45 protein-coding genes and 2 pseudogenes (2 of these 47 running past the window's edge) are annotated in these 57,671 nt (G+C 73.3%); 21 read left to right on the top strand and 26 right to left on the bottom strand.

What is annotated here, in order from left to right; genetic code table 11:
- The 3 genes and pseudogenes from ACH4ZX_RS08265 to ACH4ZX_RS08255 all read right to left on the bottom strand — a co-directional run.
- Positions 1–1,344 (bottom strand): annotated as a pseudogene (locus tag ACH4ZX_RS08265) (IS200/IS605 family accessory protein TnpB-related protein); it reaches 280 nt to the left of the window's first position.
- Positions 1,345–1,526: 182 nt separating this feature from the next.
- Complete coding sequence (locus tag ACH4ZX_RS08260; RefSeq protein WP_398269387.1) at positions 1,527–2,135, bottom strand: dihydrofolate reductase family protein; 609 nt, start codon at positions 2,133–2,135, stop codon at positions 1,527–1,529.
- A 220-nt stretch (positions 2,136–2,355) separates the two neighbouring features.
- Entirely contained in the window at positions 2,356–3,402 is a 1,047-nt protein-coding gene (locus tag ACH4ZX_RS08255) for a LacI family DNA-binding transcriptional regulator (protein WP_398269384.1), read from the bottom strand.
- A 368-nt stretch (positions 3,403–3,770) separates the two neighbouring features.
- Here ACH4ZX_RS08255 and ACH4ZX_RS08250 point away from each other — a divergent pair, with 368 nt between their 5' ends.
- From ACH4ZX_RS08250 to ACH4ZX_RS08240, 3 genes are read left to right on the top strand one after another with little or no spacing between them, the layout of a single operon-like run.
- A complete protein-coding gene (locus ACH4ZX_RS08250; protein WP_398269382.1) occupies positions 3,771–4,922 on the top strand; it encodes a Gfo/Idh/MocA family protein in 1,152 nt (383 codons plus the stop codon).
- On the top strand, positions 4,919–6,070 hold the full coding sequence (locus tag ACH4ZX_RS08245; protein ID WP_398269380.1) for a dihydrodipicolinate synthase family protein: 1,152 nt from the start codon (positions 4,919–4,921) through the stop codon (positions 6,068–6,070). Before ACH4ZX_RS08250 ends, ACH4ZX_RS08245 begins: the two co-directional genes overlap by 4 nt.
- A gap of 32 nt (positions 6,071–6,102) precedes the next feature.
- A complete protein-coding gene (locus ACH4ZX_RS08240) occupies positions 6,103–6,918 on the top strand; it encodes a sugar phosphate isomerase/epimerase family protein (RefSeq protein WP_398269667.1) in 816 nt (271 codons plus the stop codon).
- Positions 6,919–7,028: 110 nt separating this feature from the next.
- Here the strand turns inward: ACH4ZX_RS08240 and ACH4ZX_RS08235 are convergent, their stop codons facing one another.
- From ACH4ZX_RS08235 to ACH4ZX_RS08185, 11 genes are all read right to left on the bottom strand, one after another.
- Positions 7,029–8,429: a DUF6177 family protein gene (locus tag ACH4ZX_RS08235; RefSeq protein ID WP_398269377.1), complete on the bottom strand. Its 1,401-nt coding sequence runs from the start codon at positions 8,427–8,429 to the stop codon at positions 7,029–7,031.
- The gene (gene eccCa, locus ACH4ZX_RS08230) at positions 8,426–12,397 is read right to left on the bottom strand and encodes a type VII secretion protein EccCa (protein WP_398269375.1); all 3,972 of its coding nucleotides are present in this window, start codon (positions 12,395–12,397) and stop codon (positions 8,426–8,428) included. Before eccCa ends, ACH4ZX_RS08235 begins: the two co-directional genes overlap by 4 nt.
- Before the next feature lie 49 nt (positions 12,398–12,446).
- Positions 12,447–13,787 (bottom strand): hypothetical protein, encoded by a 1,341-nt coding sequence (locus ACH4ZX_RS08225; protein ID WP_398269372.1) that lies wholly within the window; start codon positions 13,785–13,787, stop codon positions 12,447–12,449.
- 14 nt (positions 13,788–13,801) lie between these two features.
- The gene (gene eccD / locus ACH4ZX_RS08220) at positions 13,802–15,187 is read right to left on the bottom strand and encodes a type VII secretion integral membrane protein EccD (protein ID WP_398269664.1); all 1,386 of its coding nucleotides are present in this window, start codon (positions 15,185–15,187) and stop codon (positions 13,802–13,804) included.
- 16 nt (positions 15,188–15,203) lie between these two features.
- Entirely contained in the window at positions 15,204–15,473 is a 270-nt protein-coding gene (locus ACH4ZX_RS08215; protein ID WP_360750431.1) for a hypothetical protein, read from the bottom strand.
- Positions 15,470–16,339, bottom strand: coding sequence for an immunity 49 family protein (locus ACH4ZX_RS08210; protein ID WP_398269370.1), 870 nt, complete (start codon positions 16,337–16,339; stop codon positions 15,470–15,472). Before ACH4ZX_RS08210 ends, ACH4ZX_RS08215 begins: the two co-directional genes overlap by 4 nt.
- A gap of 11 nt (positions 16,340–16,350) precedes the next feature.
- Positions 16,351–18,870, bottom strand: coding sequence for a hypothetical protein (locus ACH4ZX_RS08205; RefSeq protein ID WP_398269367.1), 2,520 nt, complete (start codon positions 18,868–18,870; stop codon positions 16,351–16,353).
- On the bottom strand, positions 18,867–19,256 hold the full coding sequence (locus ACH4ZX_RS08200) for a DUF6507 family protein (RefSeq protein WP_324783974.1): 390 nt from the start codon (positions 19,254–19,256) through the stop codon (positions 18,867–18,869). Before ACH4ZX_RS08200 ends, ACH4ZX_RS08205 begins: the two co-directional genes overlap by 4 nt.
- A gap of 64 nt (positions 19,257–19,320) precedes the next feature.
- A complete protein-coding gene (locus tag ACH4ZX_RS08195; RefSeq protein ID WP_324783973.1) occupies positions 19,321–19,632 on the bottom strand; it encodes a pore-forming ESAT-6 family protein in 312 nt (103 codons plus the stop codon).
- Positions 19,633–19,665: 33 nt separating this feature from the next.
- The gene (locus ACH4ZX_RS08190; protein ID WP_324783972.1) at positions 19,666–19,998 is read right to left on the bottom strand and encodes a hypothetical protein; all 333 of its coding nucleotides are present in this window, start codon (positions 19,996–19,998) and stop codon (positions 19,666–19,668) included.
- 370 nt (positions 19,999–20,368) lie between these two features.
- Positions 20,369–21,271: a ribokinase gene (locus ACH4ZX_RS08185; protein ID WP_398269363.1), complete on the bottom strand. Its 903-nt coding sequence runs from the start codon at positions 21,269–21,271 to the stop codon at positions 20,369–20,371.
- 245 nt (positions 21,272–21,516) lie between these two features.
- Here ACH4ZX_RS08185 and ACH4ZX_RS08180 point away from each other — a divergent pair, with 245 nt between their 5' ends.
- Together ACH4ZX_RS08180 and ACH4ZX_RS08175 are read left to right on the top strand one after the other, a co-directional pair.
- A complete protein-coding gene (locus ACH4ZX_RS08180; RefSeq protein WP_398269360.1) occupies positions 21,517–23,781 on the top strand; it encodes an ATP-dependent RecD-like DNA helicase in 2,265 nt (754 codons plus the stop codon).
- Positions 23,782–24,021: 240 nt separating this feature from the next.
- Positions 24,022–25,311 carry a citrate synthase gene (locus ACH4ZX_RS08175; protein ID WP_351884897.1) on the top strand — a complete coding sequence of 430 codons (1,290 nt, stop codon included), beginning with the start codon at positions 24,022–24,024 and terminating at the stop codon, positions 25,309–25,311.
- 737 nt (positions 25,312–26,048) lie between these two features.
- On the opposite strand, the gene ACH4ZX_RS08170 is transcribed toward ACH4ZX_RS08175, so the two are convergent.
- Both ACH4ZX_RS08170 and ACH4ZX_RS08165 read right to left on the bottom strand, forming a co-directional pair.
- Positions 26,049–28,301 (bottom strand): heavy metal translocating P-type ATPase, encoded by a 2,253-nt coding sequence (locus ACH4ZX_RS08170; protein WP_398269357.1) that lies wholly within the window; start codon positions 28,299–28,301, stop codon positions 26,049–26,051.
- 84 nt (positions 28,302–28,385) lie between these two features.
- A complete protein-coding gene (locus ACH4ZX_RS08165; RefSeq protein WP_324783968.1) occupies positions 28,386–28,625 on the bottom strand; it encodes a heavy-metal-associated domain-containing protein in 240 nt (79 codons plus the stop codon).
- Positions 28,626–28,889: 264 nt separating this feature from the next.
- On the opposite strand from ACH4ZX_RS08165, the gene ACH4ZX_RS08160 reads away from it, so the two are divergent.
- Positions 28,890–29,933 (top strand): zinc-dependent alcohol dehydrogenase family protein, encoded by a 1,044-nt coding sequence (locus ACH4ZX_RS08160; RefSeq protein WP_398269354.1) that lies wholly within the window; start codon positions 28,890–28,892, stop codon positions 29,931–29,933.
- 27 nt (positions 29,934–29,960) lie between these two features.
- Here the strand turns inward: ACH4ZX_RS08160 and ACH4ZX_RS08155 are convergent, their stop codons facing one another.
- The gene (locus ACH4ZX_RS08155) at positions 29,961–30,161 is read right to left on the bottom strand and encodes a MerR family transcriptional regulator (RefSeq protein ID WP_324783966.1); all 201 of its coding nucleotides are present in this window, start codon (positions 30,159–30,161) and stop codon (positions 29,961–29,963) included.
- Between the two features lie 360 nt (positions 30,162–30,521).
- On the opposite strand from ACH4ZX_RS08155, the gene iolC reads away from it, so the two are divergent.
- The 11 genes and pseudogenes from iolC (at position 30,522) to ACH4ZX_RS08100 (ending at position 45,353) form a co-directional block, all read left to right on the top strand.
- Positions 30,522–31,472, top strand: coding sequence for a 5-dehydro-2-deoxygluconokinase (gene iolC, locus ACH4ZX_RS08150; RefSeq protein ID WP_360750448.1), 951 nt, complete (start codon positions 30,522–30,524; stop codon positions 31,470–31,472).
- A 149-nt stretch (positions 31,473–31,621) separates the two neighbouring features.
- Positions 31,622–32,506 carry a deoxyribose-phosphate aldolase gene (locus ACH4ZX_RS08145; protein ID WP_398269661.1) on the top strand — a complete coding sequence of 295 codons (885 nt, stop codon included), beginning with the start codon at positions 31,622–31,624 and terminating at the stop codon, positions 32,504–32,506.
- 9 nt (positions 32,507–32,515) lie between these two features.
- On the top strand, positions 32,516–32,857 hold the full coding sequence (locus tag ACH4ZX_RS08140) for a 5-deoxy-glucuronate isomerase (RefSeq protein WP_398269351.1): 342 nt from the start codon (positions 32,516–32,518) through the stop codon (positions 32,855–32,857).
- Positions 32,854–34,746 (top strand): 3D-(3,5/4)-trihydroxycyclohexane-1,2-dione acylhydrolase (decyclizing), encoded by a 1,893-nt coding sequence (gene iolD / locus ACH4ZX_RS08135; protein WP_398269348.1) that lies wholly within the window; start codon positions 32,854–32,856, stop codon positions 34,744–34,746. The genes ACH4ZX_RS08140 and iolD overlap by 4 nt, the downstream gene beginning before the upstream one ends.
- Before the next feature lie 14 nt (positions 34,747–34,760).
- Positions 34,761–36,263 carry a CoA-acylating methylmalonate-semialdehyde dehydrogenase gene (gene mmsA / locus ACH4ZX_RS08130; RefSeq protein ID WP_398269345.1) on the top strand — a complete coding sequence of 501 codons (1,503 nt, stop codon included), beginning with the start codon at positions 34,761–34,763 and terminating at the stop codon, positions 36,261–36,263.
- Between the two features lie 303 nt (positions 36,264–36,566).
- Positions 36,567–37,967, top strand: a complete 1,401-nt coding sequence (locus ACH4ZX_RS08125) for an APC family permease (RefSeq protein WP_398269342.1) — start codon at positions 36,567–36,569, stop codon at positions 37,965–37,967.
- A gap of 168 nt (positions 37,968–38,135) precedes the next feature.
- Positions 38,136–41,099: an alpha/beta fold hydrolase gene (locus ACH4ZX_RS08120; RefSeq protein ID WP_398269340.1), complete on the top strand. Its 2,964-nt coding sequence runs from the start codon at positions 38,136–38,138 to the stop codon at positions 41,097–41,099.
- The gene (locus ACH4ZX_RS08115) at positions 41,096–41,968 is read left to right on the top strand and encodes an ABC transporter permease (protein WP_351884871.1); all 873 of its coding nucleotides are present in this window, start codon (positions 41,096–41,098) and stop codon (positions 41,966–41,968) included. Before ACH4ZX_RS08120 ends, ACH4ZX_RS08115 begins: the two co-directional genes overlap by 4 nt.
- A gap of 230 nt (positions 41,969–42,198) precedes the next feature.
- Positions 42,199–42,492, top strand: a pseudogene (locus tag ACH4ZX_RS08110) (von Willebrand factor type A domain-containing protein); the annotation flags it as partial.
- 28 nt (positions 42,493–42,520) lie between these two features.
- A complete protein-coding gene (locus ACH4ZX_RS08105) occupies positions 42,521–42,709 on the top strand; it encodes a hypothetical protein (protein WP_398269338.1) in 189 nt (62 codons plus the stop codon).
- Positions 42,710–43,424: 715 nt separating this feature from the next.
- On the top strand, positions 43,425–45,353 hold the full coding sequence (locus ACH4ZX_RS08100; RefSeq protein WP_398269336.1) for an AMP-dependent synthetase/ligase: 1,929 nt from the start codon (positions 43,425–43,427) through the stop codon (positions 45,351–45,353).
- A gap of 64 nt (positions 45,354–45,417) precedes the next feature.
- On the opposite strand, the gene ACH4ZX_RS08095 is transcribed toward ACH4ZX_RS08100, so the two are convergent.
- Positions 45,418–45,819, bottom strand: coding sequence for a rodlin (locus ACH4ZX_RS08095; RefSeq protein ID WP_398269333.1), 402 nt, complete (start codon positions 45,817–45,819; stop codon positions 45,418–45,420).
- 244 nt (positions 45,820–46,063) lie between these two features.
- Between ACH4ZX_RS08095 and ACH4ZX_RS08090 the strand changes: the two genes are divergently transcribed.
- The 3 genes from ACH4ZX_RS08090 (at position 46,064) to ACH4ZX_RS08080 (ending at position 47,813) form a co-directional block, all read left to right on the top strand.
- The gene (locus ACH4ZX_RS08090; RefSeq protein ID WP_398269330.1) at positions 46,064–46,462 is read left to right on the top strand and encodes a rodlin; all 399 of its coding nucleotides are present in this window, start codon (positions 46,064–46,066) and stop codon (positions 46,460–46,462) included.
- A gap of 258 nt (positions 46,463–46,720) precedes the next feature.
- Positions 46,721–46,945: a chaplin gene (locus tag ACH4ZX_RS08085; RefSeq protein WP_398269327.1), complete on the top strand. Its 225-nt coding sequence runs from the start codon at positions 46,721–46,723 to the stop codon at positions 46,943–46,945.
- A gap of 103 nt (positions 46,946–47,048) precedes the next feature.
- The gene (locus ACH4ZX_RS08080) at positions 47,049–47,813 is read left to right on the top strand and encodes a chaplin (RefSeq protein WP_398269324.1); all 765 of its coding nucleotides are present in this window, start codon (positions 47,049–47,051) and stop codon (positions 47,811–47,813) included.
- Positions 47,814–47,978: 165 nt separating this feature from the next.
- Here the strand turns inward: ACH4ZX_RS08080 and ACH4ZX_RS08075 are convergent, their stop codons facing one another.
- Positions 47,979–49,268 (bottom strand): NAD(P)/FAD-dependent oxidoreductase, encoded by a 1,290-nt coding sequence (locus tag ACH4ZX_RS08075; RefSeq protein ID WP_398269658.1) that lies wholly within the window; start codon positions 49,266–49,268, stop codon positions 47,979–47,981.
- Positions 49,268–50,617 carry an ATP-grasp domain-containing protein gene (locus tag ACH4ZX_RS08070; protein ID WP_398269321.1) on the bottom strand — a complete coding sequence of 450 codons (1,350 nt, stop codon included), beginning with the start codon at positions 50,615–50,617 and terminating at the stop codon, positions 49,268–49,270. Before ACH4ZX_RS08070 ends, ACH4ZX_RS08075 begins: the two co-directional genes overlap by 1 nt.
- A gap of 180 nt (positions 50,618–50,797) precedes the next feature.
- Between ACH4ZX_RS08070 and ACH4ZX_RS08065 the strand changes: the two genes are divergently transcribed.
- The gene (locus ACH4ZX_RS08065; RefSeq protein WP_398269319.1) at positions 50,798–52,102 is read left to right on the top strand and encodes a glycoside hydrolase family 26 protein; all 1,305 of its coding nucleotides are present in this window, start codon (positions 50,798–50,800) and stop codon (positions 52,100–52,102) included.
- A gap of 19 nt (positions 52,103–52,121) precedes the next feature.
- Here the strand turns inward: ACH4ZX_RS08065 and ACH4ZX_RS08060 are convergent, their stop codons facing one another.
- The 6 genes in view from ACH4ZX_RS08060 to ACH4ZX_RS08035 are tightly spaced (at most 1 nt apart) and all read right to left on the bottom strand, a layout consistent with a single transcriptional unit that may run on beyond the window.
- Positions 52,122–53,210 (bottom strand): GNAT family N-acetyltransferase, encoded by a 1,089-nt coding sequence (locus tag ACH4ZX_RS08060; RefSeq protein WP_398269316.1) that lies wholly within the window; start codon positions 53,208–53,210, stop codon positions 52,122–52,124.
- Positions 53,207–53,860 carry a lipopolysaccharide biosynthesis protein gene (locus ACH4ZX_RS08055; RefSeq protein ID WP_398269313.1) on the bottom strand — a complete coding sequence of 218 codons (654 nt, stop codon included), beginning with the start codon at positions 53,858–53,860 and terminating at the stop codon, positions 53,207–53,209. Before ACH4ZX_RS08055 ends, ACH4ZX_RS08060 begins: the two co-directional genes overlap by 4 nt.
- On the bottom strand, positions 53,860–55,008 hold the full coding sequence (locus ACH4ZX_RS08050) for a glycosyltransferase (protein WP_398269310.1): 1,149 nt from the start codon (positions 55,006–55,008) through the stop codon (positions 53,860–53,862). The genes ACH4ZX_RS08055 and ACH4ZX_RS08050 overlap by 1 nt, the downstream gene beginning before the upstream one ends.
- A gap of 1 nt (position 55,009) precedes the next feature.
- Positions 55,010–55,768 carry a polysaccharide deacetylase family protein gene (locus ACH4ZX_RS08045; protein ID WP_398269307.1) on the bottom strand — a complete coding sequence of 253 codons (759 nt, stop codon included), beginning with the start codon at positions 55,766–55,768 and terminating at the stop codon, positions 55,010–55,012.
- A complete protein-coding gene (locus tag ACH4ZX_RS08040; RefSeq protein WP_398269304.1) occupies positions 55,752–57,578 on the bottom strand; it encodes a lipid II flippase MurJ in 1,827 nt (608 codons plus the stop codon). Before ACH4ZX_RS08040 ends, ACH4ZX_RS08045 begins: the two co-directional genes overlap by 17 nt.
- Positions 57,575–57,671, bottom strand: the 3' portion of a protein-coding gene (locus ACH4ZX_RS08035) for an O-antigen ligase family protein (RefSeq protein WP_398269301.1). 1,256 nt of this gene lie beyond the right edge of the window; only the last 97 of its 1,353 coding nucleotides appear in the window; the start codon falls outside the window, past its right edge — the gene reads right to left on this strand; its stop codon occupies positions 57,575–57,577. The genes ACH4ZX_RS08040 and ACH4ZX_RS08035 overlap by 4 nt, the downstream gene beginning before the upstream one ends.

Raw genomic sequence — 57,671 nt, 5'->3', positions numbered from 1 at the left:
GCGTCGTGTCGGGTGGGTTTGCGGTTCTTCGAGGTGAGGGGTTTATGCCAGTGCTGGGCGCCCCAGCGGCTGGTGTAGGCGGGGTCGACGGCGACGATGGTGATGCCGAGTTCGGCGGCCATCGACACCAGGCGGGCCCGCAGCCTGCTGACGGGCATGCCGGAGATGAGCTTGCGGAACTTCCTGCGGCGGCCGTGCTTCTCGCGGGCCTTCTCGGCGGTGAAGTCGAGGTCTTCGATCGCGATGGACAGGTTGTGCCGTGCGGCCCGGTGCAGGAGCCGGGTGAGGGCGTGGCGGACCTGGGCGTCGCGGTGGCTGGTGGTGCCGGTCAGGTCGTAGAAGAAGCGGAGGGGTGCGCCGACGGGGTTGCCGTGCTGGTCCAGGCGCCAGGCGGCCAGGTGGTCGGCGTTGGTGTCGACGCCGATCAGTCCGTTCGTGCGGGTCGCGGCCAGGGGCACGGCCTTGACCGGGGCAATCGTCCACGAGGCGGTGAGGTACCAGCGCCCGCGTGCGGTGTCTTCGTGGATGCGGTAGGCGACGGCCCGGTTCGCCTGGATACGGTCGGCCCACTGCTCGCCCCGGTGCGCGAACGCCACCTTCGCGGCGAGCACGTACCGGCCGTGCGGCGCGTTCGCCAGATGTGCCAAAGGGGCGGGGAGCTTGAGGGAGACCTCGCCGCCGGGAGTGACGCGGACGGTCTCGTTGCCGAAGCGCTTGCCGGACTCGCCGTCGGCCTGGAGGAACCGGCGCCCGGCCTGCCACCGGATGCGCCACTGCTCCTCGGTGCCCTGCGGTCTGCAGGTGGTGGCGGGTGTTCAGCAGCCGCTTGCCGCCCCGCACCACGTGCACGACTCCGGCCTGCCAGTCCGCCTGCACCGCTTTGAGCCGGTCGGTGAGCACGTGCAGACGGCGGGCCTTGGCATGCCACTCCCGCCTGCTGCGGTAGCCGCCCGGAACCCGCCCGGCTCCCTTCTCCCCGACCGGCAGCGACAGCCGGTGCGTGATCATGGCCACACCGGCTTCCAGGCTCTGGAGGTGCGCGAGCTGCCCGCGCCGGGCCAGCGCCCACTGATCGTGGGTGGCCTTGGTGATTGACCCGGCCCAGCGGGAGGAAGACGCCTCCGTCAGGGCACGCTTGCGCGCGGCCCACTGCTCGCTGTCATGGTCCAGCCCGGCCGCGCACCGCGCCTTCAGGTCCCTCGAGGCGAGTGTGCCCAGATGGTCACCGACCAGACGAAGAACCCGCTCGTCCTCGGCACTCAGGCGCTTGAGCCGGTCACGGACCGCCACACCCGACGGACCGGGGACGACGAACGGCGCCGCCAACTCCCGCAACCCACCCACCCCCGATCACCCCCATCCCCCCGCCGGCCGACCCCTCACCACGCTCAACGACCACCCACCGGCAAAGGTCACACATTCGACGGGGGAACCCCCATTCCCGCCCACGAGGGTGCACGTGCCGCAGCCCGGACACTCACTCAAGCGCGCCAGAACACACCTGCGCGCAGTCAACCACCAGCAGTTCACAACCCCTCGGCGCCTTCCGCGGCGGGCCGGTAGACGCACACCTGCACGCCGGTGCCGCCGGTCACCGACGACACCAGCTCGAACGGCCGCTTGGCCCCGTCGGCGGGGAAGACGGACTTGCCGCCGCCCAGCAGCACCGGCATCACGATCAGCTGGAGCTCGTCGACCAGGCCCTCGGCGATCAGCGTGCGCACGAGGGTGGGGCTGCCCATCATCGCCAGGTCGCCGCCGGGCGCCGCGCGCAGCTCACGGATCCGCGCGACGGCCTGCGATCCGGGGATGCGCTCGGTGTTGTTCCAGGTCAGCTCGTCGTCGCCGAGGGTGTCGGAAACGACGTACTTCTTCAGGGCGTTGAGCCGGTCGGCGAACGGATCGCCCGCCCGCTCGGGCCAGGCGGCGGCCATCGTCAGGTACGTCCGCCGCCCGTACAACAGCGCCTCGGCGTTCTCCAGCCCCTTGGTGAAGGCCCCGCCGACCACCTCCGGGTCGAAGTACGGGTGCGACCAGCCACCGTGCGCGAACCCGCCGTCGGTGTCCTCCTGCGAGCCGCCGGGCGCCTGCACGACACCGTCGAGACTGATGAACTCACTGATCACGACACGCATGGGAAGTCACTCCTGGGTCTTCGGGTTCTCGAGCGGGGGGTCGTCCGGTCGATGACAGCAGGGGAGACCGCGCCCCGGGACGAAAATCATCGGTGACCGCTCTCCCGCCCGTCCGGCGCTTGAGGACAAGGCCCGTTCAGGGCCGGCGGGGGGCTGGGGGGCTGCCCCCAGCCCCCCGCACGGGCGCCGGGCGCCGGGTGCCCCGGCAACCCCGGCCCCGTCAGGCCCGCGGCACCCCGGAGGACCCCCGCACCATCAGCTCCCCCCGGATCGCCGCGATGTCCCCGGGCGGGGGCTCCTCGCGGCCCATCGCGATGCGGCCGGCCCGTGCCCCCGCCTCCGCGAGCGGCAGCCGCACCGTCGTCAGGGCCGGCACCGCGTCGATGCTGAACGGCAGATCGTCGAACCCGGCGACCGACACGTCCGCCGGGATCCGCAGCCCCGACTCGCGCAGCGCCGCGCACGCGCCCAGCGCGACGGAGTCGTTCGCCGCCACCACCGCCGTCAGGGACGGGTCGCGGCGCAGCAGTTCGAGGGTGGCCTCGTACCCGGAGCGCCGGTCGTAGCGGCCGTACACGGTCCACCGCGGGTCCTCCTCGATCCCGGCGGCCGTCAGCGCGGCCCGGTGGCCCTCCAGCCGGTGCCGGGTCGTCGTGCGCTCCTCCGGGCCGGCGATGTAGCCGAGCCGCCGGTGCCCGAGCCCGATCAGGTGCTCGGTCAGCTCCTGCCCGCCGCCGCGGTTGTCGAAGGTCAGCGCGATGGCGCCGGTGTCCGGGGCCGGCGGCCGCCCGCACAGCACCACCCGCGTCCCCGCGTCCGTCAGCTTGCGCAGCTTGGCCGCCACCGCCGCGGCGTGCGGCTCGTTCTCCATCGCCCCGCCGGTCAGCACCACCGCCGCCGCGCGCTGCCGCTGCAGCAGCGTCAGATACGTCAGCTCGCGCTCCGGGGAGCCGCCGGTGTTGCAGACCACGGCGAGGCGCTCCCCGCCGGCCCGGCCGCCCGGTCCGCCGATCTCCGACTGGATGGCGCTCGCCATGATCCCGAAGAACGGGTCGGCGATGTCGTTGACCAGGATGCCCACCAGGTCGGACGTGGCGGCGGCCAGCGCGCTCGCCGGACCGTTCAGCACGTAGTCCAGCTCGTCGACCGCCTTCAGGACCCGCTCGCGGGTGGAGGCGGCGACAGGGTAGTTGCCGTTCAGCACACGCGACACCGTCGCGGGGGAGACCTGCGCGCGGGCCGCCACGTCCGCCAGGGTCACCGTCATCTCGTCGTCCTCCGGTCGCGCATCTCGTCGTACCTCGTCGCATCTCGCCGTACGTCGCCGTACGTAGCCGTACTTCGCCGTACCTCGCCGTACGCCCTCGTAGACAGGCCGCCCGGCGGCCACGGTTCCGAGCAGGTGACGGCGTGTCCGGGCGGACTCCGGAGCCGCAGCCCCGCTCGTTCGTTCGCCCGAACACTCGAAGTAGCGGTCACGGTCTTGTCCGGACCACTGGTCAGAGGCTAGCTTCTCATCAGATAGAAAGCGCTTGCTGTTACGCTCGCCATCGGGGCGTTACGCGGCGCGCACACCCGCGACGCGGCGCGCACACCCACGTACGAGCTGCGTACGACGCTGCGAAGGGAACGAACGTGACACGCAAGACGGTGCGTATCGCCATGAACGGCGTGACCGGGCGCATGGGCTACCGCCAGCACCTGGTCCGCTCCATCCTGGCCATCCGCGAACAGGGCGGCCTCGACCTCGGCGACGGCACCGTGCTGTGGCCGGAGCCGGTGCTGCTCGGCCGCCGCGAGCACGCGCTGCGCGCGCTCGCCGAACAGCACGGCCTGGAGCACTTCTCCACGGACGTCGACGAGGTCCTCGCCGACCCGTCCGTCGACATCTACTTCGACGCCCAGGTCACCTCCGCCCGCGAGGAGGCGATCAGGAAGGCGATCGCGGCCGGCAAGCACATCTACACCGAGAAGCCCACCGCGACCGGCCTCGACGGCGCCCTGGAGCTGGCCCGCCTCGCGCACGCCAAGGGCATCAAGCACGGCGTCGTACAGGACAAGCTGTTCCTGCCGGGCCTGCTCAAGCTCAAGCGCCTCATCGACGGCGGCTTCTTCGGCCGCATCCTGTCCGTGCGCGGCGAGTTCGGCTACTGGGTGTTCGAGGGCGACTGGCAGGCCGCCCAGCGCCCGTCGTGGAACTACCGCGCCGAGGACGGCGGCGGCATCGTCGTCGACATGTTCCCGCACTGGGAGTACGTGCTGCACGAGCTGTTCGGCCGCGTGAAGTCCGTGCAGGCCGTGGCCACCACCCACATCCCGCAGCGCTGGGACGAGAACGGCAAGCCCTACGACGCCACCGCCGACGACGCCGCCTACGGCGTCTTCGAACTCGACGGCGGCGCGATCGCCCAGATCAACTCCTCCTGGGCGGTCCGCGTCAACCGCGACGAACTCGTCGAGTTCCAGGTCGACGGCACCGAGGGCTCGGCCGTCGCGGGCCTGCGCAACTGCCGCGTCCAGCACCGGAGTCTGACCCCGAAGCCGGTGTGGAACCCGGACATCCCCGCCACCTACTCCTTCCGCGACCAGTGGCAGGAGATCCCCGACAACGACGAGTTCGACAACGGCTTCAAGGCCCAGTGGGAGCTGTTCCTCCGGCACGTCTACGCCGACGCCCCCTACCACTGGGACCTGCTCGCCGGCGCCCGCGGCGTCCAGCTCGCCGAGCTGGGCCTGAAGTCGTCGGCCGAGGGCCGCCGCATCGAGGTGCCGGAGATCGCGCTGTGACCATCCGACTCCCCGACGCCACCGGCGTCCTGCGGGACTACGAACCCCGCCCCGAACCCCTCGCCGTCACCCCCGGCGCGCCCTTCACCTCCCGTACGGTCTTCTCCGCCGCGCACGTCGTCGCCGACCCGTACGCCGACGTGTCGCCCGACTCGCCCGCCGCCGTCGACTGGGACGCCACCCTCGTCTTCCGCCGCCACCTGTGGTCGCACGGGCTCGGCGTCGCCGAGGCCATGGACACCGCCCAGCGCGGCATGGGCCTGGACTGGGCGGGCGCGGCCGAACTGATCCGCCGCTCGGCGGCCGAGGCGAAGGCCGTCGGCGGCCGCATCGCGTGCGGCGTCGGCACCGACCAGCTCACCGCCGGCTCCCTCGCCGAGGTCCGGGCGGCCTACGAGGAGCAGCTCGCCGTCGTGGAGGAGTCCGGCGCGCAGGCCATCCTGATGGCCTCCCGCGCCCTCGCGGCGGCCGCCTCCGGCCCCGAGGACTACCTGGAGGTCTACGGCCACCTGCTGCGCCAGGCCGCCGAACCGGTGATCCTGCACTGGCTGGGCCCGATGTTCGACCCGGCGCTGGAGGGCTACTGGGGCTCGTCCGACCTCGACGCGGCCACCGACACCTTCCTGGAGGTCATCGCCGCGCACCCGGACAAGGTCGACGGCATCAAGGTCTCCCTGCTGGACGCGCAGCGCGAGATCGACCTGCGCCGCCGCCTGCCGCAGGGCGTGCGCTGCTACACCGGCGACGACTTCAACTACCCGGAGCTGATCGCGGGCGACGAGCAGGGCTTCAGCCACGCCCTGCTCGGCATCTTCGACCCGCTGGGCCCGCTGGCTGCGCAGGCGGTGCGCGTGCTCGACACCGGGGACACCGGCGGCTTCCGCGGACTGCTCGACCCCACGGTCGAACTCTCCCGCCACCTCTTCCAGACCCCGACCCGCTTCTACAAGACGGGCGTGGTCTTCCTCGCCTGGCTGGCCGGCCACCAGTCCCACTTCACCATGGTCGGCGGCCTGCAGTCGGCCCGCTCCCTCCCGCACTTCGCCCGCGCCTACGAACTCGCCGACGGACTGGGCCTGTTCCCGGACCCGAAGCTGGCCGAGGAGCGGATGCGGAACCTGCTGTCGCTGTACGGGGTGGACCAGTGAGCACCGGACTCGAGCGTTTCTCGATCAACCAGATGACGGTCAGGCAGCTGTCGCTGCCCGAACTCGTCGACGCCTGCCGCGAACTGGGCGTCCCGGGCGTCGGCCTGTGGCGCGAGCCGGTGCAGTCCTACGGCGTCGAGGCGACCGCGAAACTGGTCCGCGACGCCGGCCTGACGGTCACCACGCTGTGCCGCGGCGGCTTCTTCACGGCCGTCGACCCCGACGGGCGAGCCGCCGCCCTGGCCGACAACCGCCGCGCGATCGACGAGGCGGCCACCCTCGGCACGGACACCCTGGTCCTGGTCTCGGGCGGCCTCCCGGCCGGCTCGAAGGACCTGCACGGCGCGCGGGAGCGGATCGCGGACGCGCTGGCGGAGCTGGGCCCGTACGCCGAGTCCCGCGGCGTACGGCTGGCCATCGAACCGCTCCACCCGATGTACGCCTCGGACCGCTGCGTGGTCTCCACGCTCGCCCAGGCGCTCGACCTGGCGGAACGCTTCCCGGCCCACCAGGTCGGCGTCACGGTCGACACGTACCACATCTGGTGGGACGACCGGGCCCCCGAGCAGATCGCCCGCGCGGGCGCCGGCGGCCGCATCCACACCTTCCAGCTCGCCGACTGGACCACCCCGCTGCCGGAGGGCGTCCTCAACGGCCGCGGCCAGATCGGCGACGGCGCGATCGACATGCGCGAGTGGAAGGGCTACGTGGAGGCGGCCGGCTACACCGGCCCCATCGAGGTCGAACTCTTCAACGAGGCCCTGTGGGCCCGGGACGGCCGGGAGGTACTGGCGGAGACGGCCACCCGCTTCGTCCAGCACGCGATCCGGCCGGCGTCGCCGGGCTGACCCTCTGCCGGGGCGTGCGGCCCGGGCGCCGACGGAGCACCGGGCTGCCGTGACGGCTCCGGGGGCTGCCGTGGCGGTCCTGGGCCGGCGTGGCGTTCCGGGCGTCCGTCCTACGAGGCGCCCGGAACGCCGCCCCGCAGGTGCCGGCCCAGCAGCCGCAGCTCCGTCCAGGCCCCGTCGTCCGTGCCGTCCCCGAGCGGGTAGTGCAGGGCCGGGGCGGAGGCGGGGCCGAGCTGCACCGGCCGCCCGGCGACCGGCGGGCGGCGGGCATGGGTGAGACCGATGCCGCGCACGTCACCCGCCCCGAGGGTGAAGGCCACCGGGGTGGGCGGCGCCTGGAACCGAGGGGGTGTGGTCAGGTCGCGGGGGGCCCGGCGCAGCGACGTGAGCATCGTCGCCAGACCGTGGTCCGCGGCCAGGGCTCCGGCCAGCGACTCGATCCGGTCCGTGGGCGGGGCCTCGTCCGCTCCGTAGCCGAGGGTCAGGGTGACGTCCTCCTCGACCCCGCCCTCCGTGCGCGAGATCCGCAGCGAGGCCGTCGCCGGGCGGCCGGGGTGTCCGACGGCGAGCAGATGGGTGGGTGCGGGCGCCCGGTCGCGCGCCAGATCGGTCAACTGACGCGGGGACCAGGGCAGATTGACGGGTTCGGCGGTGCCCCAGCCGCCCGGTGCGGCCCCGGTCAGCGTGCGCCAGGCCGTCTCCAGCGCCCGGCCCAGGACCAGGTCGGCGGCGGCCGGCCGCAGGGTGCGCAGCGCCACCACGAGCTGCCGTTCCGCGGCCGGTTCCGTCCTGGCGAACGCCTCCGCGACCACGGCCGCGCCGTCGGCGGTGACCACGGGCGCGAACGTGCCGTCCCGCCAGCGCAGCACCGCCCCGGACAGGCCGTCGTAGTAGCCCTGCGCCGGATCCTGGACGACCCAGCGGTTGGGCACCTGCAGCAGCGTCGCACGGGCGGCGGCGGTGAGGCGGACATGCGGCGGGGTCACGATCTGCAGGGCGCGTCCCGAGGCCGCCGCCGTCCGGAAGACCTCCGACAGCCACGGTGTCAGGGCGAGCACGGGCCGGTCGGCCAGCACGACCGCCGTGCTGTCCGTCAGCACGTCCACGACGGGCTGACCGTCGTCCGGCACGGCGACGGCCGTGACGTCGACGACGCTTGTGTCCGCCGCTCCCGCGGGCCACACGCCGCCGTCCAGCAGCAGGGCGAGCCGGCCGCAGACGGAGCCCGCCAGCCGCTCGGCCTCGGGCGCCGCGCTCGAAGCGCGGGCCTCGGTCCACCAGAACGGCACCGGAGTCGTCCGCCCCAGCAGGCGCTCGGCCTCACCCGGCACCTGGACCAGCACCGGCGCCTCCACGGACACCAGCGGCCGGCCGTCCGGCCCGCGCAGGTGCAGGACCGCGCCGTCGGCTCCGGCGCTCAGGTCCGCGCCGGGGCCGCCCGCGTAGAGCCCGGCCAGCAGGGTCCAGGTGTCGGGCATCTTCCGGGTGAGGGCGATGACGTCCTTGGTCACGTGGTCCCCTCCGCGGCGAGGGCCGTCTGGACCAGCAGGTGGGAGCGGCCGCGGCGGACGAGGGTGCCGCGCCCCGGCGGCTGCTGGGAGGCGTACAGGCCGGGAAAGAGCTGTCCCTCGGTACGGTCGCCGGTCATGACGAGAGCGGCCGTGCCGGTCTCGCGCAGGGTGGTCAGCAGCGGCTCGTACAGCGCGCGGGAGGCGCCGGCCGTGCGCCGGGCGAGGACGAAGTGCAGGCCGATGTCCTGGGCCGAGGAGACGTAGGGCAGGAACGGCGCCAGCGGCTGCTGTCCCGCGGTGGTGAGGATGTCGTAGTCGTCGACCAGGATGACGATGCGCGGTCCGCTGAAGGAGGGCCCGGTGTCGGGCGCGTCCGGGTCGGCCGTCTCCGGCAGGCGCTTCTCCAGCTCGGTGGCGATGCCCGTCGCCAGGGCGTTCGCCAGCTTGGCGTTGTGCGCGTAGCCGCCCCGGTACGGCTCGGGAACCACGCCGCGCAGGCCGCGGCGCGGGTCGAAGACGCCGAAGACGAGCTCCTCGTCGGAGTACCGCTCGACGAGCTGGGTGGCGACGAGCTTCAGCAGGTTCGTCTTGCCGCACTCGTTGTCGCCGAGGACCAGCAGGTGCTGGTCGGCGCCGAACAGGTCGAGCGGGACGGGCGCGAGGGTCTCCTGGTCGACACCGAGGGGGATCCGCGCCGGTTCGGCGGCCGGCGAGGGCAGCAGGTCCGCGGGCAGGCGGTTCGGCAGCACCCGTACGGGCCGCGCGACGTCGCCGTGCCAGGTGGCCCGGACGGTACGCGCGGCGTCCTCCAGCGCGGCCGCCATGTTGCCGGTGGTGGCACGGCCGTCGACGCGGGGCAGCGCCACCTGGGCGAAGAGCTTGCCGTCGGTCAGCACCCGGCCGGGGGTGTCGGGGGACAGGGTCTCGGACAGCTTCCGGTCGACGGAGGAGTCCGCGGGGTCGTTCAGCCGCAGTTCGAGGCGGGTGCCGAACATCGACTGGGTGGCGATGCGGACGTCGTTCCAGCGCAGCATGCCGGCCACGACGTGGATGCCGTAGCCGCCGCCCCGTTTGAGCAGGTCGGCCACCGCGTCGTCGAGGTCGGCGAACTCGTCCCGCAGCGCGCCGAAGCCGTCGATCACCAGGACGACGTCGGTGGCGCCCAGCTCGGGCAGCCGGCCCAGGCCGCGCAGCCGGCGCAGTTCGTCGACCGAGTCGATCCCGTGCTCGCGGAACACCGCCTCGCGGTGCGTCAGCATGGCGCGCACCTCGGCGACCGTGCGGGCGGCCCGCTCGTGGTCGGCTCGCCCGGCGACCCCGCCGACGTGCGGCAGCCCGGCCAGCACGGACAGGCCGCCGCCGGCCAGGTCGAGTCCGTAGACGGCGACGTCGTCCGGGGTGTGGGTGAGGGCCAGCGAGAGGACGAGCGTGCGCAGCAGCGTCGTCTTGCCGGACTGCGGGCCGCCGATCACCGCCGCGTGCCCGCCCGCCACCGTCAGGTCCAGCGGCCACCCGCCCTGCCACTGCCGGGCGGGATCGTCCAGCACGCCGAGCGGCGGGCGCATCCCGCCCGCGGCGCCCGCCAGGTGCAGTCCGCGCTCGGAGACCCGCACCGGGCCGGCGGCCGCGTCGAGGGTGACGGCGTCCGGCAGCGGCGGCAGCCAGATCCGGCGGACGGGGGGTGCCGCCGTGGCGAGTTGCCCGACCACGACGGACAGCACCGTCGGTCCGGTCTCGCGCTTGGTGGCGACCGGCTCGTCGGCCGCGGCGTCGGACGTCCGCTCCGGGCTGTAGGCGGGATAGGGCAGGGCGAGCGGCCGGCCGCCGTCCTCCGTGTGCCGCGCGGGGCCGTGATGGGCGCCGGAGACGTAACCGGCCTTGAACCGCTGGTAGGTGGAGGTGTCCACCTTCAGGTAGCCGAACCCGGGCAGCGGCGGCAGGTGGAAGGCGTCGGTGGTGTCGAGGACCGTGCGGGACTCGTCGGCGGAGAAGGTGCGCAGACCCAGCCGGTACGACAGGTAGGTGTCGAGGCCCTTGAGCCTGCCGCCCTCGATGCGCTGGCTGGACAGCAGCAGATGCACGCCGATGGAGCGTCCGATGCGGCCGATGGACAGGAACAGGTCGATGAAGTCTGGTTTCGCGGTGATCAGTTCGCCGAACTCGTCGATGACCACGAAGAGGTGGGGGAGGGGCTCCAGTTCGGGGCGCTCGGTGGCGCGCAGCGCGGCGTAGTGGCCGATGTCGGCGACGCTGCCCGCGTCCTTGAGCACCTGCTGGCGGCGCTTGACCTCGCCGGCCAGGCTGGTGTGGACGCGTTCGACGAGGCCGGCCTGGTTCTCCAGGTTGGTGATCACGCCGGCCACGTGCGGAAGTCCGGTGAAGGGGGCGAAGGTGGCGCCGCCCTTGTAGTCGACGAGGACCAGGGCGAGGTCCTCGGGGGAGTGGGTGGCCGTCAGCGCGAGCACCAGGGTGCGCAGCAGTTCGCTCTTGCCGGAGCCGGTGGCGCCGACGCACAGCCCGTGCGGTCCCATGCCGAGCTGTGAGGACTCCTTCAGGTCCAGCAGCACCGGCTCGTGACGGTCCGTCAGGCCGATCGGCACGCGCAGGAAGTCCCGTTCGCCGCGCGGCGCCCACAGCCGCTCCAGGTCGAGGGCGGCCGGGTCGTCGACGCCGAGCAGGGCCGGGAAGCCGACCGGTCCGGTGACCGGCGTGCCCTCGGCGGCCGACTCCGCGGACAGCCGCAGCGGGGCCAGCATGCGGGCGATCCCCTCGGCCCCGGCCGCGGTCACGGCGTCGGCGGTGCCCCGCGCACCGCTTCCGCCCAGGTCGTCCACGACCACCTGGTCGCCGTCGACGCTGATGCGCACGCTCACCTGATCGGGTTCGTGCACCTGCCGCTCCAGCAGGTGCAGCACCGTGACGCCCAGGTCCGGCAGGCCGACTGCCGAGTCCGGGCTGGGCAGCTCGGCGGCCGGCTCACCGTAGGAGTCGTGGACGACGAGCAGCCGGGACATCGCCCGCAGCGCGTCCCGGTCGGCGAGGCCGCGCCGCACCTCGGCCGCGTAGCCCGCCCGCTGCCCCAGTTCGTGCCGGAACCGGTGGGCGAGCTGCGGCAGGCTCGGCGCGATCCGCCGGGCGGCGACGGGACCGTCGTACTCCTGGGCGTCGAGGACGTGGGGCAGCCACTTGGCCCACTCCCACTCCGCCAGCCGGTCGCCGGGCACCGCGAGACCGACGGCCAGGTCGTCGGGCGCGTGCGTCACCGCTGCCTGCACGAGCAGGGCGCGCGCCACCCGCAGGACGCCTTCCCGGTCGCCGACGACGCTCACGTTCCCCGCCCGGTCCAGGGGAACGGTGAGCGGGAAGTCGGGGGCGGCGGCGAAGCGGCTCTGCAGCGCGCGGGCCTCGTTGAGCATGAACGGATCCGGCGGCGTCAGCACCCCGCCCGCTCCGCTCTGGCCGATCGTCACCTCCTGGGCGGTCACCTCGCCCGTGCCCAGCCGCGGATGCAGGAAGTCGGCGTCCTGGCGGCGGCGCTCCCACAGCCGGGCCGGGTCCCGCACCACGTCGTACAGCGCCTCGGGCGGGGGGTTCACCTCGCGGGCCGCGCGTCGTCTCTCCCGTTCGGCCGCGCCCAGCTCCTCCCGCAGCTCCTCCAGATACTCCAGGTACCGCTCCCGCTGCACCCGCCGGGTGCGCTGCGCCTTGCCGCGCTGCGACAGGAACAGCGCCACCGCACCGAGCAGCGCGAAGACCAGGACGACCGCGCCGAGCACCGCGAACTGGCTGTTGCGGACGACCGTCATCATGATCACCGACCCCATGACGCCGGCCATGGGGAGCAGCGCCGTCGCCGCGTTGCCGAGCTTGCCCTCGGGCAGGTTGGGCGGCGGTTCCACGGCGCGCCGCGGTGCGGGCGGCAGCGGACGGGTGCTGCGGGCGGGACGGTGGACGAGGCGCAGGGTCACGGGCCGGGCTTTCGACGTCGGCGGGCAGGAGGGGCGGGCGGGTGCGGTGTCACCGGACCCGCACCGCCCGGCGCATCGCCTCGGCCGCCAGTCCGAGCGCCGCGTCCCGGGTGGTACGGCCGAGCAGATCCGTACGGATGGGTCCGCCGCCGGCGAGGTGCCGGTCGTACGGCAGGACGACGACGGTGGCGCCGGTCTCCTTCAGGTGCGCGGTGGCCGTCTTCACGTCCAGCCGCGTGTCGGGCGTGTTCGCGGTGAGGGCGACCACCGTGGTCGCCAGGGCGGAGTGCGGCAGCCCGGCCAGCCAGTCCAGTACCTGACGGGTGCCGCCGACGCCCTCCGCGGTCGTGGGCGCGACGATCACCCTGGCGTGGGCGGTGTCCATCGCGGTGCGGGCCACCTCGCCGGGCAGCGTCTCGCAGTCGACCACCGTCACCGCGAAGTACCGCCGCAGCGCGAGGGTCACCCTGCGGTACGTCGGCACGTCCAAGGGGGCGCCCACCCGGCCCTGGCTCGCGGGCAGCAGCCAGCCGCCGTCGGACACGGGCACCAGGTAGCCGGTGACGTCGGTCAACTGCATGGCGGGGGTCAGGATCCGCGCCAGGTCGACGCACGACCACCGCACCGACTCCGCGCCCATCCGCACCGCGAGCGTGCCGAGCGCGGCGTCGGCCTCCAGGGTGAGGACCGGATCGTGACGGTAGTGGTTGAAGGCCCGCCCGAGCAGCGCCGCGACCGTGGACTTTCCGACACCCCCGCGGATGGAGGTGACGGCGATGATCCGCCCGGTGGTGACCGGCTGCTGCAACTCCTCGGCGAGACGGGTCTGTTCGGCCACGTCCTGGGAGACGGAGGAGGCCAGCCCGCGCAGCGAACGGCCGGTGCGGCGGCCGAGCGAGTCGCCGTGCCGGGGGCGGCCGAGGGCTATGGCGAGGCGGGGGTCGACCGTGGGCACGGACTCCGGCGCGGGGACGGCGGGGGCCGACTCCGGCGCGGGAGCGGGGTGCCGGGGGACGGCCGGGGGGCCGGGCGCGGGGCCGGGCGCGGGCGTGCGGGGATCGGCAGGCGGAGCGGCCCCGGGGTCCGGCTGCCGGCGTTCGACGGGCGGGGTGGGGTGCGGTTCCGGCCGGCGATGCCCGGTGGGCGGGGTGGGTTCGGGTTCCGGCTGCCGGGGTTCGGGCCGGGCCGAGTGGACGAGGCGCAGGGTCGGCTCGCCGGCGCCGCGTGCCGGAGCCGTCCGCTGCCCCAACTCCCGCAGCACATCCCGCTGCCAGTCGCCTCCGCTTTCGCCTCCGCCCTCGCCTCCGCCTCCGCCCCGGCCCTCGCGTCCCGGCCGCTGCTCCCCCTGCGCCATGCCGTCCCGCTGCGTCATGCCGTCCCGCTGCGTCATGCCGTCCCGCTCCCTCAAGCGAAGGTGCCGAGCAGACGCCCGTACACGCCGAAGACCCCGATGAGCAGCGGGAGCAGTGCCATGACGCCGACGGACTCGAGCAGGTCGCCCGCCCGCCGCAGCCGCACCCGCACGTGTTCGGACGGCTGGACGGCGAGGACGGCCAACGGCAGCACGGCCAGCGCCGCGAGCACGATCAGCGGCGTTCCCGCCGTGCCGGACCGCTCCGACCACACCGACACCAGCCGCACGGCCACCACGGAGCCGCCCGCCAGCACCGCCACCACCTCCGCGACCAGGGGAAACGCCCGGGCCCGGAGGGTCAGCACCACGGCCGTGACAGCGGCGAGCAGCACCGTCCACACCGAGGGCGCGCGCAGCGCCCACACACCCGCCACCGTCGCCGACACGGTGAGGACGACCGTGGCGAGCGCCAGCCCACGATGGGCTGCCGCCAAGGCCGCGGAGACCTGGTGACGGCTCACCGACACCCCGCCCGCGCGCCGGTCGTCCAGCCCCGAGAGCCCGGACGCCATGAGCGCGAGACGCGGCAGCAGCCCCAGCACCACCACGGAGGCGACGGCGAGCACGGCCCCCGTCCTGGCCTGCTGTCCGGCCGTCTCCGCGCCGTTCTGCACGGCGGCGACGGCCTCCCAGCCGAGCACGGTGACGGCCACGGCGCCGGCCCCGACCACCGCGCCGCGCCCCAACGGCGTGCACAGGCCGAGCAGCACCAGAGTCGCCGCCACCACCGCGGACACGCCCGCGACCCGCAGCGTGCCCGGCCAGCCCTGAGCGTCGGCGAGACCGAACGCACCGAGTACGCCCAGCACTCCGGCGGCGCAGACGAGGGTGGCGGCGATCCCGCGCCGCCCGGCCCGCCCGAGCAGGGCCCCGGCGGGCGCGGCGACCGCGGCCGGGACGAGCAGCCCAATGGCGACGGTGTCCGGCGGGCAGGCGTTCCGCGCGAACAGGCCGGCGGTGCCCGCCCACCCCACGGTGGCGAGCCCCGCGGTGACCCGCCGCGCCCGCGGTCCCCACCGCCACGCCCGGCCGCCCAGGTCCTCGGCGACCTCGTCGCTCACCTCGTGCACGACGGGCGCCGAGGGCGCGTCCTCGGCCCGCACGAGCCGCAGCACGGCGCCGTCGCGGACGCCCGCGGACTCCAGGGTGCTGTCGTGGTCGAGCGCGGACCCGTCCGTGGTCACGAGATGCCGTGGCTCGGGACGCTCACCCACCCGGTCGTCCAGCAGCCGCAGAATCTCGGGCAGCAGCAGCCCGACCGGCTCCCGCGCCGGCAACACCAGATCGATACGACGCCGCTCACCGACCAGGGTGACGCGGCTGAGGACGACCGCGGTCCCACCGGCCGCCGTATGCCTCAACGCCCCCGCAGACATCACGTGTTCGAACCTATCACCGGCCGGAAGGGCTGCCCGAGGGCACGGACGACTGCACGGACCCGCCGTACGGGCTCTTCCCGACCACCCGGTGCGACACGAACGACCACCCCACGCACCCGGCGCACAACACGGCCGCGATCACCACTCCGGCGAACACCTTTCCCACACGCTCGTCGACGGAGCGCCGTTGCCGCTGGGCACCGAAGAGCAGAGCATCCCGAAGACGCCGCCGCCGCACCGACACCGACTCCAGCAGCTGACTGTCGTAGTCCTGGGCCGTCACGTGGGGAACTCCCCGAGCCAGCTCCGCCTGAGCAGGTGCTCGGGTAGGTACTCCGACTCGACCTCGACGGGGCGGCCGGCGTCGTAGGCGAGGCAGGTGATGGCGAGGGCGGCGAGGGGAATGTCTCCGTCTCCCGATTCCTCGCGCTCGGGGTCCGCGGTCCAGTACTCCTTGTGCAGCGTAAGGGTCTGAACGAGAGCCTCGTTGAACTTGACGGGGTCCTGGCCGATGAAGCGGTAGAAGAGGTTGATCGGCGGATACAGGACCTTGAGCATCATCTCGCGGTCGATGAACCGCAGCCGGTCGGGATCCGTGCCGTCGAAAGCGGCAATCAGCTTCTCGCCGAGACCCGGCCGCTCCAGCCAGTATGTCTGCAGGGCGTCGACCCAGTGATAGATGTACTCCTCGAACACGGCACCCGAGGCCCGCAGAGTCTCGACGGGAACCTGGCAGAGCTGAGTCATCCGGGCCTGGTCACGGCAGATCACCGCCAGCCAGAAAGCCTCAAGCCAGGTGCCGGCGTCCGTGAAGTGCCGGACGCCGACGGCCGGGATACTGCGGATCTTGTGGGCGATCATGCACGGCACGGTGGAGCCGGGTGGAGCGGTGGCCGAAGCGAACAGCGCGGAGCCCACCTGCATGGCCATGGTCCAGGCCTCCCAGGTTTCCAGCATCTCGGCCGGGGGATCGTTCAGGCACTGGAGCGTGGCCGTGCTCAGTGCGCTGCTGAAAGTACGCCCGAACGCGTCGGGAGCGCTTTCGAGACGCTCGATCTTCTCGACAGTGCGCTGGTTCAGAACCTTCCGGAACGCGTCCGGATCCGGATGGCCACCCTCGACCGGGGGTCGTGAAATCCTCGTCGGCACGGGCGGAACCCTCATTTCGTCACATCGAACCTGTACATGTCGTAACCAGCGTACTGAGCCCCGTCGGACTTGGCCTTGACGAGTACATAGTCCACCTTCTTGGCCGTGAGTGCTCTGTCCAGGTCGTCCGCCAGCCTGCGTTCGGCTTCGGCCTCGTCGAGCAAGCCCTTTTTCTCGTTTCTCCTGGCCCGCTTTTCCATTTCTTGCAGGATCGTCTCGAAGTATTCCCGCGAGCCCTGTTTCACCAGGCGTCCGCTGTGGCCCTTGCGGACTCCGAGGTTGGCGCTTTCGGACCCCTTCGCCTCGACGACCACGTAACGGCCGTCCGGTGTCTTGTAGATCTGGTCGAATCGGTTGTTTCCGAACGCTCCGTCGTCCACACGTATTGCGTCAGGGAAATGCTCAGGAATTGCGCGGTGTTCGGCGACATGCTCGCCGAACATCTCACTCGCTCGGTTCATGCCTGAGTGCAGTGGTTTGTGCGCTTCTTCTGCCTGCCTCATCGCTTCGGCAAGTTCGTCTGTCGGCTGCGCGGCGTATGCCTTTTCGGCTGCCTCGAGCCTGGTCTCGGCCGCGTTGTCGAGGTGTATGGCGCGGTCGCGTTTGGCAGCTTGTTCATCCAGATAACGCTGGACCTCATCGCTCACATTCAACCGCGTGCCGACCTTGGGCACGTTGCTGACGTAACGTTCCTGAATTGGCGGCGGCATGTCGCTCGCGGCGATCCACTTGTTCGGTCCACCGAAGGGGTTGGGAACCAAGTGCGGGATCGGCTGGCCGTATCCGCCGGTGTAGCTGGTCGAGCGCCGGTATCCGTTGGACCGGTAGTTCTCTGCGAACCACTTCGGATCCGTGTTGGCCCGCTCCACCTGCTGGCGCATGATCTCGCGCTCGTGCGCCAGGGGATCGTGGTCACCTGAACCGGGTCCGCGCCTTCCGCCGGTCGTGCCGTCGCGGCCGCCACTGCTGTGGCCGTCTGCGACGCCGTGGGGGCCGCCGGTTGCGTGTGCCTCGGGTGAGGGCAGCGTGTCCGTGCCGTGGGACCCGGCGTGCGCCGCGGCGCTTCTGCCGCCGTGAGTCGTAGCGTCGCTGGTGGCATGTGCCGCCTCGCCCCCGGCATGTGCCGCGGCCCTGCCGCCCGCGCCCACCGGCACCGCCTCCCCGTGCGGCAGGGTGTGTTCCAGCATCGCCCGGTCCGCGGCCGAGAGTTCCACCGTGGCCGTCGCCCGCGTGCCGTCCGGTTTGATGACCGAGCCGTCGTCCAGGTTCAGGCGTGTTCCGTCCGGCCACTCGATGTGGTTGCCGACCACGACCGGGACGTCGTCGGCGATCCTCAGCACGCTGCCGTCCGGCTGGACCCTCCCGGCCCCCGAGAGGACGTCGGTGTATGCCCCGGTCCGCAAGTTCTTCAGACTGCCGAAGAGGTCGGCCACCTTGACCGTGCCGAACTTCGCCGCCCTGCCGATGTACGTCATCGGGTCGACCAGCCGGCTCGCTCTGCCGAGCGCGCCGATCGTCCGCGCGACGGCGCCGCCCTTGGCCGCGGTGCCCGCGCCGCCGGTGAAGACGGTCGTGAGCACGTTGAAGGTGACCGCGCCGCCGGCCCGCGCCGGGTTCCTGCCCCACTCGTCGTAGGCGATCAGCGCCTTGCCGGCCTCGGTCACCGTCCGCCGGGAGTCGCGCAGGTAGGCGGGCAGTTTGTCGTCGGGCAGCAGCCAGTACGCCGTCCCGAGCGGCGAGAGCGTGATCCCGAGGCCGGTCACGAGCTTGCCGAGCCCCTTCCAGGCCTCGCCCATCGCGTCCAGGCCGTCGAAGCCGACCAGTGTGCCGAGCCCGCGGATCGTGCCCCACACGCCGTCGACGAAGAAGCCCTTGCCGAACTCCACGACCTGGTGGCCCAGCCAGTCCAGACCGTGCCGCTCCTTCTCGACCGTCCTGCCCCAGGGCAGTTCGTCGGAGGAGTCGAGGAGATCCTCGGTGAAGCCGTAGGTGGACGTGCCCCGCTTGAGGAGACGTTTCTGTGCGCCGTCCTCCACGATCAGCGTCGAGCCGTGCACCAGTGCCGTGATCTTGTTGTGGCAGGTGATCTCGGCCTGCCAGAAGGCCGCGGTCGCGGCGTTGACGTCGTGCACGAGGTCGTTGTTGAGCTGGACGTTGTCGTCGTCCTCGCGCCAGTGGTCGTCGCCCGCGATGTCCGCCCGGAAGGTCTCGGCCCGCGCCTTCAGGCTCCTGAGCCTGGCCACCAGCGGCTGGATCTCCGCCTCGTAGGCGCTCAGCGCCGCGCCCACCTTCTCCAGGTCGTCGGCGAACCTGTCGGCCTTGGCCGCGACCGGAGCGGTCGTCGCGAAGAGCTGCTCCGCCTCCGGGGCCGAATAACACGCGGACAGGCCCTGGAACTTGGCGTGCACGTCCGCCCCGGCGAACCGGAAGGCGGACGCCTCCGCGGTCAGCAGCAGGGCGTCGGTGCTCAGCTGCTCCAAGTCGCCGGTGAACTGCGGGATGTTCTGCGGATCGATGAGGTCGGCGCTCACTGACCCCCCTGCGGTCCCTCGGCCCCGGGCAGGTCGATCTTGGGCTCCTTCAGCGCGTTCGCCTGCGCCTTCGCGGCCATCTCCAGATCACCCTTGATGTATTCGCTGGTGGCGGTGGCCGCCCCGCTCAGGGAGTTCGACGTGCGGACAGCCACATACGTCAGGTCCTTCTGGTACGCCTCGAAGAACTCACCCAGCGCCGCCGCGACCGGCCCCTGCACCCCGCTCTTCTCGACACCGCCCTGCTGGATCGTGCCGGCGGACTTCGCCGCGCTCGGCAGGGTCTCGCCGAGTGCCTTGCCGGTGTTCGAGAGCCCCTCGGCGGCCTTCCCCGTCTCGTTCAGGACGTGCTGCACGCCCGAGGGCGAGATGTCCCACCCCGTCATGTGGATCCCCCGTGAAGTCAAAGCAGTTCACGTCGACGTCGCCATCGCCGTGACATATCCCGGCTCAACCGATGTTGTCGACCGCCGCCCGCGCCTTGGCCATCGTCGACTGCGCGGTCCCGTCGTTCTCCTCGAGCGTGGTGCGGACGAGGTGGATGATGTTGCGCACCTCGGTCGCGGCGTGGTTCCAGCGGACCTCCTTGCCGTGGTACTCGTCCGAGACGCCGTCGGCCTGGAAGTCGGCCATCGCGGCCTTCACCGCACGGTCACGGTCCGACAGCACGCGCTCCAACTGGCCGATGATGCCCTGCAGGCTGCCCTGCACCTCGCTGGAGGCGCCGGTGTCGTACGAGCGGCGGTCCTGGCTCTGACCCATCGTCACAATCCCCCTGTTCCCTGTCGGCCGTGTCTACCGGCCGCCGAAGCGGGCGGCGTCGAAGTTGGCCGCGCCCATGTTCTTGGTCGCGTTGTCCCGGGTCTCGACGTCACCGGTACCGAAGGCGGTGTCCATGCCGCTCTGACCGCCGAGGATCGCGCCGAGCGAGCTGTTCAGGGCGTTGGTGATCTCGTCCGCCCTGGCCTTGAACGAGTCGAAGGCGACCTTGCCGGATCCGTTGAACTTGCCCTCCAACGGCTCCGCCGCCTGGATCAGCCACCGGATCAACGTGCCCAGGTCGTCACTGGAACCGACCGTGCTCCTGCCGAGCTCCGACAGGGTCGTCGACCCCATGTCGAACTTCACGTGCCCACCCCCGTGCATCACGTAATCATCAAAGAATCACAGCGCGTTCGCGCATGTTGCATCACAACAGGTTGCACAAGCAATGCAGTTGATCGTGGTGTGGCAGGATCCGGACATCTCCGCGACGTGATCACCGCACCGTTCCGCCGACCGGGGACAGGCGCCCGCCGGGCCCGGAAAAAATTCCGCGCACCCGTGCAACCCTCCCCCCGCCTGGCGGGTCGTACGTGGAATCAGGGCTTCTGGGTGGGGATCCGGGGGGATCGCGGGGGTTCTGAACGGGAGGGGAAAACCGAGGGGGTTCGGCCGACGGGCCGGGCCCCCTCGAAGCATGTCCGGGCACCACGGCACCGCAGCTCAGCGGCGCGTCTCACAGCTCCTCGACCTCCGTCGCCGTCGGGAACGACTCCTGCGCGCCCCGCCGGGTGACCGCCACCGCTCCCACCCGGGCCGCGTACTGCGCCGCCTCCGGCAGCGGCGCGCCGGTTCCCAGGCGGTAGGCCAGCGCCGCCGTGAACGCGTCGCCCGCGCCCGTCGTGTCCACCGCGTCGACCCGCACGGGCGGGACGCGGCCGACGCCCGCCGAGGACGCCACCAGGGCGCCCCGCGCGCCCAGCGTCACCACCACCGAACGCGGGCCCTTGGCGAGCAGCAGCCGCGCCCAGTCCTCCGGCCGGTCGCTCACGCACGCGTCGCCCAGGATCACCCTGGCCTCGTGCTCGTTGACGATCAGCGGGTCGCAGGCCGCCAGCACCTCGCCCGGCAGCGGCCGGGGCGGGGACGGGTTCAGCACGAAACGGCTGTCCGGCGTCAGGTTGCGGACCACCTCCACGACCGTCTCCAGCGGGATCTCCAACTGGGTGGAGACCACCCGCGCGGCCTGGAAGAGGCTCGCGGCCGTCCGGACGTCCTGCGGGGTCAGCCGGCCGTTCGCGCCCGGCGAGACCACGATGCTGTTGTCCCCCGACGGGTCCACCGTGATCAGCGCGACCCCGGTCGGCGCCCCGCCCACCAGCACGCCCACCGTGTCGACCCCGGCCGCCCGCTGCGAGTCCAGCAGCAGCCGGCCGTGGGCGTCGTCGCCGACCCGGGCCAGCAGGACCGTACGGGCTCCGAGGCGGGCCGCCGCGACCGCCTGGTTCGCGCCCTTGCCGCCCGGGTGCACGGCCAGGTCGGAGCCGAGCACGGTCTCCCCGGCGCCCGGCCGGCGCTCGACCTCGATCACCAGGTCGGCGTTGGCCGATCCCACGACCAGCAGGTCGTAGTCGTTCATGAGGGTCCCCGTCCCGTCGTCCTCGTCCCGTGTGGTTCTCGTCCGTGTGGTTCTCGTCCCGTGTGGTTCTCGTCCGTGTGGTTCTCGTCCGTGTGGTTCTCGTCCGTGTGGTCCTCGTCGCGTGGTGCTCGTCCCGCCGTCCTCGTCGTTCGGGACCACCTTCACCGGCGCCCCCGGATCGCACGGCGGGACGCAGGGGCCCGAGACCGGATCGTGATGTCAGAGCCCGGGGGTAGCGTCGGATCATGTCCAATCAGGCGGGGAGTCCCTCCCGACCGGGGGAGCGGCGCACGGCCGTGCTCGAGGGCGTGCTCGAGCGCATCACGTACGCCAACGAGGAGAACGGCTACACGGTCGCCCGGGTCGACACCGGCCGCGGCGCGGGCGACCTGCTCACGGTCGTCGGCGCGCTGCTGGGCGCCCAGGTCGGCGAGTCGTTGCGGATGGAGGGCCGCTGGGGCTCCCACCCCCAGTACGGCAAGCAGTTCACGGTCGAGAACTACACGACGGTGCTGCCGGCCACCGTCCAGGGCATCCGCCGCTACCTGGGCTCCGGCCTGGTCAAGGGCATCGGGCCGGTCTTCGCCGACCGCATCACCCAGCACTTCGGCACCGACACCCTGAGGATCATCGAGGAGGAGCCGAAGCGCCTGATCGAGGTGCCGGGACTGGGCCCCAAGCGCACCAAGAAGATCGCCGACGCCTGGGAGGAACAGAAGGCCATCAAGGAGGTCATGCTCTTCCTCCAGACGGTCGAGGTCTCGACGTCCATCGCGGTGCGCATCTACAAGAAGTACGGCGACGCCTCCATCTCCGTCGTGAAGAACCAGCCCTACCGGCTGGCGGCCGACGTCTGGGGCATCGGCTTCCTGACCGCCGACAGGATCGCCCAGTCCGTCGGCATCCCGCACGACAGCCCGGAGCGCGTCAAGGCCGGCCTGCAGTACGCGCTGTCGCAGGCCACCGACCAGGGCAACTGCTACCTGCCCGAGGAACGGCTGATCGCGGACGCGGTGAAGCTGCTGCAGGTCGACACCGGCCTGGTCATCGAGTGCCTCGCCGAGCTGGCGGCGCCCCCGGAGGAGGGCGAGGACCCCGGTGTCGTACGGGAGAAGGTGCCCGGACCGGACGGCGGGGAGCCCGTCACCGCGATCTGGCTCGTCCCCTTCCACCGTGCCGAACTCTCGCTCTCCGCCCAGCTGTTGCGGTTGCTGCGCACCGACGAGGACCGGATGCCGGGCTTCCGCGAGGTGGCCTGGGACAAGGCGCTGGGCTGGCTGAGGGGCCGCACCGGGGCGGACCTCGCCCCCGAGCAGGAGGCCGCCGTCAAGCTGGCGCTGACCGAGAAGGTCGCCGTGCTCACCGGCGGTCCCGGCTGCGGCAAGTCCTTCACGGTCCGCTCGATCGTGGAGCTGGCCCGCGCCAAGAAGGCCCGGGTCGTGCTGGCCGCCCCCACCGGCCGGGCCGCCAAGCGCCTGGCCGAGCTCACCGGCGCGGAGGCCTCCACCGTCCACCGCCTGCTGGAGCTGAAGCCCGGCGGCGACGCGGCCTACGACCGGGACCGTCCTCTGCAGGCCGACCTGGTCGTGGTCGACGAGGCCTCGATGCTGGACCTGCTGCTGGCGAACAAGCTGGTCAAGGCGGTCCCGCCCGGCGCCCACCTGCTGTTCGTCGGGGACGTCGACCAGCTGCCCAGCGTGGGCGCCGGCGAGGTGCTGCGCGATCTGCTCGCCGAGGGCAGTCCCGTCCCGGCGGTCCGCCTCACGCGCGTGTTCCGCCAGGCCCAGCAGTCCGGCGTGGTCACCAACGCGCACCGGATCAACGCCGGGCAGCACCCGGTCACCGACGGCATGAAGGACTTCTTCCTCTTCGTCGAGGACGACACCGAGGCGGCCGGACGGCTCACGGTGGACGTGGCGGCCCGGCGCATTCCGGCCAGGTTCGGCCTCGACCCGCGCCGGGACGTCCAGGTGCTCGCGCCGATGCACCGCGGGCCGGCCGGCGCCGGCACGCTCAACGGGCTGCTCCAGCAGGCCATCACCCCGGGCCGTCCGGATCTGCCCGAGAAGCGCTTCGGCGGCCGGGTCTTCCGCGTCGGAGACAAGGTGACCCAGATTCGCAACAATTATGAGAAGGGCAAGAACGGTGTCTTCAACGGCACCGTGGGCGTGGTCACCTCGCTGGACCCGGTCGACCAGCGCCTGACGGTGCTGACGGACGAGGACGAGGAGGTTCCGTACGAATTCGACGAGCTGGACGAACTGGCGCACGCGTACGCGGTGACCATCCACCGCTCCCAGGGCAGCGAGTATCCGGCCGTGGTGATCCCGGTGACCACCGGCGCCTGGATGATGCTCCAGCGGAACCTGTTGTATACGGCGGTCACCCGGGCCAAGAAGCTGGTCGTCCTCGTCGGTTCGCGCAAGGCGATCGGTCAGGCGGTGCGCTCGGTGTCCGCGGGACGCCGCTGCACGGCGCTCGACTTCCGCCTCTCACCCGGGCCCCTGTAGGCCCCGCGGGGCCGCTTCGGCGAGAGGCATCGTAAAAAATGATCGATCAAATGAGTCGCCTAGGTCACACAGCACTTCCGGATGAGCAACAGAGGGGGCAGGATGAGCAAGTTGACGGCACTGAGTGCCGTCAATAGGCCCGATGGTCGACCCCGAGTGCACTCTCCTGAGCCAATTGGGGGATGGTAGAGACAGTCAGGGCAACCTCGAAGATGAGGCACTACGTCGGTGAGGGAAGACGTGAGCGACAACTCTGTAGTACTGCGGTACGGCGACGGCGAGTACACCTACCCGGTGATCGACAGCACCGTCGGCGACAAGGGCTTCGACATCGGGAAGCTCCGCGCCCAGACCGGTCTGGTGACCCTGGACAGCGGCTACGGCAACACGGCCGCCTATAAATCCGCGATCACCTACCTCGACGGCGAGGCGGGCATTCTCCGGTACCGCGGCTACCCGATCGAGCAGCTGGCCGAGCGCTCCACCTTCCTGGAGGTCGCCTACCTGCTGATCAACGGCGAGCTCCCGACCGTCGACGAGCTGTCGTCCTTCAAGAACGAGATCACGCAGCACACCCTGCTGCACGAGGACGTCAAGAACTTCTACCGGGGCTTCCCGCGCGACGCCCACCCGATGGCCATGCTGTCGTCGGTGGTCTCGGCGCTGTCCACGTTCTACCAGGACAGCCACAACCCGTTCGACGAGAAGCAGCGCAACCTCTCGACGATCCGCCTGCTCGCCAAGCTTCCGACGATCGCGGCGTACGCGTACAAGAAGTCGATCGGCCACCCGTTCGTCTACCCGCGCAACGACCTCGGCTACGTCGAGAACTTCCTGCGGATGACCTTCTCCGTGCCCGCGCAGGAGTACGACCTCGACCCGACCGTGGTCTCCGCGCTCGACAAGCTGCTGATCCTGCACGCGGACCACGAGCAGAACTGTTCGACCTCCACGGTCCGCCTGGTCGGTTCGTCGCAGGCCAACATGTTCGCGTCGATCTCGGCCGGCATCAACGCGCTGTGGGGCCCGCTGCACGGCGGCGCCAACCAGTCCGTCCTGGAGATGCTGGAAGGCATCCGGGACGCCGGCGGCGACGTCGACTCCTTCATCCGCAAGGTGAAGAACAAGGAGGACGGCGTCCGGCTGATGGGCTTCGGCCACCGGGTCTACAAGAACTTCGACCCGCGCGCCAAGATCATCAAGGCCGCCGCGCACGACGTGCTGTCCGCCCTCGGCAAGTCCGACGAGCTGCTGGACATCGCGCTGAAGCTGGAGGAGCACGCGCTCTCCGACGACTACTTCGTCTCGCGCAGCCTCTACCCGAACGTGGACTTCTACACCGGCCTGATCTACCGCGCGATGGGCTTCCCGACCGAGATGTTCACGGTCCTGTTCGCGCTGGGCCGACTGCCGGGCTGGATCGCCCAGTGGCACGAGATGATCAAGGAGCCGGGCTCCCGCATCGGACGCCCGCGCCAGATCTACACGGGCGTCGTCGAGCGCGACTTCGTGCCGGTCGAGGAGCGCTGACCCGCGGTCGGGGGCTCGGGCGCGCGGCGTGAAGCGCTGAGCGCGGTCGGGTCCTCGACGCCGGCTCGGGCGTCCCGGAGGCGAACCGGGCCACAAGAAGCACAAAGCAGAAACAAGGCAGAAGGCGCCCTGGCGCCGGTCCCCCCACGGGCCGACGACCAGGGCGCCTTCCCATGTCCCGGTGCGGATTCCCCCCACGGGATCCGGCCGGGCGTCTGTGAGGACAGCGCCTGAATCGCTGTTGAGCACAACGAGCGGTCGAGCAGGTCTTGCAGATCGTGCGGTTGCGCAGATCGTGCGGTTGAGCAGAACGAGCAAAAGTCGCCGTACCGCTCGGGTGTGCGATCTGCCGGGACAGCGCACGCACGGGAGGGCCGCTCAAAGCTTCCCGCTGTACGTGCCCCGGCAACGCATCTCCGGAGAAAGTCCCCCAAGACATTCTCCAGACGCCAGTCGGCGCCCCCCAAGACGCCTTCTGACATCGTCAACTTAGACCTTCGAGCCCCCTCGATGGTTACGTTCACATCACTGTGATCTGCGTCTCTTGCATATGTCCGTTAGATACGCAAGAGCCCTGATCCGGCGACCGGGACTCAAGCGTAAGGATGATGCGCGAGGCTTGTGAAGAGCTTATGTGAGGCCGGGGCAGGACTCTAGAGGGACTTTCACTTCCGCCCCTACCAACTCGCCGGTAATAAAATCGCCGGCCGTCGGCGGAACGTTCCCTCGGCGGAACGTCACCTGAACCTCCGCAGCCGCAGGCTGTTCGTCACCACGAACACCGACGAGAAGGCCATCGCGGCTCCCGCGATCATCGGGTTGAGCAGGCCCGCGGCGGCCAGCGGCAGTGCGGCCACGTTGTATCCGAAGGCCCACACCAGGTTGCCCTTGATGGTCGACAGCGTGCGGCGCGAGAGCCGGATCGCGTCCGCGGCCACCCGCAGGTCCCCGCGCACCAGTGTCAGGTCGCCCGCCTCGATCGCCGCGTCCGTCCCGGTCCCCATCGCCAGGCCCAGGTCGGCGGTGGCCAGCGCGGCCGCGTCGTTGACCCCGTCGCCCACCATGGCCACGCTGCGCCCCTCGGCCTGGAGCCGCCTGACGGCGTCGACCTTGTCCTCCGGGAGCACCTCGGCGATCACGTCGCCGGGGTCGATCCCGACGGCCCGGGCCACCGCCTGCGCCACCGCCCGGTTGTCCCCGGTCAGCAGCATCGGCGTGAGCCCCAGCGCCCGCAGTTCGCGCACGGCCTCGGCGCTGGTCTCCTTGACCGCGTCCGCGACGGCCACGACACCGCGTGCCACACCGTCCCAGCCGACCACGACGGCCGTACGGCCGTCCCGCTCGGCCTCGTCCTTGGCCCGGGTCAGGTCCGCGGGCAGTTCCTCGAAGAGCCGCCCCACGGCCACCTCGAGGCCCTCCACGCGCCCGCGTACGCCCCGTCCGGGCACGTTCTCGAACGCCTCGACCTCCGGGAGCCGCCCGACGCGCTCCTCGGCGCCCGCGGCCACCGCCCGGGCGACGGGGTGCTCGGAGGCGTGCTCCACGGCGCCCGCGAGCCGCAGCACCTGCTTCTCGTCGGCGCCGTCGGCGGCGTACACCTCCTGGAGGGTCATGCGTCCGGTGGTGACGGTGCCGGTCTTGTCGAGGACGACGGTGTCGACGCGCCGGGTCGACTCCAGCACCTCGGGGCCCTTGATGAGGATGCCGAGCTGCGCGCCGCGCCCGGTGCCGACCATCAGCGCGGTCGGCGTGGCCAGGCCCAGCGCGCACGGGCAGGCGATGATCAGCACCGCGACGGCCGCGGTGAACGCGGCGACGGTGTCGCCGGTGGCGCCGAGCCACCCCCCGAACGTGGCGATCGCGATCCCGATCACGACGGGCACGAACACCGCGGAGATGCGGTCGGCGAGCCGCTGCACCTCGGCCTTGCCGTTCTGCGCGTCCTCCACCAGCCGCGCCATCCGGGCGAGCTGCGTGTCGGCGCCGACCCGGGTGGCCTCGACGACCAGCCGGCCCCCGGCGTTCACCGTCGCGCCGGTGACGGCGTCGCCGACGGTCACGTCGACCGGCACCGACTCGCCGGTCAGCATGGCGGCGTCCACCGCGGACGAGCCCTCGACCACGGTGCCGTCGGTGGCGATCTTCTCCCCGGGCCGTACGACGAAACGGTCACCGACGGCCAGCTGGGACACCGGCACGCGGACCTCGCGGCCGGCGCGCAGTACGGCCACGTCCTTGGCGCCGAGTTCCATCAGCGCCCGCAGGGCCGCTCCCGCCCGGCGCTTGGAGCGGGCCTCCAGGAAGCGGCCGAGCAGGATGAAGGCGACGACGCCGGAGGCGACCTCCAGGTAGATCGTGGACGTGCCCTCCGCGTGGGAGACGGTGAAGCTGAACTCGTCCCGCATACCGGTCATGCCCGCGTCACCGAAGAAGAGCGCCCACAGCGACCAGGTGAACGCGGCCAGCGTGCCGACCGAGACGAGGGTGTCCATGGTGGCGGCGCCGTGCCGGGCGTTCGTCCAGGCGGCCCGGTGGAAGGGCAGGGCGCCCCAGACGACCACGGGGGAGGCGAGGGTGAGCGCCAGCCACTGCCAGTTGTCGAACTGGAGGGCCGGGATCATGGACATCAGGACGACCGGGGCGGCCAGCAGGGCGGAGACGGTGAAGCGCTGCCGGTAGGCGGCGAGTTCGGGGTCCTCCGGCGTCGTCTCCGCGGCGGACTCCGGCTCCGGCCGGGGCGGCGCGGGCTGCTCGGCGGTGTAGCCGGTCTTCACCACGGTGGCGATCAGGTCGGCGACCTGCACCCCGGAGGGGTAGCTGACCTTGGCCTTCTCCGTCGCGAAGTTCACCGTGGCCGTGACGCCGTCCATGCGGTTGAGCTTCTTCTCGACGCGGGCCGCGCAGGAGGCGCAGGTCATCCCGCCGATGAGCAGCTCGACCTCGGCGTGGCCGTCCTGGTCCGCCGGGGTGGGGGCGGTGGTGCTGGTCATGTCCGGACTCCAGACATCGGACCGGACCGCGCGGACGCAGTATCAGCTGGTCGGCACGGCCGGTCGGAGAACAGGTGCTGTCGGTCAGACGGTACCGACGAGCTCGTAGCCGGCCTCGTCCACCGCGGCGCGCACCGCGGCCTCGTCGAGGGGGGCCGCGGAGACCACGGTGACCTCGCCGGTCGAGGCGACGGCCTTCACCGAGCTGACGCCGGGGATCTCGGAGATCTCACCGGAGACGGAGCCCTCGCAGTGCCCGCAGCTCATGCCGCTCACCTTGTAGACGGTGGTGACGGAACCCGGGGTGTCGGACTGGGCGGTCATGTCTCTCTCCTCGTCGAGGCGGGTGGGGCTGTGGGGGCCCACGGGGGCCTCCACCAACTCCACTGTACCCCTAGGGGGTATTTATCCAAGGATCGCCCGCCGCGGCGGGCTCCCCCGGGTCTTCCCCGGTCCCGCCCCGGACCCTCCCCTAGAGTTCCGCGAGAACGCGGTGATCTCCAGGAGCCGAGGCCAGGGCGTATCCGGACAGGCCCCTGCGCGGACGAACCGGACGGGCCCCTGGGGCGGACGAAGGCGAGGCGGCGGATGCGCGCAGTGGTGTTCGAACGGTACGGGGAGCCGGCCGAGGTGCGGGACGTGCCGGATCCGCGGCCCGCCGGGCACGGCGTGGTCGTGCGGGTCGAGGCCACCGGCCTGTGCCGCAGCGACTGGCACGGCTGGCAGGGCCACGACCCGGACATCACGCTGCCGCACGTGCCCGGCCACGAGCTCGCCGGTGTCGTGGAGGCGGTGGGCGACCGGATCACCGGCTGGCGTCCCGGCGACCGGGTCACCGTGCCGTTCGTGTGCGCGTGCGGCACCTGCGGCGCGTGCGCGGCGGGCGAGCAGCAGGTGTGCGAGCGGCAGACCCAGCCCGGCTTCACCCACTGGGGCTCCTTCGCGCAGTACGTGGCGCTGGACCACGCCGACGTGAATCTGGTCGCCGTACCGCCGGAGCTGTCGTCCGCGACGGCGGCGTCGCTCGGCTGCCGGTTCGCGACGGCGTTCCGCGCGGTGGTGCAGCGGGGCCGGGTGGCCGCGGGGGAGTGGGTCGCGGTGCACGGCTGCGGGGGCGTGGGCCTGTCCGCGGTGATGATCGCGGCGGCGTCGGGCGCGCGGGTCGTCGCCGTCGACGTGTCGGCCGGGGCGCTGGAGCTGGCGCGGCGGTTCGGCGCGGCGCACTGCGTGGACGCGTCGCGTGCGCCGGACACCGCGCAGGCCGTGCGCGAGCTGACCGGCGGCGGCGCCCACCTCTCCCTCGACGCCCTCGGCTCGCCCGCCACCTGCGCCGCGTCCGTGAACGGCCTGCGCCGTCGCGGCCGGCACGTGCAGGTGGGCCTGCTGCCGTCGCCGGACGGCACGACCGCCGTCCCGATGGCCCGCGCGATCGCCCTGGAGCTCGACGTCATGGGCAGCCACGGCATGGCCGCCCACACCTACGCCCCGATGCTGGAGCTGGTGCGGGCGGGCGTGCTGCGCCCCGATCTGCTGGTGACGTCGACGATCCCGCTGGACGCGGTGCCGGAGGCGCTGGCGGCGCTCGGCACGGCGCCCGGAGCGGGGGTGACGGTCGTCGCGCCGTGGGACTGACGGCGACCGGGGGCCGTGCCGGGACGGTCAGTCCTCCCGGCGCCCGCGGTTGCGGGGCCGGGCGGCGACCCAGGCGCGGACGGTGTCGGCGTACCAGTAGGGCTTGCCGCCCTCGACGTGGTCGGGCGGCGGGAGCAGTCCGTGCTTGCGGTACGACCGCACGGTGTCCGGCTGTACCCGGATGTGCGCCGCGATCTCCTTGTACGACCAGAGCCTTCGGTCGGTCATCGACTTGCACCTCCCCGCGCGCACCGCGGTGGCGGCCGGGGGCGGCCGTCGGGGGGACCGGGCGCTGCGCTGGCGATCAGGAACCCTGTGCCCAACGAGCCACCCCGGCGGCGGGCAGCGGCTGTGCGCCGGGTGTGACGGCCCGCCCGCGAACATGCGACATGTGTGACACAGGGGTGGCTTTTGTGACAGGAGTGCAGCAAAGGCGTACGCGGGCTCACCGGCGCGGCGCGTTGACGCCGGCGACGCGGACTCGCGGCAAGCGCTGCCGAAGGACTCGTCCGAATGTCCGGACAAAATATTGACACGGCTCGCCGTGCGGAGCTAGAAACGCCGGAGAGCCGATGTGAAGGGAAGCCGATGGCGTACGACCTGATCACCATGGGGCGGATCGGGGTGGATCTGTATCCCCTGCAGACCGGTGTCCCGCTGCCGCAGGTGACGACCTTCGGCAAGTTCCTCGGTGGCTCGGCGGCCAACGTCGCGGTCGCCGCGGCCCGCCTGGGCCGCCGCTCCGCGGTGATCACCCGGACCGGCGACGACCCCTTCGGCGTCTACCTCCACGAGGCGCTGAAGGGCTTCGGCGTGGACGACCGCTGGGTCACCCCGGTCCCCGGCCTGCCCACGCCCGTCACGTTCTGCGAGGTCTTCCCGCCGGACGACTTCCCGCTCTACTTCTACCGGCAGCCCAAGGCCCCCGATCTGGAGATCGACGCCCACGAACTCGACCTCGACGCCGTCCGCGAGGCCCGTGTCTTCTGGGTCACCGGCACCGGCCTGAGCGAGGAGCCGAGCCGCACGGCGACGCTGGCCGCCCTCGCCCACCGGGCCAAGGCCGGCACCACCGTCTTCGACCTCGACTGGCGCCCCATGTTCTGGCGCGACCCCGACGCGGCCCGCCCCTTCTACCGGGAGGCCCTGCGCCACACCACCGTCGCCGTCGGCAACCTGGACGAGGTGGAGGTCGCCACCGGGGTGCGCGAGCCGCACGCCGCCGCCCGCGCCCTGCTCGACGCCGGGGTCGAACTCGCGGTCGTCAAGCAGGGACCCAAGGGCGTCCTCGCCGTCGACAGCCGGGGCGGCACCGCCGAGGTGCCTCCGCTGCCGGTCGACGTCCTCAACGGCCTCGGCGCCGGCGACGCCTTCGGCGGCTCCCTGTGCCACGGCCTGCTGGAGGGCTGGGACCTGGAGACGGTCATGCGACACGCCAACGCGGCCGGCGCGATCGTCGCCTCCCGCCTGGAGTGCTCCTCCGCCATGCCGACCACGGACGAGATCGAGGCCGCCCTGAAGGCCGGAGCGGTGCGGTGAGGGCCGGCCGCGTCACGGGCGCCCACCCCGGCGACGGGGACAGGCCGGCACCCGCGCGCGTGGACGCCGCCGGGCCCGCGCCCGCGCGCGTGGACGCCGCCGGGCCCGCGCCCGCGCACCGCAACGCCGAAGGGCCCGCGCCCGACCGCGTGGACGTGGCCGAACTCGTGCGCATCCGTGCCCGCCACCCCGAGGCGGTCGCGGAGGCCGCCGCCCGCCGGATCCGCCGCCCGCTGCTCGGCGACACCGGCCGGCTGATGATCGTCGCCGCCGACCACCCGGCCCGCGGCGCCCTCGGCGTCGGCGACCGCGGGTTCGCCATGGCGGACCGCGCCGACCTGCTCCGGCGCCTGTGTCTGGCGCTGTCCCGCCCCGGTGTGGACGGCGTCCTCGCCACCGCCGACATCCTGGACGACCTGCTGCTGCTCGGCGCCCTCGACAACAAGGTCGTCATGGGATCCATGAACCGCGGCGGCCTGCAGGGCGCCCGCTTCGAACTCGACGACCGCTTCACCGGCCACCGCCCCGAGGACATCGACCGCCTCGGATTCGACGCCGGCAAGCTGCTGCTGCGCATCGACTACGACGACCCGGGCTCCCTCACCACACTGGAGTCCGCCGCCCGCGTCGTCGACGCCATGGCCGCACGCCGGCTCCCCGTCTTCGTCGAGCCGTTCATCAGCCGCCGCACCGACGGCGGCGGACTGCGCAACGACCTGTCCGCCGAGGCGGTGACCAGGTCCATCGCCATCGCCTCCGGCCTGGGCGGCACCTCGGCCTACACCTGGCTGAAGGTGCCGGTCACCGACGACCCCGACGCCATGGCGGAGGTCATGGCGACCTCCACGCTGCCCGCGGTCCTCCTCGGCGGCGACATCGGCGACGGAGCCGAGGACCGGGCGGCGGCGTACGAGAAGTGGCGCGGCGCCCTGCGGCTGCCGACCGTGCGGGGCATGGTGGCCGGCCGTTCGCTGCTGTATCCGGCGGACGGCGACGTGGCCGCGGCCGTGGACGCCGCCGTGGGGCTGCTGTGAGGCCGCCGTATGAGCGACACGAGCGACATGAGCGACGAGCTGCGGGTGCTCCCGCGGCACGTCGGATGTACCGTGCAAACAGGTTCTGAGGAACCGCAACTCCCGGACGGGGCAAGCGTGTTCGTGTCGGACACCGGCGCGGCGCACGCCCCCCGAGACCCCCGGGTCCAGATCGCCTCCGGCGCGGGAGACCGCTTCGCCCTGGCAGGAGCGAAGTGCGAGCGACGACTCCCCGCCCGCTACGGCCCCGCGCCGGAGGTCCCGAACGGCTTCGGCCGCACACGCGTATCTCCCCGGCGTGAAAGCGCACCCGAGGGCTTTCACCCGGACCACAGGGAGGGACACCGATGACGGCGCAGACCTCGACGGCGAGGCTCACGGTCGCGCAGGCGCTCGTGCGCTTCCTGTCCGCCCAGTACACCGAGCGGGACGGCGTGCGGCGCCGGCTCATCGGCGCCACCTGGGGCATCTTCGGCCACGGCAACGTGGCGGGGATCGGCCAGGCACTGGTGGAGTACGCCGCTGACATGCCGTACCACCAGGGCCGCAACGAGCAGGCCATGGTGCACGCGGCGGTCGGCTACGCCCGCCAGTCCGGCCGGCTGTCCACACACGCGGTGACGACCTCCATCGGTCCGGGCGCGACCAACCTCGTCACCGGCGCCGCGCTCGCCACGATCAACCACCTCCCGGTCCTGCTGCTGCCCGGCGACGTCTTCGCCGGCCGCCCCGCCGACCCGGTGCTGCAGCAGCTGGAGGTCCCCCACGCCGGCGACGTGTCGGTCAACGACTGCCTGCGCCCGGTGTCGAGGTACTTCGACCGGATCACCCGCCCGCCGGCCCTGATCCCCGCGGCCCTGAACGCGATGCGCGTGCTCACCGACCCCGTGGACACCGGCGCGGTCACGCTCGCGCTGCCGCAGGACGTCCAGGCCGAGGCGTACGACTGGCCAGAGGAGTTCTTCGCGGAGCGCACCTGGGCCGTCCGCCGGCCGGGCCCCGACCCGGCCGAGCTCGCCGACGCGGTCCGGGCGATCCGGTCGGCCCGCCGGCCCCTGGTCGTCGCGGGCGGCGGGGTGCACCACAGCCGCGCCGAGGAGGCCCTCGCGGAGTTCGCGGAGGCCACCCGCATCCCGGTCGCCTCCACCCAGGCCGGCAAGGGCTCGCTGCGCCACGACCATCCGCAGGACGTCGGCGGCGTCGGTCACACCGGCACCGCGACCGCGGACGAGCTCGCCCGCACCGCCGACCTGGTGATCGGCGTCGGCTCCCGCTACACCGACTTCACCACCGCCTCCGGCACCCTGTTCACCGGCGACGGCGTCCGCTTCCTCAACCTCAACATCGCGCCCTTCGACGGCCACAAGCTCGCCGGCCTGCCGCTGATCGCGGACGCCCGCAGCGGCCTGCAGGAGCTGACCGAGGCGCTGGAGATGCACGACCACCGGGCCGCCGACTCCTACGTCGCGGAGTACACCGAGGACAAGGAGCGCTGGGAGCAGCGCGTCGACGCCTGCTTCGAGGCCGACGAGCCGGACACGCGGCCGACGCAGCCGCAGGTCCTCGGCGCCCTGGACGCCGTGGTGGACGAGACGGACGTGATCGTCAACGCGGCCGGTTCGCTGCCGGGCGACCTGCACAAGCTGTGGCGGACCCGCTCGCGCGACCAGTACCACGTCGAATACGGCTACTCGTGCATGGGCTACGAGATCCCGGCCGCGATCGGCGTGAAACTGGCCGCCCCCGACCGGCCCGTGTGGGCGCTGGTCGGCGACGGCACGTATCTGATGATGCCGACGGAGATCGTGACGGCCGTGCAGGAGGGCCTCGCGATCAAGGTCGTCATCGTGCAGAACCACGGGTACGCCTCCATCGGCGGCCTGTCGGAGTCGGTGGGCGGAGAACGGTTCGGCACCGCCTACCGTTTCCCGGCCGGCGACGGCACGTACACCGGCGCCCCGCTGCCGGTGGACCTCGCCGCCAACGCGGCCAGCCTCGGCATGCGCGTGCTGCGCGCGCGGACCGTCCGGGAACTGCGCGCGGCGCTCGCCGAGGCGCGGGCCGCCGACACACCCACATGTGTCTACGTCGAGACCGAAACGTCAGACACAGTGTCGGGCGCGCCTCCCGCGCAGGCCTGGTGGGATGTACCCGTGGCCGAGACCGCGACCCGGGCGTCGGCGGTCGAGGCACGAGAGCTGTACGAACGGCACGTCTCCACCCGACGCCGCCATCTGTGAAGGAGAAACCGGGCATGACGAAGATCGTCAACCACTGGATCGGCGGCAAGACCGTCGAAGGCGCCTCGGGTACGTTCGGGCCGGTGACCGACCCGGCGACCGGCGCCGTCACCACGAAGGTCGCCTTCGCGACGGTCGACGAGGTGGACGCGGCGGTCGCCGCCGCCAAGGACGCCTACGCGACCTGGGGCCAGTCCTCGCTGGCCAAGCGCACCGAGATCCTCTTCCGCTTCCGCGCCCTGCTGGACGCCAACCGGGACGCGATCGCGGAGCTGATCACCGCCGAGCACGGCAAGGTGCACTCCGACGCCCTCGGCGAGGTGGCGCGCGGCCTGGAGATCGTCGACCTGGCGTGCGGGATCACCGTCCAGCTCAAGGGCGAGCTGTCCACGCAGGTCGCCAGCCGCGTCGACGTGTCCTCGATCCGGCAGCCGCTCGGGGTCGTCGCGGGCATCACGCCGTTCAACTTCCCGGCGATGGTCCCGATGTGGATGTTCCCGATCGCCATCGCCTGCGGCAACACCTTCGTGCTGAAGCCGAGCGAGAAGGACCCGTCGGCGTCGCTGAAGCTCGCCGAGCTGCTCGCCGAGGCGGGCCTGCCCGACGGCGTCTTCAACGTCGTCCACGGCGACAAGGTGGCCGTCGACCGCCTGCTGGAGCACCCGGACGTCAAGGCCGTCTCCTTCGTCGGCTCCACCCCGATCGCCCGCTACATCCACACCACCGCCTCCGCCAACGGCAAGCGCGTGCAGGCCCTGGGCGGCGCGAAGAACCACATGCTGGTGCTGCCGGACGCCGACCTGGACGCGGCCGCGGACGCCGCCGTATCGGCCGCCTACGGCTCCGCGGGCGAGCGCTGCATGGCCATCTCCGCGGTGGTCGCGGTCGGCGCGGTCGGCGACGAGCTGGTGGAGAAGATCCGCGAGCGCGCCGAGAAGATCAAGATCGGCCCCGGCAACGACCCCACCTCCGAGATGGGTCCGCTGATCACCGCCGTCCACCGCGACAAGGTGGCGTCCTACGTCACCAACGCGGCCGCCGAGGGCGCCGAGGTCGTGCTCGACGGCACCGGCTACACCGTCGAGGGCTACGAGGACGGCCACTGGATCGGCATCTCCCTGCTCGACAAGGTGCCCACCACGGCGAAGGCCTACCAGGACGAGATCTTCGGCCCGGTGCTGTGCGTGCTGCGCGTCGACACCTACGAGGAGGGCCTGGCCCTCATCAACGGCTCGCCCTTCGGCAACGGCACCGCGATCTTCACCCGGGACGGCGGCGCGGCCCGCCGCTTCCAGCTGGAGGTCGAGGCCGGCATGGTCGGCGTGAACGTCCCGATCCCGGTCCCCGTCGGCTACCACAGCTTCGGCGGCTGGAAGGACTCCCTCTTCGGCGACCACCACATCTACGGCAACGACGGCACGCACTTCTACACCCGCGGCAAGGTCGTCACCACCCGCTGGCCCGACCCGGCGGACGCCCCGGCGGGCGTCGACCTGGGCTTCCCGCGCAACCACTGAGAGTCACCCGCACCCCCGGTGGGGCCGTCCGTTATACGGACGGCCCCACTTTTTTTCCGGCCGCGCTACGGTTACCGTACGGCTGAAAGTGGCCCGTTTTGCGGTCTTGACGCAACGTTAACGCTCGATGAATCGCACGATGGCGACGGAATCCGTAGGTAAACAGCCATTGACGTGATGGTTTTCGTCGGGGTTCCATTCTGGCGCCGGGAGCGGACGTAGAGACCAGGACGCGATCCGCCGGAGGCGATAGCGCGCTCCCGACCCACACCCTCAGTCGTACGAGTCGATCGGACCTGTTGCATGACCGACACGCTCCGCCCCGCCGAGACCGCCGTCGCAGCAGCGGCGGCGGACAGCCCCCAGAAGCTCAAGCGCTCCATCGGCGTGGTCGGCGGGACCCTGCTGACGCTCTCGTGCGTGACACCGGCCTCCACGCTGTTCGTGGTCGTCCCCGACCTGTTCGGCTCGCTCGGCACCGCCACCGCCCTGACGATCGCCATCGGCTCCCTCCTCTGTATCGCCGTGGCGTTCTGCTACTCCGAGCTGGGCACCCTCATCCCCAGCGCGGGCGGCGAGTACGCCATGGTGTCGACGATGGCCGGGCGCCTCGCGGGCTGGCTGGTGTTCGTCCTGTCCCTGCTGGTGGTCATGATCGTCCCGCCGGTGATCGCGATGGGCACGGCCGACTACCTCGCCCCGATCGTGCACCTCGACCCGGCGATGACCGGCGCCGGCGTGATGCTGCTGGCCACCCTCGCCGGTCTGCTCGACCTGCGCGCCAACGCCTGGATCACCGGCGTCTTCCTGGTCCTCGAGGTCATCGCGGCCGCCGTGGTGGCCTTCCTCGGCTTCGCCCACGGCGAGCGGGGCGCCGACAGCCTGGTGTCCATGCAGGTGGCCGGCGCCGACGGCCACGCGGACACCGTGACGGCCATGATGGTGGTCTCCGGCCTCGCCATCGCCCTCTTCATCACCCAGGGCTTCTCGACCGCCGTCTACCTCTCCGAGGAGCTGGAGCACCCGCGCCGCAACGTCGCCCGCACGGTGCTGGCCACCCTCGCCATCTCCACCGTGATCATCCTGGTCCCGGTCGCCGCCATCACCATGGGCGCCCCCGACATCGCCGCGCTGACCGGCGGCGACATCAGCTCCATGGTCACCGCCTGGTCCAACTCGGCCGTCGGCACCTTCGTCAGCCTCTGCGTGGCCCTCGCGATCGTCAACGCCGGCATCGTCATGGTCATCCAGAACTCCCGCGTCCTGTTCGCCTCCGCCCGCGACAAGGCCTGGCCCGAGCCGGTCAACAACGTCTTCTCCCGGCTCGGCCGCTTCGGCTCCCCCTGGGTCGCCACGCTCGCGGTCGGCGTCCCCGGCGCGCTGCTCTGCTTCGTGAACCTCGACACCCTGTACGGCGTGACGGGCGTCTCCGTCACCGGCATGTACCTGCTGGTCGCGGTCGCCGCGCTGCTGTCCCGCCGCGGCCACCACAAGCACACGCACGCCTGGCGCATGCCGCTGTGGCCCGCGGTGCCGGTGCTGCTGATCGTGGTCCTGGCCTACGTCCTCAGCCAGCAGGAGACCGGCTACCTGCTGTGGACCGGCGGCATCACCGCCGTCGCCACCGTGTACTGGGTCCTGTACCTCCGTCCGCGCAAGGACACGCGCTGGCTGGTGTCCCTCCCGGAGGACGCGCAGGCCTGAGCCCGGGGAGCCCGGGGAGCCCGGGGAGCCCGGCGAGTCCGGCGGGCCCGGCGAGTTTCGCCTACCGCGACCGCGGTACGCCGGCCCGGGCCCGTACTCCCGGGGGAGGGCCTACGACTCACCCCGGGGTCTGCCCCGGTCGCCGGCGGCGGACCGTACCGTTGACGCATGGATCTTCGACTGCCCCGCGTGCGGGGGCTGCTGCGGAGGCCCCGGAGGCTGCTGGCCGCCGGGGCCGCCGTCGTCGTGCTCGCCGGTGCCGGCACCTGGAAGGCCGTCGCCTCCGACGACGCCCCCCGGGTGCGCCGCAGCGACCGGGTGATGTCCGTGGACGGGGTGCGCCTGGACACCTCGTACTTCACCGCGGGCCCGGCCGGCCGCCGTCCGGGGGTCCTGCTGGCGCACGGCTTCGGCGGCAGCAAGGCCGACGTCCGGCAGCAGGCGGAGGACCTGGCGCGGGACGGCTACGCGGTGCTGACCTGGTCGGCGCGCGGTTTCGGCAGGTCCACCGGGAAGATCGGGCTGAACGCCCCCGACGGCGAGGTCGCCGACGTCTCCCGGCTCATCGACTGGCTGGCGGCCCGGCCCGAGGTGCGGCTCGACACGGCGGGCGACCCGCGCGTCGGCGTCGCCGGCGCCTCCTACGGCGGCGCGGTCTCCCTGCTGGCCGCCGGGTACGACGACCGGGTGGACGCCATCGCCCCCGCGATCACCTACTGGAACCTGGCGGACGCGCTCTTCCCCAACGGCGTCTTCAAGAAGCTGTGGGCGGGCGTCTTCGTCAACACCGGCGGCGGCTGCGCCAGGTTCGAGCCACGGCTGTGCCGTATGTACGAGCGGGTCGCGCAGTCCGGCACCCCGGACGCCGCCGCGCGCTCCCTGCTCCAGGCCCGCTCGCCGGCCGCCGTCGCCGACCGCATCAAGGTGCCCACGCTGCTGGTGCAGGGCCAGACCGACTCTCTCTTCCCGCTCGGCCAGGCCGACGCGGCCGCCAAGGCGATCCAGGCGAACGGCGCCCCCGTCGACGTCGACTGGATCGCGGGCGGGCACGACGGCGGCGACCTGGAGACCGGCCGCGTGCAGGCCCGCGTGCGCGCCTGGTTCGACCGCTACCTGAAGGACGACCGGCGTGCCGACACCGGCCCGGCCTTCCGCGTCACCCGCACCGGAGGCGTCGACTCCACCGACGGTGCGGCCCAGCTGCGGGGCGCGAGCGGCGACACGTACCCCGGACTGGCCGGCGGACGCAGGACGGTCGCCCTGACCGGACGCGAGCAGAGCTTCGCCAACCCGGCCGGCGCCGGCCCGCCCGCCGTCTCCGCCCTGCCCGGCCTCGGCGGCCTGGGCGGCCTGGGCGGCCTGGCCCAGCTGTCGTCGCTCGGCGTGGGGGTGTCGGCCGACTTCCCCGGCCAGTACGCGCGCTTCGAGTCGGCGCCGGTCCGCACCGACCTCAGGATCACCGGCTCGCCGACGGTCACCGTCCACGTGCGCTCCACCAGCGACACCGCCGTGCTGTTCGCCAAGGTGTACGACGTCGGCCCCGGCGGCGGGCAGCCCGTGCTGCCCGCCCAGCTGGTCACGCCGGTCCGCGTCGAGGGGGCCGGGGCGGGCAAGGACGTCACGGTCACCCTCCCGGCGATCGACCACGAGGTCCAGCGGGGACACCGGCTGCGCCTGGTCCTGGCCTCCACCGACCTCGGCTACGCCTCCCCGGCGGCCCCGGCGACGTACACCGTCTCCGTGCGGGGCGGGCTGCTGGTCCCGACGGCGCCCGGCGTGAAGACGGCCGCCGCGCCGCTGCCCGCGTGGGTGTGGTGGCTGCCGCTCGCCGGAGCGGCGGTCGCCCTGGCCCTGCTGCTGACCGGCCGCCGCCGCACCGCCGCCGCGGCCCCCGACCCGGCGCTCGCCGGCGTCCCGCTGCAGATCACCGGGCTGAGCAAGCGGTACGCCGGCGCGGCGGACCGGTACGCGGTCCGCGACCTGTCCTTCCGCGTCGAGAAGGGCCAGGTGCTCGGCCTGCTGGGTCCGAACGGCGCGGGCAAGACCACCACGCTGCGCATGCTGATGGGCCTGATCAGGCCCGACGCCGGCGAGATCCGCGTCTTCGGCCACGCCGTCCGCCCCGGCTCCCCGGTGCTCTCCCGGGTCGGCGCGTTCGTCGAGGGCGCGGGCTTCCTGCCGCACCTGTCCGGCCGGGAGAACCTGGAGCTGTACTGGCGGGCGACGGGCCGCCCGCCGGAGGACGCGCATCTGGACGAGGCGCTGGAGATCGCCGGCCTCGGCGACGCGCTGGCCCGCGCGGTGCGCACGTACTCGCAGGGCATGCGCCAGCGCCTCGCCATCGCCCAGGCCATGCTGGGCCTGCCCGACCTGCTGATCCTCGACGAACCGACCAACGGCCTGGACCCGCCGCAGATCCGCGAGATGCGCGAGGTGATGATCCGGTACGCCGCCGGCGGCCGCACGGTGATCGTCTCCAGCCACCTGCTGGCCGAGGTCGAGCAGTCCTGCACCCACCTGGTCGTCATGGACCGCGGCAGGCTCGTCCAGGCGGGCCCGGTGGACGAGATCGTCGGCTCCGGCGACACCCTGCTCGTCGGCCTCGCGGCCCCCGTCCCCGACCCGCTGGTCGAAAAGGTGGCGGCCCTCCCGGGCGTGAACTCAGCGACCCGCACCCCCGAGGGCCTCCTGATCCACCTCGCCCCGACGGCGGCACCCACTCCAGCCGGGACGCCGCTCGCGCCAGCCCCTGTCGGTGCGCCGGCCGCGCCGGCCTCCGCCGGGACAGGGGAGACGCCCGTCGCACCCGCGTCCGTCCCCGAAGGGACGTTCGTGCCGCCGGACGCCCGGGTCGCGCCCGCTCCCGCCGTGGCGTCGGACGCCCCTGCCGGAGCGCCGCAGGTGCGCGCCGGTAGGCCGGACACGGTCGACGCGCCCGCGCCCGCCCCCGTCGGGACGCCGATGGCGCCGGACGCCGCGTCCGCCCCTGCCGGTACGCCGGAGGCGCCCCGTGCCGCGGCTGCCGCGCGGCTGTTGGCCGAGTTGGTGCGGCTCGACGTTCCGGTCGCCTCGTTCGGCCCCCACCGCCGTCTGGAAGACGCCTTCCTCACCCTGATCGGAGGCTCCGCATGAGCACGCTCGCCGGGCACGGCCCGTCCGCGCAGTCCGCCTCCGGTTACCGGGCCGGCCGCACCCTGCCCCTCCGCGTCGAGCTGGTCCGGCAGTTCAAGCGGCGCCGCACCCTGATCATGGGCGGCATCCTCGCCGCGCTGCCGTTCGTGCTGCTGGTCGCCTTCGCGATCGGCGGCGACCCGGGCGGCCGCAACGCCCAGGTGACGCTGATGGACACGGCCACCGCGTCCGGCGCCAACTTCGCCGCCGTCAACCTGTTCGTGTCGGCGGGCTTCCTGCTGGTGATCCCGGTGGCCCTGTTCTGCGGGGACACGGTCGCCTCCGAGGCGAGCTGGTCCTCCCTGCGCTACCTGCTGGCCGCCCCCGTGCCCAGGGCCCGCCTGCTGTGGTCCAAGCTGGTCGTCGGGCTCGGACTCAGCCTGGCGGCCATGGTGCTGCTGCCCGTGGTGGCGCTCGCCGTCGGCACGGCAGCCTACGGCTGGGGCCCGCTGGAGATCCCGACCGGCGGCGCGCTGGAGCCGGGGACCGCCGCCCAGCGGCTGGCGGTGGTCGTGGCGTACCTCTTCGTGTCCCAACTGGTCACCGCGGGGCTGGCGTTCTGGCTGTCCACGAAGACCGACGCCCCGCTCGGCGCGGTCGGCGGCGCGGTCGGCCTGACCATCGTCGGCAACGTCCTGGACGCCGTGACCGCCCTCGGCGACTGGCGCGACTTCCTGCCCGCGCACTGGCAGTTCGCCTGGGCGGACGCCGTCCAGCCGCACCCCGAGTGGTCCGGCATGATCCAGGGCACGGCGGTCTCCGTAACGTACGCGCTCGTGCTGTTCGCCCTCGCCTTCCGCGGTTTCGCCCGCAAGGACGTGGTGTCCTAGGCCGGTCGCGGGCCGGCCCCAGGTCGACGGAAGGGTCACCCACCGGTCTCGGCGGGCCATGATCGTGGCCGTGTCGAGCCCCTTCCGCAACGCCCCGTCCCGCACGTTTCCGCCCCCTGCGACGTCACAGTCGAAGACGAGGACGCAGACGTCAACACACCCTGGGGGCAAGGAAGACGGAGCAGTACCGCACAGCACCGCCGGGCGTCTCCCGTCCGCCCGCCCGGCGCCTGCGCCGCACCCTGCTGGCGCTCACGGCCGCGGGCGGCCTGCTGCTGACGGCGGCCTGCAGCGCGAGCGAGTCCGGCGGCAGCACCGCGGACGGCCGGAAGGACGGCGCCCTCCCGGCCCCCGCCCCCGCACCCGGCGAGACCGGCGGCGAGCAGCGGCAGGACGGCACGGCCCGCGAGGCCGACCCCTCCCCGGACCTCGTCTCCACCTTCGCCCTCGACGTCGACACCGCCTCCTACGGCTACGCGCGCCGCACCCTCGCCGAGGGCCGCCGGCCCGATCCGTCGACCGTCGGTGGGCGCGGCGGGTCCCCGCGTCCAGGTGACGGCCGTCGCCGCCTACTTCGCCGACGCCCTGCGCGCCGGAGCGGACCGCGGCCACGCCATCCCCGGCGCCCCCGGCCTCGCCGCACTCCACGAGACCGCCTCGAAGCTGGCCCGGCAGACGGAAGACGAACAGGTCCGCCACCTGGCCACAGCAATAGCCCAAGCCCACCAAACCAAAACCTGAGCCCCACCCCCGGCCCCGGCCCCGGCCTCTGGCCCTGGCCTTGGCCCCTGGCCTTGGCCTTGGCCCCCGGCCCTGGCCCCGGCCCTGGCCTTGGCCTTGGCCCCCGGCCCTGGCCCCGGCCCTGGCCTTGGCCTTGGCCCCCGGCCTTGGCCCCCGGCCCTGGCCCCCGGCCCTGGCCTTGGCCCCGGCCCTGGCCTTGGCCCCGGCCCTGGCCCCGGCCCTGGCCCCCGGCCCTGGCCCCCGGCCCTGGCCTTGGCCCCGGCCCTGGCCCCCGGCCCCGGCCCTGGCCTTGGCCCCGGCCCCCGGCTCCGGCCTCGGGCCCCGGGTTCCGGCCCCCGGCTCCGGCTCTGGCCTTGGGCTCCGGGTTCCGGGTTCCGGCCCCGGCCTCGGGCCTCGGCCCCGGCCTCAGGCCCAGGCCCCGGCCCCCGGGCCCTGGCCCTCCGGCCCCGGCCGCGCATTCCGGCCCTGGGCTTCGGGCTCGGGCCTTGGGCTCCGGGCTCGGCTTCGAGCCCCGGCCCCGGGCTTCGGCCCCCGCCCCACCCCCACCCCCACCCCCGGCCCCACCCCCACCCCCGGCCCCGGCCCCGGCCCCGCCCCTCACCCCCAACGCGCCCGCGCGGATGTGGTCGGACCCATTGACCTTCCTTTACGCGCGGGTAAGTTGACTCCGGAGTAAGTTCGAGCTGTCCGTCCGAGGCCGCGACCTGGAGCCGTCATGGGTGTACGCAAGGATCTGAAACGGGCGAAACGGCGCACGGACCTGGCCGCGCGTGCCGCGGTCGAGCTCGTGCGGGACGGCACCGGCACGGTGCGCGAGGTCCGCACCGCCCCCATGGCCGCGCCGCTCACCGCCGGCAGCACCGCCGACCTGCCCTTCACCAACGCCGCCGAGGCCCCCGACGCGGTGGTCCTGCGCCGCAGGCGGGACGGCGGCTGGCAGCCGGTGACCGCCGCCGCGTTCGCCCGCGAGGTCACCGCCGTCGCCAAGGGGCTGATCGCCGCGGGCCTCGAACCGGGCGGCCGGGTGGCCGTGATGTCCCGCACCCGGTACGAGTGGACCGTCCTGGACTTCGCCATCTGGGCGGCCGGCGGCCAGACCGTGCCCGTCTACGCCACCTCCTCCGCCGAGCAGGTGGAGTGGATCGTCCGCGACTCCGGCGCCCGGTTCGTCGTCGCCGAGACCGCGGACAACGCCGGCACGGTGACGACCGCCACGGCCGGCCACCCGACGCCGCCGCGGGTGTGGCAGCTGGACGCGGACGCGCTCGCCGACCTCACCGCCCTCGGCCGCGACGTGCCGGACGACGAGGTCACGAAGCGCCGTACGTCCCTCACCCCCGGCACGATCGCCACCGTCTGCTACACCTCCGGCACCACCGGACGGCCGAAGGGCTGCGTGCTCACCCACGCCAACCTGCACGCCGAGGCCGCCAACACCGTCGAGCTGCTGCACCCCATCTTCAAGGAGGTCACCCACCAGGTCGCCTCCACCCTGCTCTTCCTCCCGCTCGCCCACATCCTCGGCCGCACCCTGCAGATCGCCTGCCTGATGGCCCGTATCGAGGTCGGCCACTGCCCGAGCCTCAAGCCCGACGAACTGCGCCCCGCGCTCAAGGAGTTCCGTCCGACCTTCCTCGTCGGCGTCCCCTACCTCTTCGAGAAGATCCACGACACCGGCCGCGCGACCGCCGAGAAGCTCGGCCGCGGCGCCTCCTTCGACCGCGCGCACCGCATCGGCGTCCGCTTCGGCGAGGCCCACATGAACAGGTTCCTCGGCCGGGGCAAGGGACCGGGCCCCGGCCTGTACGCCGCCTGGGCCCTGTACGACCTGCTGGTCTACCGCCGTATCCGCAAGGAACTCGGCGGCCGCACCCGCTACGCCATCAGCGGCGGCTCCCCCCTCGACCGCGACCTCAACCTGTTCTTCTACGCGGCCGGGATCATCGTCTACGAGGGCTACGGCCTGACCGAGACCAGCGCCGCCGCCACCGTAGTCCTGCCCCTCGGGCCCCGCCCGGGCACCGTCGGCCTGCCCGTCCCCGGCACCGCCGTACGCATCGCCGACGACGGGGAGGTGCTCATCAAGGGCGGGGTCGTCTTCGGCGCCTACTGGAACAACCCCGCCGCCACCGACGCCGTCCTGGACGACGGCTGGTTCGCCACCGGCGACCTCGGCTCCCTCGACGAGGACGGCTACCTCACCATCACCGGCCGCAAGAAGGACATCCTCGTCACCTCCGGCGGCAAGAACGTCTCCCCGGCCGTCCTGGAGGACCGGCTGCGCAGCCGCCCGCCCGTCGGCCAGTGCATCGTCGTCGGCGACAACCGCCCCTTCGTCGCCGCCCTGATCACCCTCGACCCGGAAGCCGTCGCACACTGGCTGTCGGTCCGCAAGCTGCCCGCGGACACCCCGGCGTCCGAGCTGGCACGCGACCCGCGGATGCGCGCCGACGTGCAGCGGGCCGTGGACTTCGCCAACCAGGCGGTCTCCCGCGCGGAGTCCATCCGCGCCTTCGCCCTCGTCGAGGGCGAATTCAGCGAGGAGAACGGAATGCTGACGCCGTCCCTGAAGGTCAAGCGGCACGCGGTGCTCGACGCCTACGCCGACGACATCGAGGCGCTGTACGGGGGCGGCGGCCGCTGACAGCCGCCGGGACACACCGAAGGGCGGAGCCGCCGGCCGGCGACCCCGCCCCTCGAGGACCGTGTCAGCGCTCGCTGTTGGCGGACAGCAGCGACACGTCCTCCAGCAGGTGCGACAGCGCGCCGTCGCGCTTGGCCTGCGTGGAGTTCTCGGTGCACTGCTGGTTCAGGTCGTCCGACAGGAGCGGCACGTCCTGCAGCACCGTGGCCGGACCCGGGCCGGCGGCCGCCACGGGGAGGTCGTTCACGGCGACGCAGGGCTTGTTGAAGGAACCCTGGATGAGGGCCATCTGGGGGCTCATGTTGCCGTACGTGGCGGAGTTGCCGTAGCTCTGCATCGCGCCGTTGCCGTTGGCCACGGTCGGGCCGCTGTCGTCGCCCAGAGCCATGGCCTGGGGGGCGGTCGCGGCACAGGCTCCCATGACGGAAGCGGCGACAGCCGCCGAGGCGAAGACCTTCTTGATCATTGCTCAGTCCTTTCCGAAGAGACCCCGTTCACCGGAGCTCTCTGGACAACTCCGTGCGGACGGTGCGGTTTCTCCCGTTCACCCGGTCGGCGGACACGGCGAAGCCCGCCGGAACCACCGCCGTGGCCGTCGCCGGGAAATCCGGGGCGGTGCGGCCAAGCGGGTGAACGTCCGCAACCAATGGCGCCGGGCCGGGTTGTTGTGGCCGTAGGACAGTGCGTCGCTACGAGGAAAGGAACGCGAAGTGCTCAAGAAGGCAATGGTCGCCGCAGCGGCCGCCGCTTCTGTCATCGGAATGTCGGTCGCGGCCGCTCCCACGGCTCTTGCCGCGGGTGACGACTCGGGCCCGACCGTGGCCAACGGCAACGGCGCGTCGTCGTCGTTCGGCAACTCGGCGACCAAGGGGGACAAGAGCCCGCAGTTGTCGTTCATCGAGGGTTCGTTCAACAAGCCGTGCGCGGCGCTGAACGACATCAACGTCGCGACCGCCGGTCCGGGCCCGTCCACGGTCCTGCAGGACGTGCCGCTCCTCTCCGACGACCTGAACCAGCAGTGCGCCGACAACTCCACGCAGGCCAAGCGCGACGGCGCGCTGTCGCACGTCCTGGAGGACATGGCGGTCCTGTCGGCGGTCCGCGGCTGAGGCACGCGGTCCCGAGAGCGGCGCGGCGGCCCGCGGACTTCCCCGCGCGGGCCGCTCTCCGTCATCCGTTGCTCCTCTCGGAGGAGCGGCGTCTCACGGCGTGATGCATCCGGATGAACCGGTCGTGTTCCACGTTTCCCCTTCCGCCTCTGCCGTCAATTCCTGGTGTGCAGCCTGCGGGTCATGATGCGAGCCCTTCCTGTTGTGCTCGCTCGGTTTCGGCCGTCATCGAGGCATGACCGCAGAGAAGGGATAGAGATGAAGAAGACCGCCGCTGTCGTCGCTGGTGTGGTTCTGGCCCTCGGCATGGCCGCCCCCGCCTTCGCCGACGACGACACGACCGGTGTTGCCGCGGGTTCGTCGGGTTTCCTCTCCGGCAACGTCATCCAGCACCCGGTTCACAACGACCTGAACGTGTGCGGGAACTCTTTCGGCCTCATCAGCCTGTTCAACGCGCCCACGGGCGTCTGTGTCAACCACTGACGACGCGTGATCCCGGCCATCCGGCCGGGTGAGGCCGGTCCCGGGCACCTTGCTGTGCGCCCGGGGCCGGCCCTTCCCATCTCTCAAGGAAGACCACCACGACATGCGACTGACCCTGAGCAAGGGAATGGTGGCGGCCGCCGCTGCGACGAGCATCCTGTCCCTGTGCGGCGGCCACGCCCTCGCCGATACGCACAGCGACGGAGTGGCCGCGGGCTCGCCGGGCGTTCTGGCCGGCAACAACGTCCAGAGCCCGGTCGACACACAGGCCAACGTCTGCGGCAACACCGTCGACGGGCTCGCCGCGCTCGACCCCGCCTTCGGCAACGCCTGCGCGAACACGTCGGGTACGGACGACCACCGCCCGCAGGACACACCGCCCGGGGACGACTCCGGTCACGGGGACGACTCCGGTTACGGAGACGACTCCGGTCACGGGGACGACTCGGGCTACGGGGACGACTCCGGCTACGGCGACGACTCGGGCTACGGAGACGACGCCGGTCACGGCCACGGCACGCCCCCCGAAGGCCAGCCCACACCGGGCCCCACCGGTCCCACACCGGGCCCCACCGGGCCCACGGGGCCGTCCACCGGCGGGCCCACGCCGGGCCCCAGCGGGCCCACGATGCCGCCCCCCGGTGGTGAGCAGACGCCTTCCGGCGGTCAGGTCACCCCGGCCCCGCCCTACGGTGAGAACCGCGCCCTGCCCGGCGGCGAGCGCACCGCGGCGTCCTCCGCGCGCTCGCCCCAGCTGGCCCACACCGGCAGCGGTGCCGCGCTGGCCGCCTCGGGTGCCGGTGCCGCCGCGCTGCTCGTGGCCGGCACCGTTCTGTACCGGCGAGGCCGCACCGCGTCCCGCCGCTAGCCAGGGCCTGTCCGGCGGATCACGCCGGAGACGCGGGGTCTGGCACGCCCTCCCCGGAGGGGTGCCCCCAGCGGCGTTGTCGTCGGTTGCGACTTGGTCAGCCGGACAGGCTCGAGCGCGCCGGGTGCCGGACGGTTCCGCGTCCGGCACCCGGCACCCGCGCCGCTACGCGGTGCCGCCGGGCAGCGGGACGGACGGCGAACCGGTGGCACCGCTGCCCGTGGGCTGCCGGACGATCGTGCTGGGGCCGCCCCCGGCGCGCAGCCGCCGCCGCACCCCTCGGACCAGCGCCCCCGCCGTGTAGGTCGCCCCGTGCACGAACCGCATCGCCGGGCCGAAGCCCGAGGCCGTGACCAGGCCCGCCATGAACAGGCCGGCGTGCGACGACTCGAAGTCCCGCCCCACCTCCGGCGATCCGTCGGCCACCGTGGCCAGCGCCCCGCGCAGCTCGTCCGAGAGCAGGCCCAGCCGGTCGCACGTCGCCGTGAAGCCCGTGGCCGCGATGACGTGCTCGGTCTCCAGGGACCGCTGCGAGCCCGCCGCGCCTCCCCGGCCCGCCAGGTCCAGCCGGACCCCGCCGGACACCGGCCGGGCCGCCGCGACCTCATGGCCGAGCAGCACCTCCACGGCCGGCTCGACCCGGTCCCGTACCCACCACGCCCCGGCCGGACCGAGCGCCGTCGCCGCGATCCGGGCGCGCGTCGACTCCGGCAGCCGCCGGAAGAGGCCGGGCCGCTCGGAGTAGAACCAGTTCCGCCAGCCGCACCCCAGGCCGCTCTGCGGTGAACGGACCGTCTGCCACCAGGGGCGTTCCCACGGCGGCGGTACGTCGTTCCAGCACAGCCGGTCGGCGCGGGCCAGCACCCGTACCCGCGAGCCCTCCTCGGCGAGGATGGCCGCCGTCTCCAGGGCCGCCTGGCCGCCGCCGATCACCGTGACGTCCCGGCCCTGGAACCGGGCCAGGTCGCTGTGGTGGCTGCTGTGCGAGACGAGCGAGGCGTCGAGTCCGCGCAGGGCGGCCGGGATCTCGACGAAGGGCATGACGCCCACCGCGAGGGCCACGGTACGGGCGTGGAGCACCTGCCCGTCGTCCGTGACCGCCTCGAATCCGCCCGGGCAGGGCGACACCCGGGTCACCATCCGCTCGTCCACCTCAGGTACGGCATGGCGGGCGAACCACAGGCCGTACTCGGCGAACATGTCCAGCGGGATCGGGTGCCCGTGCCGGGCGGCCACGCCCCGGCCCGAGCAGTACACGTCCAGCCGCCACCGCCCTTCCGGGTCGGAGAGGTTGGAGGCCCACGGCTCCGACTTGAGGAACATGCCGCGGGGCATGTGGTCGCGCCAGGACGCCATGGGCCGGCCGAAGACGCGCAGGTTCAGCCCGGCGGCCGCGGCGTGGGACGCGATGGACAGGCCGTAGGGGCCCGCACCCACCACCAGCAGGTCGTACATCAGCAACTGCTCGCTTTCTCGTCGTCGGTCGGGCCGGCGACATCGGTCGGTTCGTTCGGTTCGGTCGGGTGGGTCGGGTGGGTCGGTTCGTGCGAGGAGTGGGTCGGGTGGGCCGGGTGGGCCGGGTGGATCGGCTGGGTCGGCCGGGGGGCGTCGGTCCGGTCGGGCGGGCCGGCCAGGCGGTTCCGCAGGCGCCGGGAGACGTGGCGGCCCCACAGCGGCCACAGCGCGCGGCCGGGGGAGGGGTCGTCGGCGGCGTGCCAGGCCAGTTCGCGCCCGGCCGGGGAGGGCCGCAGCGCGGTCAGCGGCGCGTAGTTCTCCACCACGAACTCCCGCCCGGGCACGGGCACCCCGGGGGGCAGCGGACGGTGCGTCAGGTCCAGGTGCAGGGCGCGGACCACGTCCAGACCGGCCGCGTCGGCGAAGAGGCGGAACTGGGCGCCGGGGCGGGGGTTGAAGTCCAGCAGGTGGTAGCGGCCGGTGGTGCCGCAGCGGCGGAAGTCGAGGTCGAGGATGCCCCGGTAGCCGAGTGCGGCGGTGAGACGCTCGGAGAGCGCCTGCACCTGCGGGTTGGGCGTCCAGCGGCCCACCGCCGTCAGGCCCGCGCCGCGCGGCCAGGACCGCAGCTTGAGGCCGGGCCCGCCGCCGCGCATTCCGCCCGCCCGGTCGGCGTACCCGTGGAAGAACCAGTCGCGGTGCGGCCCGGGCGGCAGGAAGCCCTGCAGCAGCAGCCGGCTGCCCGCCTCCGCCGAGCGCAGGAACAGCTCCCGCGCCTCCCGCGCCGAGCGGACCACGACCGTGCTGCGCAGACCGCTCCCCGGGGGCAGCAGCCAGGGGCGGCTCCACTTGGCCACCACCGGCAGGCCGAGCCGCCCGGCGTCCGCGGCCGCCTGCCGCGGGCTGTCGGGGACGTGCGTCTCGGGGTGGGGGACGTCCAGGTCGGCGCACACACCGGCCAGTGCGGCCTTGTCGGCGACGCGCTCGGACAGCGTGGCGGGCAGCGCGGGCAGCAGATAGGAGGGGGCGAGTTCCTCGCGCAGCCGGCCCACGGCGAGGGCGCTCGCGTCGTCCATCGGGATCAGCACGGCCGGGCGCGGGATGTGGGCGGCCACCCGGTGCAGCGCCACGGAGATGTCGTGGGCGGACGCGCCGGGCGGCGGCGGGGGATGGATCTGGCGCACGAAGCGCGATCGGGACACGGGGCTTTCCGCGGTGTCGGCGACCACGTGCACATCGATCCCCGCTCTGCCGAGCGAACGCACGGCGCCGAGCGTGCCGTGGTGAAAGGGATTCCGGTCGATGCGCAGCAGAACGGCCGGCACGCGGGTGTCGAAAAGCGACGCGGGCATGGTGTCTTCTCACTCGATAGCCGTAGCGGCGGTGGCGTACTTGCGGATCGTGTGACTGAGTGTCAGTGACAGAAGTTCAGTGATGGACGGTCGGCGCCGGAAATTCAGCGACGGAGATTCAGTGGCGGAGATTCAGTGACGGAAATTCAGCGCAGCACGAGGACGGAGAAAGGAGCAGGAATGGCCACACAGCAGCGGCGCCCCCGGTTCGGGCGGCCGGCCGTCGTCGTGGCGGCGGTCGCCGCGACGGCCGTTCTGGCGTCGGGTCCTGGTTTCGCCGCGGGTGCGGGAACGGATCGGGTCGCCGATCCTCCCGCTCCCGCGCCGACGTCCCAGGCTCCACCGCCCGTCACGCCGCCGCCCGCCGTTCCGTCGCCCGTCACGCCGCTGCCCGCCACTCCGTCGCCCGTCGGGACCCCGCACGGCAAGGACGTCCCCGCCTTCGGCGCCTACCTCGACTACGGGGCGCTCGGCCTGGCGCGCATGGCCGCCCTCAGCCACTGGCTGGGCGGCGCCGAACTGCGCGTCGGCCACACCTATCTGCCCGGCGACCGCTGGAGCAACATCGAAGGAGCCCCCGGCTTCCTCGACATGTGGGCGGACTGGCGCACCGAGAAGGCCGACCGGATGCTCGTCCTGAACGTCCCCATGCTGGAGCGCAGCGAGGGCGGCGTCCCCGACGACGAGGTGCGCACGCTGCTGCGCGAGGGCGCCGCCGGCGCGTTCGATCACCACTTCAGGGCCCTCGCCGAGCGGCTGGTGCGGCTGCGGGTGCCGGACACGGTGATCGTGCTCGGCTGGGAGATGAACGGCATCACGTACACCCATCGCTGCGGGCCGGACCCGGAGGCCTGGAAGAGGTACTGGAACAGAATCGTCACCACCATGCGTTCGGTGCCGGGGCAGAAATTCCGGTTCGATTTCGCGCCGACCCGCGGCCGGGACGCCGTTCCCTGGACGGAGTGCTATCCGGGAGACGACACGGTCGACATCATCGGCATGGACGCGTACGACCAGCCGTCCGGACTGTCGTTCGAGCAGCAGGTGAAAGAGCCCTACGGACTTCAGCAGCACGTGGATTTCGCCAAAGCCCACGGCAAGCCCATTTCCTATCCCGAATGGGGACTCTTCCGCAACGGCGACAACGCCGAGTACATGAAACGGATGCTCGCCTGGATGGGCGAGCACAAACCGCTCTACAACACGCTGAGCGACTACTGCCCGCACGGCGTGTGGCAGTGCCCGGCCAACCCGAGGGCGTCCGCGGTCTACCGCTCCGTGCTCTCCGGCCGCACCGGCGACCTGGACCCGGCGACCCCGGCGGCCCCGGTACCCGGCCTGCCCGCCGACCCGGCCGACGCACCCACGCCCGCCGCCCCGCCGCCCTTGTCCGACTGCTCGCCGCTGAACCTCGGCGAGTGGGTCGAGTACTGGATCGGCGGGAAGATGTGCCTGCTCCTCGACCGGTGGTCGCGTGACCGGTGACCCCGCGGCGGCGGGACGGTCACGCCCCGCCGCCACCGCGTTCCCTCCACTTCCGCAGGAGCTGCCCGCCGCGGTGCCGGGCGGCGACCGCGCCGACGGCCGCCGCGAGCAGCGGGGCGGTGTGCGGCCGGGCCAGCAGCAGCCGCCGGTTGACGACCGGTACCGGACGCCAGTGGTGCTTGTAGGGCTCGTCGCCGCGCAGCAGGCTCAGCGTGCCCGAGCTGACGTGCTCGGTGCACGCGTCGAGCAGCATCACCGCCACGTCGGCCTTGCGCTGCCGCAGGCACGGATGGGCGCCGTACAGGTAGCCGCCCGTCAGCCGCCGCGACAGCAGCGTCAGGTCGACGGCCACCACGTCGTCGTCGAGCCGGAACTCGGTGACGACCGCGTCCCCGGCGCGCACCATCGGCTCGACCGCCCGCACCAGGTGCCGGGCGAACCGCGGCCGCAGGTGCTCGGCGGTCACCTTCCGGCCCTCCCACTGCAGCCGGTGCAGCTCCAGCAGCCGCCGCAGCGCCTTGTCCACCTCCTCCGGGCCGACGGGATGCCGCTCGACGCCGAGCGCGGACAGCTTGCGCAGCTTGGCGCGCACCCGCTGGGCCTTCGCCGACGGCAGCCGGGCGACCAGCTCGTCCATCGGCACGCCGGGCAGCTCCAGGCACAGCGAGTCGTCCATCCGGTGCCGGGGCCCGCGCCAGCGCTCGTAGACCCGCTCGGCCGCGCTGCCGGGCCGCACCTCGCGCAGGTCGATCAGCGCCGTGCCGGCACAGACCGCCAGGGCGTCGCTCAGCGCGGCGACGGCCGCCTCGCCGCGCCCGTCGTCCAGCAGCACGTCGCCGTAGTCGGAGATCGCCCCGCCGAGCGGCACCAGCGCGGGCACCGGGCGCCGGACGCGCATCAGCGGCGCGGCCGCCACCAGGTCCCCGCCGTCCCGCACCACGAGCAGCCGCAGCCGGCCGGGCCTGCCGTAGAAGCTCCACCAGGAGTGCAGCCAGGCGTGGCTCTGGAACGGCGTCGCCGACGCACACCGCCGGTACAGCCGGTCCCAGTCCGGGGCGAGCCGCGCGAAGGCGGCCTCGTCGGTGACGAGCCGCGTCGTGTACGTCACAGCTGCCCGTGGGCGTCGGCGGCGACGGCCGGACCGGGCACCGCGGCGGACCCTCCCCGCTGCCTCCACCCCTGCCGCGGCCGCACCAGCAGCACCAGCCCGCCCAGCAGCCCGCCCGCGCTCGCGCCCACCAGGGCCGTCACCGTCGCCGAGGGCGAGGACGGCTCGGCCGGTTCGGTGGCGCGGGCGAACGACTCCAGCGTGACGTTGGTGTCGGCCTTGGTGTTCTGCGCGTGCCGGGTCACCGCCCGGGAGACGGCGTTGGCCATGTCGGCGGCCAGGTCGGGGCGGGTGGAGGTGGCCGTGATCGCGACCATCGGGGCGTCCGGCGAGGTCGCCGTCCGCACGCTCTCCTTCAGCGTCCGCACCGGCACGCCCGCCCACACCTGCGCGTCCCCGAGCACCGCCAGCTGGGTGGCGACCCGGCCGTAGGCCTGCGCGAAGCCGAGCGCGGAGGCCGGGTCGGCGGTCTTCGTCGGTACGGCGACGACATAGCTGGTGGCCGTGTAGGCGGGCGGCTCGGCGAGGCCGTACGCGCCGCCGATCAGGCCGCCGGCGAGGACGCCGGCCGCGAGTACGGACCAGGGCGGCGGCGTCAGGCCGCGGAGGAACGCGACCGCGCGGCGCGCTCCGGCGGGATGGTCGGTCATCAGGAACTCGCTCCCAGGAGTGAGGGGGACAACGACGGGGACACCGTGGCCGTGTACACGTCCATCAGCCGTGCGGCGCTCCGGGTGATGCAGTAGTGGCGGGCCGCGTCGGGGGCGGCCCGCGCCCCCGGGTCCCGCGCGCGGGCCGCGGCCACCGCGGCGGCGAACTCCGCGGCGCCGCCCCGTACCCGGCGCGCGCCGGACGCCGCGTGCGGCGGCAGGTCCTCGAGCGCCGGGCAGGACGCGTACAGCACCGGCAGCCCGGCCGCCAGCGCCTCGACGACCGCCAGGCCGAAGGCCTCCTCGGGGGACGGCGAGGCGAGCACGTCCATGGCGGACAGCAGCGACGGCAGGTCCGGGCCGGGGCTGCCGTCGGGCACGCAGGGACGCTCGCCGGTGAACAGCACCCGGTCGGCGACTCCCGCCTCGTGGGCGGTGCGCCGCAGGACGTTCTCCTCCGGCCCGCCGCCGACCAGCACCAGCCAGTGGTCGGGCGGCAGCTGCGCCAGCGCGCGGACCAGGACGCCGAAGCGCTTGCCGGTGGTGAGCCGGCCGATGCCGCCGACGACATGGGCGTCCTCCGGCAGCCCGAGACGCCGGCGGGTGCGGTGGCGCCGGGCCGGGTCGAAGCGGAAGCGGGCCAGGTCGACCCCGTTCGGGACGACCTCGATGCGCGGTGCCGGCACGCCCCAGCGCCTGAGCCGCTCGGCGACCGTGGGGGAGACGGCGACGGTCCGGCGGCCGAGGCGCTCGCTGGCCAGGTACAGCCCGCGCACCCCGGCGCTGAGCCGGCGCCCCTCCATCTGCGAGTCGCCCAGCGAGTGCTCGGTGGCGACGATCGCGCGGACACCCGCGAGGCGCGCCGCGAGCCGGCCGTAGACGCAGGCGCGGTAGAGGTGGGTGTGCACGAGGTCGTAGCCGCCCGCGTGGATGAACCGCACCAGGCGCGGCAGCGCGGCCAGGTCGCGGTTGCCGGCCATGCCGAGGTGCACCACCCGCACCCCGTCGGCGACCAGCCCGTCGGCGACCGCGCCCGGGTTGGTCAGCGTCACGACGTCGCAGTCGACGGGCAGGTGCCGCAGCAGCAGCCGCAGCTGCTGTTCGGCGCCGCCGACGCCGAGCCCGGTGATGACGTGGAGGGCCCGCATGTCACAGCCCTCCGGCGGGGCGGCGGCGCAGGCGGTGCAGCCGGTGCTTGAGGAAGAGGCGCACGGCGGTGTCGTGCTGGCCGATGTGGACGCGGGGCAGGGCGTGCGGGCCGGTGAGCGGGCCGGGGTCGATGGCGCAGGCGTACGCGTATCCGGCGTCCCGCACGGCGGCCACCGCGCGCCGGTCGACGGTGCCGTACGGATAGCAGAAACCGGCGATCGGGGTGCCCGTCAGCTCCGCCAGCAGCGAGCGGCTGTCGCGGACCTCGGCGGCGAGGGTGGCGTCGTCCGCCCGGGTGAGGTCGACGTGGGTGAGGCCGTGCGAGCCGATCTCCACGCCCGCGGCGGCCGCCTGCCGGATGCCGTCGGCGGTCAGCAGGGGCTTGCGCGGGCCCAGCGGGTCCCAGGCGTTGTCCCCGCCGAGCCGGCCGGGCAGGACGAACAGGGTGGCGCCGCAGTCGAAGCGCCGGAGCAGCGGCAGGGCCGTGTCGACGAAGTCGGCGTACCCGTCGTCGAAGGTCAGCCCGACCAGCCCGCGGCCCTGGCCCCGGGCGCGGGCGGCCAGCAGGTCGGTCATGCCGACACCCCGCAGCCCCCGCCGGCGCAGCCAGCGCAGCTGCGCCCGGAGCCGCTCGGGCGTCACGGTGATCCGGTACGGGTCGTCCGAGCAGTCGCCCACGGAGTGGTACATCGCCACCCACGGGACGGGGCCCGCGGCGAGGCGTCTGCCGGTGTCGGGGGAGTCAACGGGTACGGCCATCGGTGAGCCTCCGGGTGGCGGAACGGACGAGACGGAGCGCGGGTTCGATGCCCTGGACGTCCAGGGCCCGGCCGAGCAGGACGAAGACGGCGGCCACGACGGCCGCGCCGGTGACGAGTGCGGGCACGGGGGAGCCGATGCCGTGCGCGGTGAGGGCGCCGGCCGCCGCCGCGGCCAGTGCGGCGCACACCGGTCTGCCGAGCCCGGCCAGTACCCGCCGGCCGCGGATCGGCACGCCCCGGGGGCCGCCGGCCGGGCCGGCCAGCAGCAGGGCGGCGGTCAGGGTGATGCCGGCCGCGTTGGCGACGGCGATGCCGCACACGCCCCAGACCTCCACGGTCGCGGCGCCCAGACCCGAGGTGAGCAGGATGCCCGCGCCCATGGCGCCGGCCGGGTACCAGGTGGGACGGCCCGCCGAGAAGTACGAGCGGACCAGCACGCCGACCAGGGTCTGGCCGAGCAGGCCGAGGGCGTACACGCGCATCACGCCGGCCGTGGCCGCCGTGTCCCTCGCCGTGAACGCGCCGCGCTGGAAGAGGAGTTCGACGATCTGGGGCGCGCAGGCGAGCACCGTGGCGGTGCCGAGCAGCACCAGGCACGCGGCCAGCGCGATGTCCCGCTCCACCCGGTCGCGGGCCCGCCCGGTGTCGCCGTCGGCCAGGGCGCGGGCGACGACCGGGAAGGTCACCGTGCACAGCATCAGCGACAGCACCATGGGCATCTGCGCGACCTTCTGGGCGTAGTTCAGGTGCGAGATGGCGCCGGCCGGGAGGCGCGAGGCGAAGAAGCGTTCCACGAGCGTCTGGGACTGGCGGCACAGCGCGAAGAGCAGGACGGAGCCGACGAGGGCGAGGTCCATCGGACGCGGTTCGTCCGCCCCGGCGCCGCCGGCCGGCGCCTGCCCGCGCAACTGCCGCCACAGCGCCGGGAGTTGCGCGGCCACCATGAGACAGCCGCCCGCCGCGACCCCGGCCGCCGCCGAACGCACGCCCCAGCGCCCGCCGAGGACGAACATCCCGGCGATGATGCCGGTGTTGTAGGCCACGTAGATCGTCGCCGGGGCCAGGAAGCGGCGGTGCGCCCGCAGCGCCGCGCTGCAGTACCCGGCCAGGCCGAAGCTCAGCACGCAGGTCGCTGTCAGCCGGGTGCAGTCCACGGCGAGGGCGGGGTCGGGCAGACCCGGGGCGAGGACCCCGACCAGGTAGGGAGCGGTGCCGACGAGCAGCGCGGACACCGCGACCAGGGCCAGCGACAGGCGGGGCAGCGTGGCGGCGACCAGGGCGCGCACCGGGTCGCCGGGAGCGCCCTGCGCGCGGCGGGCCAGGGCCAGGCTGAACGCCGGGATCAGCGCGAAGGCCAGCCCGTCCTCGATGAGCAGCGTGGAGGCGAACTCCGGCACCGTCCAGGCCACCAGGAACGCGTCCGTCTCACTGCCGGCCCCGAACAGCCGCGCCAGCGCCTGGTCCCGCACCAGCCCGAGCAGCGCCCCGGCGACGGACAGCGCGGCGGTGAGGAGTGCGGCCTTGGCGAGGAAACGGCGGGAGACGTGGGAGGCGGAGGCGGCCGGGGAAGCGGGGGAGACCTGATCAGGGGTGGGTGAATCCGGACGAGCCGGAGAACCCGGGGAGCCGGAGCCAGGGGAGCAGGCGTTCGGGGAGCCGGGGTCCAGGGAGTCAGGAGAGCCGGAGCCCAGGGAGTCAGGAGCGCCCGGAGAGTCGGCGTCCGGAGGACCAGGAGAGGTCAGCGGGGCCGGGGCGGGGTCGTGCAGGGCGGTGGGTGTGCGCGGGGCGGGGGGCGGCGTCGGCGTCATCGGGCGGCCGCCTCCTCGGCCGGTGCCGGGGCCGGCGCGTCCGGCGCGGTGCCGGCCGCGCCGCCGTCGGCCAGCGCCCACCACGCCACCAGC

Origin of the sequence: Streptomyces sp. NPDC020490 (assembly GCF_044335305.1) — a bacterium.
Lineage (GTDB): Bacteria > Actinomycetota > Actinomycetes > Streptomycetales > Streptomycetaceae > Streptomyces.
This window is presented reverse-complemented; position numbering and strand designations above follow the sequence as displayed.

Bases quoted from the DNA above. Each gene is read 5' to 3' on its own strand.
- ACH4ZX_RS08255 (WP_398269384.1), bottom strand. From the start codon at position 3,402: ATGACGGTGACCCTGGCGGACGTGGCGGCCCGCGCGCAGGTCTCCCCC.
- ACH4ZX_RS08200 (WP_324783974.1), bottom strand. From the start codon at position 19,256: ATGACGGGGTGGGACATCTCGCCCTCGGGCGTGCAGCACGTCCTGAAC.
- ACH4ZX_RS08140 (WP_398269351.1), top strand. From the start codon at position 32,516: ATGAGCGACACGAGCGACATGAGCGACGAGCTGCGGGTGCTCCCGCGG.
- ACH4ZX_RS08055 (WP_398269313.1), bottom strand. From the start codon at position 53,860: ATGACCGACCATCCCGCCGGAGCGCGCCGCGCGGTCGCGTTCCTCCGC.
- ACH4ZX_RS08180 (WP_398269360.1), top strand. From the start codon at position 21,517: ATGTCCAATCAGGCGGGGAGTCCCTCCCGACCGGGGGAGCGGCGCACG.
- ACH4ZX_RS08120 (WP_398269340.1), top strand. From the start codon at position 38,136: ATGGATCTTCGACTGCCCCGCGTGCGGGGGCTGCTGCGGAGGCCCCGG.
- ACH4ZX_RS08100 (WP_398269336.1), top strand. From the start codon at position 43,425: ATGGGTGTACGCAAGGATCTGAAACGGGCGAAACGGCGCACGGACCTG.
- ACH4ZX_RS08185 (WP_398269363.1), bottom strand. From the start codon at position 21,271: ATGAACGACTACGACCTGCTGGTCGTGGGATCGGCCAACGCCGACCTG.
- ACH4ZX_RS08050 (WP_398269310.1), bottom strand. From the start codon at position 55,008: ATGCGGGCCCTCCACGTCATCACCGGGCTCGGCGTCGGCGGCGCCGAA.
- ACH4ZX_RS08065 (WP_398269319.1), top strand. From the start codon at position 50,798: ATGGCCACACAGCAGCGGCGCCCCCGGTTCGGGCGGCCGGCCGTCGTC.
- iolD (WP_398269348.1), top strand. From the start codon at position 32,854: ATGACGGCGCAGACCTCGACGGCGAGGCTCACGGTCGCGCAGGCGCTC.
- ACH4ZX_RS08195 (WP_324783973.1), bottom strand. From the start codon at position 19,632: ATGGGTCAGAGCCAGGACCGCCGCTCGTACGACACCGGCGCCTCCAGC.
- ACH4ZX_RS08160 (WP_398269354.1), top strand. From the start codon at position 28,890: ATGCGCGCAGTGGTGTTCGAACGGTACGGGGAGCCGGCCGAGGTGCGG.
- ACH4ZX_RS08260 (WP_398269387.1), bottom strand. From the start codon at position 2,135: ATGCGTGTCGTGATCAGTGAGTTCATCAGTCTCGACGGTGTCGTGCAG.
- ACH4ZX_RS08240 (WP_398269667.1), top strand. From the start codon at position 6,103: ATGACGGTCAGGCAGCTGTCGCTGCCCGAACTCGTCGACGCCTGCCGC.
- ACH4ZX_RS08080 (WP_398269324.1), top strand. From the start codon at position 47,049: ATGCGACTGACCCTGAGCAAGGGAATGGTGGCGGCCGCCGCTGCGACG.
- ACH4ZX_RS08085 (WP_398269327.1), top strand. From the start codon at position 46,721: ATGAAGAAGACCGCCGCTGTCGTCGCTGGTGTGGTTCTGGCCCTCGGC.
- ACH4ZX_RS08155 (WP_324783966.1), bottom strand. From the start codon at position 30,161: ATGACCGACCGAAGGCTCTGGTCGTACAAGGAGATCGCGGCGCACATC.
- ACH4ZX_RS08095 (WP_398269333.1), bottom strand. From the start codon at position 45,819: ATGATCAAGAAGGTCTTCGCCTCGGCGGCTGTCGCCGCTTCCGTCATG.
- ACH4ZX_RS08125 (WP_398269342.1), top strand. From the start codon at position 36,567: ATGACCGACACGCTCCGCCCCGCCGAGACCGCCGTCGCAGCAGCGGCG.
- ACH4ZX_RS08045 (WP_398269307.1), bottom strand. From the start codon at position 55,768: ATGGCCGTACCCGTTGACTCCCCCGACACCGGCAGACGCCTCGCCGCG.
- ACH4ZX_RS08070 (WP_398269321.1), bottom strand. From the start codon at position 50,617: ATGCCCGCGTCGCTTTTCGACACCCGCGTGCCGGCCGTTCTGCTGCGC.
- mmsA (WP_398269345.1), top strand. From the start codon at position 34,761: ATGACGAAGATCGTCAACCACTGGATCGGCGGCAAGACCGTCGAAGGC.
- ACH4ZX_RS08115 (WP_351884871.1), top strand. From the start codon at position 41,096: ATGAGCACGCTCGCCGGGCACGGCCCGTCCGCGCAGTCCGCCTCCGGT.
- ACH4ZX_RS08165 (WP_324783968.1), bottom strand. From the start codon at position 28,625: ATGACCGCCCAGTCCGACACCCCGGGTTCCGTCACCACCGTCTACAAG.
- ACH4ZX_RS08040 (WP_398269304.1), bottom strand. From the start codon at position 57,578: ATGACGCCGACGCCGCCCCCCGCCCCGCGCACACCCACCGCCCTGCAC.
- iolC (WP_360750448.1), top strand. From the start codon at position 30,522: ATGGCGTACGACCTGATCACCATGGGGCGGATCGGGGTGGATCTGTAT.
- ACH4ZX_RS08225 (WP_398269372.1), bottom strand. From the start codon at position 13,787: ATGACGCAGCGGGACGGCATGACGCAGCGGGACGGCATGGCGCAGGGG.
- eccD (WP_398269664.1), bottom strand. From the start codon at position 15,187: ATGTCTGCGGGGGCGTTGAGGCATACGGCGGCCGGTGGGACCGCGGTC.
- ACH4ZX_RS08170 (WP_398269357.1), bottom strand. From the start codon at position 28,301: ATGACCAGCACCACCGCCCCCACCCCGGCGGACCAGGACGGCCACGCC.
- ACH4ZX_RS08075 (WP_398269658.1), bottom strand. From the start codon at position 49,268: ATGTACGACCTGCTGGTGGTGGGTGCGGGCCCCTACGGCCTGTCCATC.